Source organism: Actinacidiphila sp. bgisy167 (assembly GCF_057707665.1).
In genome coordinates, this window is the sequence record NZ_JBYIQP010000030.1 from 1 (window position 1) to 54,921 (window position 54,921).

51 protein-coding genes, 1 tRNA gene, 1 other RNA gene and 3 pseudogenes (1 of these 56 only partly in view) are annotated in these 54,921 nt (G+C 72.7%); 13 read left to right on the forward strand and 43 right to left on the reverse strand.

Annotated features, from left to right (window positions below; translation table 11 throughout):
- Nucleotides 1-6: 6 nt before the first annotated feature.
- Together rph and AC3ET4_RS14425 are read right to left on the reverse strand one after the other, a co-directional pair.
- Nucleotides 7-753 carry a ribonuclease PH gene (gene rph / locus AC3ET4_RS14420; RefSeq protein ID WP_431949148.1) on the reverse strand — a complete coding sequence of 249 codons (747 nt, stop codon included), beginning with the start codon at nt 751-753 and terminating at the stop codon, nt 7-9.
- Nucleotides 754-854: 101 nt separating this feature from the next.
- Nucleotides 855-1,091 (reverse strand): annotated as a pseudogene (locus AC3ET4_RS14425) (PTS sugar transporter subunit IIB); the annotation flags it as partial.
- Between the two features lie 133 nt (nt 1,092-1,224).
- Between AC3ET4_RS14425 and AC3ET4_RS14430 the strand changes: the two are divergent.
- Nucleotides 1,225-2,553, forward strand: a complete 1,329-nt coding sequence (locus AC3ET4_RS14430; protein WP_431949149.1) for a PTS transporter subunit EIIC — start codon at nt 1,225-1,227, stop codon at nt 2,551-2,553.
- A 120-nt stretch (nt 2,554-2,673) separates the two neighbouring features.
- Entirely contained in the window at nt 2,674-3,927 is a 1,254-nt protein-coding gene (locus AC3ET4_RS14435; protein WP_431949150.1) for a PTS transporter subunit EIIC, read from the forward strand.
- 79 nt (nt 3,928-4,006) lie between these two features.
- Here the strand turns inward: AC3ET4_RS14435 and AC3ET4_RS14440 are convergent, their stop codons facing one another.
- The 8 genes from AC3ET4_RS14440 to clpS all read right to left on the reverse strand — a co-directional run bounded on the left by AC3ET4_RS14440 (nt 4,007) and on the right by clpS (nt 9,996).
- Nucleotides 4,007-4,759: an MBL fold metallo-hydrolase gene (locus tag AC3ET4_RS14440; RefSeq protein WP_431949151.1), complete on the reverse strand. Its 753-nt coding sequence runs from the start codon at nt 4,757-4,759 to the stop codon at nt 4,007-4,009.
- Nucleotides 4,760-4,990: 231 nt separating this feature from the next.
- The gene (locus AC3ET4_RS14445; RefSeq protein ID WP_431949152.1) at nt 4,991-5,941 is read right to left on the reverse strand and encodes a PLP-dependent cysteine synthase family protein; all 951 of its coding nucleotides are present in this window, start codon (nt 5,939-5,941) and stop codon (nt 4,991-4,993) included.
- The gene (locus tag AC3ET4_RS14450) at nt 5,941-6,246 is read right to left on the reverse strand and encodes a MoaD/ThiS family protein (protein WP_431949153.1); all 306 of its coding nucleotides are present in this window, start codon (nt 6,244-6,246) and stop codon (nt 5,941-5,943) included. Before AC3ET4_RS14450 ends, AC3ET4_RS14445 begins: the two co-directional genes overlap by 1 nt.
- A gap of 62 nt (nt 6,247-6,308) precedes the next feature.
- Nucleotides 6,309-6,413 (reverse strand): putative leader peptide, encoded by a 105-nt coding sequence (locus AC3ET4_RS14455; protein WP_322975702.1) that lies wholly within the window; start codon nt 6,411-6,413, stop codon nt 6,309-6,311.
- Between the two features lie 66 nt (nt 6,414-6,479).
- Nucleotides 6,480-6,905: a M67 family metallopeptidase gene (locus tag AC3ET4_RS14460; protein ID WP_431949154.1), complete on the reverse strand. Its 426-nt coding sequence runs from the start codon at nt 6,903-6,905 to the stop codon at nt 6,480-6,482.
- Between the two features lie 85 nt (nt 6,906-6,990).
- On the reverse strand, nt 6,991-8,427 hold the full coding sequence (locus tag AC3ET4_RS14465; protein ID WP_431949155.1) for an amino acid permease: 1,437 nt from the start codon (nt 8,425-8,427) through the stop codon (nt 6,991-6,993).
- Between the two features lie 588 nt (nt 8,428-9,015).
- On the reverse strand, nt 9,016-9,579 hold the full coding sequence (locus AC3ET4_RS14470; RefSeq protein ID WP_431949156.1) for a DUF2017 domain-containing protein: 564 nt from the start codon (nt 9,577-9,579) through the stop codon (nt 9,016-9,018).
- Between the two features lie 105 nt (nt 9,580-9,684).
- A complete protein-coding gene (gene clpS / locus AC3ET4_RS14475; RefSeq protein WP_431949157.1) occupies nt 9,685-9,996 on the reverse strand; it encodes an ATP-dependent Clp protease adapter ClpS in 312 nt (103 codons plus the stop codon).
- Between the two features lie 81 nt (nt 9,997-10,077).
- Between clpS and AC3ET4_RS14480 the strand changes: the two genes are divergently transcribed.
- Nucleotides 10,078-11,412, forward strand: a complete 1,335-nt coding sequence (locus AC3ET4_RS14480; RefSeq protein WP_431949158.1) for a nicotinate phosphoribosyltransferase — start codon at nt 10,078-10,080, stop codon at nt 11,410-11,412.
- Nucleotides 11,413-11,495: 83 nt separating this feature from the next.
- Nucleotides 11,496-12,092 carry an isochorismatase family protein gene (locus AC3ET4_RS14485; protein WP_431949160.1) on the forward strand — a complete coding sequence of 199 codons (597 nt, stop codon included), beginning with the start codon at nt 11,496-11,498 and terminating at the stop codon, nt 12,090-12,092.
- A gap of 42 nt (nt 12,093-12,134) precedes the next feature.
- Here the strand turns inward: AC3ET4_RS14485 and AC3ET4_RS14490 are convergent, their stop codons facing one another.
- Nucleotides 12,135-12,452 (reverse strand): hypothetical protein, encoded by a 318-nt coding sequence (locus AC3ET4_RS14490; protein ID WP_431949162.1) that lies wholly within the window; start codon nt 12,450-12,452, stop codon nt 12,135-12,137.
- Between the two features lie 75 nt (nt 12,453-12,527).
- The gene (locus AC3ET4_RS14495) at nt 12,528-14,852 is read right to left on the reverse strand and encodes an immune inhibitor A domain-containing protein (protein WP_431949163.1); all 2,325 of its coding nucleotides are present in this window, start codon (nt 14,850-14,852) and stop codon (nt 12,528-12,530) included.
- 357 nt (nt 14,853-15,209) lie between these two features.
- Between AC3ET4_RS14495 and AC3ET4_RS14500 the strand changes: the two genes are divergently transcribed.
- Nucleotides 15,210-15,491: a hypothetical protein gene (locus AC3ET4_RS14500; protein ID WP_431949165.1), complete on the forward strand. Its 282-nt coding sequence runs from the start codon at nt 15,210-15,212 to the stop codon at nt 15,489-15,491.
- A 77-nt stretch (nt 15,492-15,568) separates the two neighbouring features.
- Here the strand turns inward: AC3ET4_RS14500 and AC3ET4_RS14505 are convergent, their stop codons facing one another.
- The 3 genes from AC3ET4_RS14505 to AC3ET4_RS14515 form a co-directional block, all read right to left on the reverse strand.
- Nucleotides 15,569-16,225: an RDD family protein gene (locus AC3ET4_RS14505; protein WP_431949167.1), complete on the reverse strand. Its 657-nt coding sequence runs from the start codon at nt 16,223-16,225 to the stop codon at nt 15,569-15,571.
- A gap of 80 nt (nt 16,226-16,305) precedes the next feature.
- Entirely contained in the window at nt 16,306-17,034 is a 729-nt protein-coding gene (locus AC3ET4_RS14510; protein ID WP_431949169.1) for an RDD family protein, read from the reverse strand.
- 56 nt (nt 17,035-17,090) lie between these two features.
- The gene (locus AC3ET4_RS14515; protein ID WP_431949171.1) at nt 17,091-18,308 is read right to left on the reverse strand and encodes an RDD family protein; all 1,218 of its coding nucleotides are present in this window, start codon (nt 18,306-18,308) and stop codon (nt 17,091-17,093) included.
- A 457-nt stretch (nt 18,309-18,765) separates the two neighbouring features.
- On the opposite strand from AC3ET4_RS14515, the gene AC3ET4_RS14520 reads away from it, so the two are divergent.
- Entirely contained in the window at nt 18,766-19,251 is a 486-nt protein-coding gene (locus AC3ET4_RS14520) for an SsgA family sporulation/cell division regulator (protein WP_431949173.1), read from the forward strand.
- Between the two features lie 112 nt (nt 19,252-19,363).
- Here AC3ET4_RS14520 and AC3ET4_RS14525 read toward each other — a convergent pair whose 3' ends face one another.
- Nucleotides 19,364-20,731: an FAD-binding oxidoreductase gene (locus tag AC3ET4_RS14525; RefSeq protein WP_431949175.1), complete on the reverse strand. Its 1,368-nt coding sequence runs from the start codon at nt 20,729-20,731 to the stop codon at nt 19,364-19,366.
- A 135-nt stretch (nt 20,732-20,866) separates the two neighbouring features.
- Here AC3ET4_RS14525 and AC3ET4_RS14530 point away from each other — a divergent pair, with 135 nt between their 5' ends.
- Nucleotides 20,867-21,298, forward strand: a complete 432-nt coding sequence (locus AC3ET4_RS14530) for a hypothetical protein (protein WP_431949177.1) — start codon at nt 20,867-20,869, stop codon at nt 21,296-21,298.
- Nucleotides 21,299-21,371: 73 nt separating this feature from the next.
- Here the strand turns inward: AC3ET4_RS14530 and hppD are convergent, their stop codons facing one another.
- Nucleotides 21,372-22,517 (reverse strand): 4-hydroxyphenylpyruvate dioxygenase, encoded by a 1,146-nt coding sequence (gene hppD / locus AC3ET4_RS14535; protein ID WP_431949179.1) that lies wholly within the window; start codon nt 22,515-22,517, stop codon nt 21,372-21,374.
- Between the two features lie 133 nt (nt 22,518-22,650).
- On the opposite strand from hppD, the gene AC3ET4_RS14540 reads away from it, so the two are divergent.
- A complete protein-coding gene (locus tag AC3ET4_RS14540) occupies nt 22,651-23,127 on the forward strand; it encodes an Lrp/AsnC family transcriptional regulator (protein ID WP_431949181.1) in 477 nt (158 codons plus the stop codon).
- Nucleotides 23,128-23,198: 71 nt separating this feature from the next.
- Nucleotides 23,199-23,393 (forward strand): annotated as a pseudogene (locus AC3ET4_RS14545) (glycine betaine ABC transporter substrate-binding protein); the annotation flags it as partial.
- Between the two features lie 22 nt (nt 23,394-23,415).
- Here the strand turns inward: AC3ET4_RS14545 and AC3ET4_RS14550 are convergent.
- The 6 genes from AC3ET4_RS14550 to AC3ET4_RS14575 all read right to left on the reverse strand — a co-directional run bounded on the left by AC3ET4_RS14550 (nt 23,416) and on the right by AC3ET4_RS14575 (nt 28,963).
- A complete protein-coding gene (locus AC3ET4_RS14550) occupies nt 23,416-24,204 on the reverse strand; it encodes a S16 family serine protease (RefSeq protein ID WP_431949183.1) in 789 nt (262 codons plus the stop codon).
- A 69-nt stretch (nt 24,205-24,273) separates the two neighbouring features.
- Entirely contained in the window at nt 24,274-24,939 is a 666-nt protein-coding gene (locus AC3ET4_RS14555) for an IclR family transcriptional regulator (RefSeq protein WP_431949185.1), read from the reverse strand.
- A 330-nt stretch (nt 24,940-25,269) separates the two neighbouring features.
- A complete protein-coding gene (locus AC3ET4_RS14560) occupies nt 25,270-27,078 on the reverse strand; it encodes a DEAD/DEAH box helicase (protein ID WP_431949186.1) in 1,809 nt (602 codons plus the stop codon).
- A 32-nt stretch (nt 27,079-27,110) separates the two neighbouring features.
- Entirely contained in the window at nt 27,111-27,272 is a 162-nt protein-coding gene (locus AC3ET4_RS14565) for a hypothetical protein (protein ID WP_431949188.1), read from the reverse strand.
- A 7-nt stretch (nt 27,273-27,279) separates the two neighbouring features.
- Complete coding sequence (locus tag AC3ET4_RS14570; RefSeq protein ID WP_431949190.1) at nt 27,280-27,480, reverse strand: hypothetical protein; 201 nt, start codon at nt 27,478-27,480, stop codon at nt 27,280-27,282.
- A 31-nt stretch (nt 27,481-27,511) separates the two neighbouring features.
- Nucleotides 27,512-28,963, reverse strand: a complete 1,452-nt coding sequence (locus AC3ET4_RS14575; protein ID WP_431949192.1) for an MFS transporter — start codon at nt 28,961-28,963, stop codon at nt 27,512-27,514.
- 58 nt (nt 28,964-29,021) lie between these two features.
- Between AC3ET4_RS14575 and AC3ET4_RS14580 the strand changes: the two genes are divergently transcribed.
- Both AC3ET4_RS14580 and AC3ET4_RS14585 read left to right on the forward strand, forming a co-directional pair.
- Nucleotides 29,022-29,891, forward strand: coding sequence for an alpha/beta fold hydrolase (locus AC3ET4_RS14580; protein ID WP_431949194.1), 870 nt, complete (start codon nt 29,022-29,024; stop codon nt 29,889-29,891).
- A 91-nt stretch (nt 29,892-29,982) separates the two neighbouring features.
- Nucleotides 29,983-30,054 (forward strand) — tRNA-Cys (locus AC3ET4_RS14585).
- Nucleotides 30,055-30,110: 56 nt separating this feature from the next.
- On the opposite strand, the gene AC3ET4_RS14590 is transcribed toward AC3ET4_RS14585, so the two are convergent.
- From AC3ET4_RS14590 to AC3ET4_RS14615, 6 genes are all read right to left on the reverse strand, one after another.
- Nucleotides 30,111-32,447 carry a xanthine dehydrogenase family protein molybdopterin-binding subunit gene (locus AC3ET4_RS14590; RefSeq protein ID WP_431949196.1) on the reverse strand — a complete coding sequence of 779 codons (2,337 nt, stop codon included), beginning with the start codon at nt 32,445-32,447 and terminating at the stop codon, nt 30,111-30,113.
- A 61-nt stretch (nt 32,448-32,508) separates the two neighbouring features.
- Nucleotides 32,509-34,017: a (2Fe-2S)-binding protein gene (locus tag AC3ET4_RS14595; RefSeq protein WP_431949198.1), complete on the reverse strand. Its 1,509-nt coding sequence runs from the start codon at nt 34,015-34,017 to the stop codon at nt 32,509-32,511.
- Complete coding sequence (locus tag AC3ET4_RS14600) at nt 34,014-34,922, reverse strand: FAD binding domain-containing protein (protein WP_431949200.1); 909 nt, start codon at nt 34,920-34,922, stop codon at nt 34,014-34,016. The genes AC3ET4_RS14595 and AC3ET4_RS14600 overlap by 4 nt, the downstream gene beginning before the upstream one ends.
- A 579-nt stretch (nt 34,923-35,501) precedes the next feature.
- Nucleotides 35,502-36,665: a hypothetical protein gene (locus AC3ET4_RS14605; RefSeq protein WP_431949202.1), complete on the reverse strand. Its 1,164-nt coding sequence runs from the start codon at nt 36,663-36,665 to the stop codon at nt 35,502-35,504.
- A gap of 67 nt (nt 36,666-36,732) precedes the next feature.
- The gene (locus AC3ET4_RS14610) at nt 36,733-37,014 is read right to left on the reverse strand and encodes a DUF3039 domain-containing protein (RefSeq protein ID WP_431949204.1); all 282 of its coding nucleotides are present in this window, start codon (nt 37,012-37,014) and stop codon (nt 36,733-36,735) included.
- A gap of 11 nt (nt 37,015-37,025) precedes the next feature.
- On the reverse strand, nt 37,026-37,604 hold the full coding sequence (locus AC3ET4_RS14615) for a YqgE/AlgH family protein (protein WP_319138080.1): 579 nt from the start codon (nt 37,602-37,604) through the stop codon (nt 37,026-37,028).
- Nucleotides 37,605-37,859: 255 nt separating this feature from the next.
- Between AC3ET4_RS14615 and murA the strand changes: the two genes are divergently transcribed.
- Nucleotides 37,860-39,194 (forward strand): UDP-N-acetylglucosamine 1-carboxyvinyltransferase, encoded by a 1,335-nt coding sequence (murA, locus tag AC3ET4_RS14620; protein ID WP_431949206.1) that lies wholly within the window; start codon nt 37,860-37,862, stop codon nt 39,192-39,194.
- A gap of 85 nt (nt 39,195-39,279) precedes the next feature.
- On the opposite strand, the gene AC3ET4_RS14625 is transcribed toward murA, so the two are convergent.
- The 10 genes and pseudogenes from AC3ET4_RS14625 to ftsE form a co-directional block, all read right to left on the reverse strand.
- On the reverse strand, nt 39,280-39,561 hold the full coding sequence (locus AC3ET4_RS14625) for an HU family DNA-binding protein (protein ID WP_319138084.1): 282 nt from the start codon (nt 39,559-39,561) through the stop codon (nt 39,280-39,282).
- A 197-nt stretch (nt 39,562-39,758) separates the two neighbouring features.
- Nucleotides 39,759-41,180 carry an NAD-dependent malic enzyme gene (locus AC3ET4_RS14630; protein ID WP_431949209.1) on the reverse strand — a complete coding sequence of 474 codons (1,422 nt, stop codon included), beginning with the start codon at nt 41,178-41,180 and terminating at the stop codon, nt 39,759-39,761.
- Between the two features lie 347 nt (nt 41,181-41,527).
- Nucleotides 41,528-43,801, reverse strand: a complete 2,274-nt coding sequence (locus tag AC3ET4_RS14635) for a HelD family protein (protein ID WP_431949211.1) — start codon at nt 43,799-43,801, stop codon at nt 41,528-41,530.
- A 204-nt stretch (nt 43,802-44,005) separates the two neighbouring features.
- Nucleotides 44,006-44,292 (reverse strand): annotated as a pseudogene (locus AC3ET4_RS14640) (winged helix-turn-helix domain-containing protein); the annotation flags it as partial.
- A 192-nt stretch (nt 44,293-44,484) separates the two neighbouring features.
- Nucleotides 44,485-44,658, reverse strand: a complete 174-nt coding sequence (locus AC3ET4_RS14645) for a hypothetical protein (RefSeq protein ID WP_431949213.1) — start codon at nt 44,656-44,658, stop codon at nt 44,485-44,487.
- A gap of 123 nt (nt 44,659-44,781) precedes the next feature.
- Nucleotides 44,782-45,169, reverse strand: a transfer-messenger RNA (tmRNA) gene (ssrA, locus tag AC3ET4_RS14650).
- Between the two features lie 118 nt (nt 45,170-45,287).
- Nucleotides 45,288-45,770: an SsrA-binding protein SmpB gene (gene smpB / locus AC3ET4_RS14655; RefSeq protein ID WP_431949215.1), complete on the reverse strand. Its 483-nt coding sequence runs from the start codon at nt 45,768-45,770 to the stop codon at nt 45,288-45,290.
- 54 nt (nt 45,771-45,824) lie between these two features.
- Nucleotides 45,825-46,988, reverse strand: a complete 1,164-nt coding sequence (locus tag AC3ET4_RS14660; protein ID WP_431949217.1) for a S41 family peptidase — start codon at nt 46,986-46,988, stop codon at nt 45,825-45,827.
- 81 nt (nt 46,989-47,069) lie between these two features.
- Complete coding sequence (gene ftsX / locus AC3ET4_RS14665) at nt 47,070-47,987, reverse strand: permease-like cell division protein FtsX (protein WP_431949219.1); 918 nt, start codon at nt 47,985-47,987, stop codon at nt 47,070-47,072.
- Between the two features lie 44 nt (nt 47,988-48,031).
- Nucleotides 48,032-48,721, reverse strand: coding sequence for a cell division ATP-binding protein FtsE (gene ftsE / locus AC3ET4_RS14670; protein ID WP_431949221.1), 690 nt, complete (start codon nt 48,719-48,721; stop codon nt 48,032-48,034).
- Between the two features lie 274 nt (nt 48,722-48,995).
- Here ftsE and AC3ET4_RS14675 point away from each other — a divergent pair, with 274 nt between their 5' ends.
- Entirely contained in the window at nt 48,996-49,187 is a 192-nt protein-coding gene (locus tag AC3ET4_RS14675; RefSeq protein WP_431949223.1) for a hypothetical protein, read from the forward strand.
- A 101-nt stretch (nt 49,188-49,288) separates the two neighbouring features.
- On the opposite strand, the gene AC3ET4_RS14680 is transcribed toward AC3ET4_RS14675, so the two are convergent.
- From AC3ET4_RS14680 to AC3ET4_RS14695, 4 genes are all read right to left on the reverse strand, one after another.
- A complete protein-coding gene (locus tag AC3ET4_RS14680) occupies nt 49,289-50,161 on the reverse strand; it encodes a hypothetical protein (protein WP_431949225.1) in 873 nt (290 codons plus the stop codon).
- Nucleotides 50,162-50,468: 307 nt separating this feature from the next.
- Nucleotides 50,469-51,587, reverse strand: coding sequence for a peptide chain release factor 2 (gene prfB, locus AC3ET4_RS14685; RefSeq protein ID WP_431949227.1), 1,119 nt, complete (start codon nt 51,585-51,587; stop codon nt 50,469-50,471).
- 84 nt (nt 51,588-51,671) lie between these two features.
- The gene (locus tag AC3ET4_RS14690; RefSeq protein WP_431949229.1) at nt 51,672-53,807 is read right to left on the reverse strand and encodes a protein kinase domain-containing protein; all 2,136 of its coding nucleotides are present in this window, start codon (nt 53,805-53,807) and stop codon (nt 51,672-51,674) included.
- 237 nt (nt 53,808-54,044) lie between these two features.
- Nucleotides 54,045-54,921: the final stretch of a serine/threonine-protein kinase gene (locus tag AC3ET4_RS14695; protein WP_431949231.1), read on the reverse strand. Its footprint extends 878 nt past the window's final position; only the last 877 of its 1,755 coding nucleotides appear in the window; its start codon lies off the right edge, out of view; its stop codon occupies nt 54,045-54,047.

A 54,921-nucleotide genomic window follows, 5' to 3' on the forward strand; every position in this document is an offset into this window, starting at 1 on the left:
TCTTTGTCAGTTCTTGGTGATCTGTTCGAGTTCAGCGAGGGCGGCCCGCTGGAGGGCGTCGAGCTCGGCGCAGCCGGCGACGGCGAGGTCGAGGAGGCTGTTGAGTTCCTTGCGGTCGAAGGGCTGGCCTTCGGCGGTGCCCTGGACTTCGACGAAGCGGCCGTCGCCGGTGCAGACGACGTTCATGTCGGTCTCGGCGCGGACGTCTTCCTCGTAGCAGAGGTCGAGCATGGGGACGCCGTCGATGATGCCGACGCTGACGGCTGCGACGGTGTCGCTGAGGGGCTGGGCCTTGGCGCGGACGAGTTTGCGGCCGTGCATCCAGGCGACGGCGTCGGCGAGGGCGACGTAGGCGCCGGTGATGGCCGCGGTGCGGGTGCCGCCGTCGGCCTGGAGGACGTCGCAGTCGAGGACGACGGTGTTCTCGCCGAGCGCCTTGTAGTCGATGACGGCGCGCAGGGAGCGGCCGATGAGGCGGGAGATCTCGTGCGTGCGGCCGCCGATCTTGCCGCGGACGGACTCGCGGTCGCCGCGGGTGTTGGTGGAGCGGGGCAGCATGGCGTACTCGGCGGTGACCCAGCCTTCGCCGCTGCCCTTGCGCCAGCGGGGGACGCCCTCGGTGACGGAGGCGGTGCAGAGGACCTTGGTGTCGCCGAAGGAGACCAGGACGGATCCTTCGGCGTGCTTGCTCCAGCCGCGCTGGATGGTGACGGGGCGGAGCTCTTCGGGGGTGCGGCCGTCGATACGAGACATGCCGTCGAGCCTAGTCGCAGCGCGGCGCGGGGCCCGTGCCGGTCCTGGAACGGGCCCCGTGCGGGTGAGGTCGGGGTGGTGGTCCGGCGGTCAGCGCCGGGTCACATCATGTCCTCGATGTCGGCGGCGATGGGGTCGGCGTCGGTGCCGATGACGACCTGGATGGCGGTGCCCATCTTGACGACGCCATGGGCTCCGGCGGCCTTGAGCGCGGCCTCGTCGACGAGCGAGGCGTCCTTGACCTCGGTGCGGAGACGGGTGATGCAGCCCTCGACCTCTTCGATGTTGTCGAGCCCGCCGAGCCCGGCGACGATCTTCTCTGCCTTGCTGGCCATCTGTACTCCTGGTTTGGTCGGCCGTTCGGTCCGATTTCACACGGTAATGCAGTGATGGAACGCCTTTGCGGGGATCCATGAGTGTCCCAGCCGCGCCGCAACTGGTCTACACCACACTACCGCCGGGAGGTGGCCCATGGGTTCGGACGCCTCCGCGGCCGCCCCGCGTCCGAGCCGGACGCGGGGCTCCGCGCTCTTCCAGGGACTGCAGAAGATGGGGCGCAGTCTGCAGCTGCCGATCGCGGTGCTGCCGGCGGCGGGCATCTTGAACCGGCTCGGCCAGGACGACGTCTTCGGCCCCGAGGGGCTGGGCTGGAACGCGGTGGCGAACGTCTTCGACGGCGCCGGCGGCGCGCTGCTGGACGGTTCGCTGGGGCTGCCGCTGCTGTTCGCGGTCGGCGTCGCCATCGGCATGGCGCGTAAGGCGGACGGCTCGACGGCGCTGGCGGCGGTGGCCGGCTACCTCGTCTACTACGGGGTGCTGCACCAGTTCCCGCAGGACTGCCCGAAGGGGACGGCCTTCCTGGCGACGAGCACCATCAGCGGGGCGTGCATCCCTCAGGGGACGCCCGCAGCCGCCATCCCGGCCGCGTACCAGAATCCGGGGGTGTTCGGCGGGATCGTCATCGGGCTGCTCACCGCGTTCTTCTGGCAGCGCTACCACCGCACGAAGCTGGTGGACTGGCTGGGCTTCTTCAACGGCCGCCGCCTGGTGCCGATCATCATGGCGTTCGTGGCGATCGCCTTCGCGGTGCTGTGCGTGTTCGTCTGGCCGCCGATCGGTGCGGGGCTCACCGCGTTCAGCCAGTGGCTCACGGACCTGGGCTCGTACGGGGCGGGGATCTTCGGTGTGGCGAACCGGGCGCTGCTGACGGTGGGGCTGCACCAGTTCCTCAATGTCTTCGTGTGGTTCCAGTTCGGCAGTTTCACCAAGCCGGACGGGACGGTGGTGCACGGGGACATCACCCGCTTCCTGCAGGGTGATCCGACGGCGGGGCAGTTCACCTCGGGGTTCTTCCCGATCATGATGTTCGCCCTCCCGGCCGCCGCGCTGGCGATCACGCACTGCGCCCGTCCGGCCCGCCGCAAGGAGGTGGGGGGCCTGATGCTGTCGGTGGCGCTGACCTCGTTCGTGACGGGCATCACGGAGCCGATCGAGTACTCGTTCCTCTTCGTGGCGCCGGCGCTGTACGCGATCCACACGGTGCTGACCGGGGTGTCCATGGCGGTGACGTGGGCCTTGGGCGTGCACGACGGTTTCGCGTTCTCGGCGGGGCTGATCGACTACGTCATCAACTGGAACCTGGCGACGAAGCCGTGGTTGATCGTCCCGATCGGGCTGGTTCTCGCGGCGGTGTACTACGCGGTCTTCCGCTTCGCGATCACCAGGTTCGACCTGGCGACTCCGGGGCGCGAACCGGAGGAGGTCGCGGAGGGGATGGAGCGGGACAACGTCAAGGCGTAGCAGGGGCGCCACGCTCTGGAGTGCGGTCTAGACCACACGCGAGGAGGCTTTCCCCGAACCTGCGGAGTACAGGTTAATACTGGTCTACACCACCAGGTGGTTCAGACCAGGAGGACCCCCATGACAACCGCCACCGCATCGGCGGCGCCCGCAGCGAAGAAGCGGGGCTCCGGCCTTTTCCAGGGCCTGCAGAAGGTCGGCCGCAGCCTGCAGCTGCCGATCGCCGTTCTGCCGGCGGCGGGACTCATGGTCCGTCTCGGCCAGGACGACGTCTTCGGCCCCAAGGGGCTGGGCTGGGACCACGTGGCTTCCGTCTTCGACAAGGCGGGTGGCGCGCTCACCGGCGCCCTGCCTCTGCTGTTCTGCGTCGGCGTCGCCATCGGCTTCGCCAAGAAGGCCGACGGCTCGACCGCCCTCGCGGCCGTCGTCGGCTTCCTCGTCTACAGCAAGGTGCTGGAGGCGTTCCCCGTCACGGAGGCCAAGGTCCAGGCCGGTGCGGACATCGCCGCGAAGTACAACGACCCCGGCGTCCTCGGCGGCATCATCATGGGTCTGCTCGCCGCCGTCCTGTGGCAGCGGTACCACCGCACCAAACTGGTCGATTGGCTCGGATTCTTCAACGGCCGCCGCCTGGTGCCGATCATCATGGCGTTCGTCGGCATCGTCGTAGGGGTCTTCTTCGGCCTGGTCTGGGAGCCCATCGGCAACGGCATCAGCCACTTCGGCGAGTGGATGACGAGTCTCGGGGCGGCCGGCGCCGGCCTGTTCGGGCTGGTCAACCGCGCGCTGATCCCGATCGGCATGCACCAGTTCGTCAACACGGTGGCCTGGTTCCAGCTGGGCGACTTCACCGACGCCGCCGGCAAGGTCGCGCACGGCGACTACGGCCGGTTCCTCGCGGGCGACCCCAGCGCAGGCATGTACATGTCCGGCTTCTTTCCGGTCATGATGTTCGCGCTCCCGGCGGCAGCCCTAGCGATCGCGCATTCCGCCCGCCCCGAGCGCCGCAAGGCCGTGCTGGGCATGATGACCTCGCTCGCGCTGACCTCGTTCGTCACGGGCGTCACCGAGCCGATCGAGTTCTCGTTCATGTTCGTCGCCCCGCTGCTGTACGTGGTGCACGCCGTCCTGACCGCCGTCTCCCTGGCCGTCACCTGGGCGCTGGGCGTGCACGCGGGCTTCAACTTCTCCGCCGGTCTGATCGACTACGCCCTCTACTGGAAGCTCGACACGAAACCCTGGCTGATCATCCCCATCGGCCTGGTGTTCGCGGTGATCTATTACGTGGTCTTCCGCTTCGCGATCACCAAGTTCAACCTCCCCACCCCAGGCCGCGAGCCGGAGGACGAGCTCGAGGACGCCGCCAAGGCGTAGCGCCCGGCACCGCTCAGGCCGAAGCCCCTGGAACCGCAGCTGCGGTTCCGGGGGCTTCGTGCCGTTCGGACAGGACCGGTCAGATCTCGTAGACCGCGCCGGCCTTCGCCACCTCGACGGGGCCGTCGTAGACCTCGCGGGCGTGCTCGAGGTTGATCTGCGGGTCGGTCCACGGCGGGATGTGGGTGAGCACCAAACGCCTGGCACCCGCGCGCTCGGCGTACTGGCCGGCCTGACGGCCGTTGAGGTGCAGGTCGGGGATGTCCTCCTTGCCGTGGGTGAAGGAGGACTCGCACAGGAACAGGTCGGTGCCCTCGGTGAGGGTGCGCAGCGCGTCGCACGGACCGGTATCACCCGAATAGGTGAGGGAGCGACCGGCGTGCTCGACACGGAAGCCGTACGCCTCGACGGGGTGGCTGACGACGTCGGCCGTGACGCTGAAGGGGCCGATGCGGAAGGTGCCGGGTTCGAGGGTGCGGAAGTCGAAGACCTCGCTCATGCACTTCTCGTCGGGCACGTCCCCGTACGCGCCGGCCAGCCGCCGCTCGGTGCCCGCCGGGCCGTAGACGGGGATGGCGTGGGCGGGGCCGCCCTCGTGGCGGTAGTAGCGCGCGACGAAGTACCCGCACATGTCGATGCAGTGGTCGGCGTGCAGATGGCTCAGGAGGATGGCGTCGAGGTCGTAGAGACCGCAGTGGCGCTGCAGCTCGCCGAGGGCGCCGTTGCCCATGTCGAGGAGCAGCCGGAAGCCGTCGGCCTCGATGAGGTAGCTCGAGCAGGCCGATTCCGCGGACGGGAACGAACCCGAGCAGCCGACGACGGTGAGCTTCATGTGCAGAAACCTCCGTGGATCGTTCCGGGGGTCTTGCGTTGGCGCGCCACGACGCCCCCCCGCTCCGCAGGGGGAGGGGGGAGGGGCGGGAGCGACCCGCCGTGTGTTCTTGAGCGTAAGGCGCACGGCGGGCGCGTGCTCCTTCGCGGAGCCCTGTTGTGGGCGGAATCACCAGTACGGCGCCCCCCGTCGCCGGGTGTCCGGCGGGCGGGGGCGCCGTGGGAGGGCGGCTCAGGCCCAGAGCTGGCCGTGCAGGGCTGCGACCGCTTCCTCGGTGGACGCGGCGGTGTAGATGCCGGTCGACAGGTACTTCCAGCCCCCGTCGGCGACGACGAACACGATGTCGGCGCGTTCTCCGGCGCGTTCGGCCTTGCGGGCCACGCCGAGGGCGGCGTGCAGGGCGGCTCCGGTGGAGACGCCGGCGAAGATGCCCTCCTGCTGGAGCAGTTCGCGGGTGCGGCGGACGGCGTCCTCGGAGCCGACGGAGAAGCGGGTGGTGAGGACGGACTCGTCGTACAGCTCGGGGATGAAGCCCTCGTCGAGGTTGCGCAGTCCGTAGACGAGGTCGTCGTAGCGGGGCTCGGCGGCGACGATCTGCACGCCGGGGACCTTTTCGCGCAGGTAGCGGCCGACGCCCATGAGGGTGCCGGTGGTGCCGAGACCGGCGACGAAGTGGGTGACGGAGGGGAGGTCGGCGAGGATCTCGGGACCGGTGCCTGAGTAGTGGGCGCCGGCGTTGTCGGGGTTGCCGTACTGGTAGAGCATCACCCAGTCGGGGTGCTGCTCCGCCAGTTCCTTGGCGACGCGGACGGCGGTGTTGGAGCCGCCGGCGGCCGGGGAGGGGATGATCTCGGCGCCCCACATCGTCAGCAGCTCGCGCCGTTCGGACGAGGTGTTCTCCGGCATGACGCAGACCATGCGGTAGCCCTTGAGCCGGGCGGCCATGGCGAGCGAGATGCCGGTGTTGCCGGAGGTGGGTTCGAGGATCGTGCAGCCGGGGGTGAGGCGTCCGGCGCGTTCGGCCTGCTCGATCATGTGCAGGGCCGGGCGGTCCTTGACGGAGCCGGTGGGGTTGCGGTCCTCCAGCTTGGCCCAGACGGAGACCTCGGCGGAGGGGAACAGGCGCGGCAGCCGTACCAGCGGGGTGTTGCCGACGGCTGCCAGCGGGCTGTCGTACCGCATCAGCGCGCGCCGCCGAGGTGGGCGCTCGGACCGCTGCCGCCGGCGACGGCGGGGAGGATCGTCACGCTGTCGCCGTCGGTGAGCTTGGTGGTGATGCCGTCAAGGAAGCGCACGTCCTCGTCGTTGAGGTAGACGTTCACGAAGCGCCGCAGCTCGCCGCCGTCGACGATGCGCTCGCGGATGCCGGCATGGCGGGTGTCGAGGTCGGCGAGGAGTTCGTCGAGGGTGCTGCCACTGCCTTCGACGGCCTTGGCGCCGCCGGTGTAGGTGCGGAGGATGGTCGGGATGCGGACCTCGATGGCCATGCGTCGGCTCCAAGGGTGCGTGAATACGGCGGGAAGGCGGGGGTGGCGCGCGGTGACGGCGCTCAGGCGCACGGACATGCCGCGCTGGCGAGGCGGCACAGGTCGACGTGCAGCCGCGCCACGAGCAGCGTGCCCGGCGCCTTGTCGCTCACGTCGAGGGAAACCATGGGGTCATCGTATCGATTCCCCCCGGGCCCGGGAGATGGGCGTCCCAGGATCCGGGACGCGCTGTCTCAGGCGTACGAGTCGACGACCTCGACGGGCTCTTCGGCGACATCGCCGTCCACGATGCGAAACGAGCGGAACTGGAAAGGGCCCGCGTCGTCGGTGTCGGCGGTGGAGACCAGCACGTAGTGGGCGCCGGGCTCGTTGGCGTAGGAGATGTCGGTGCGCGAGGGATAGGCCTCGGTGGCGGTGTGGGAGTGGTAGATGACCACCGGTTCCTCGTCGCGGTCGTCGAGTTCGCGGTAGAGCCCCAGCAGGTCGATGGAGTCGAACTCGTAGAAGGTGGGCGAGCGGGCCGCGTTGAGCATCGGGATGTGCCGCTCGGGCCGGTCGCTGCCGGCCGGGCCGGCGATCACGCCGCAGGCCTCGTCCGGGTGGTCGGCGCGCGCGTGGGCGACGAGTGCGTCGTACAGGGCGCGGGTGATGGTCAGCATGGTCGCCAGGATAGGTAAGGGGGTGGCCGTGCGGCACCCGCCCCCCGGAGGGGTCGGCTGCCGCGCCCTGCGGGGACCGGAGGGTTCACTCCTGGGCGAGGGCCGGTACCGGGTCGCCGGGGGTGCGCCGCTTGAGCAGGAGGTAGCCGGTGCCCAGCAGCGCCGACCAGACGGCCCAGACGTAGAGGCCGAGGCGGGTGTCCGGGTCGGTCGCCATCAGTCCGACGACGAAGAGCAGCGCGGCGATGGCGCACCAGTTGGTGACGGGGGCGCCGGGCATGCGGAAGTCGGAGGCGGGCAGCAGGCCGGCGCGGACTCTGGCGCGGTAGCGCAGGTGCGCGGCGAGGATCATGATCCAGGTCCACAGGCCGGCGCAGGTCGCGACGGAGGTGATGTAGACGAAGGCCTTGTCCGGGGAGACGACGTTGACGATCACGCCGATGCCCATGACGAGGGTCGACACGACGAGTGCGGGCAGCGGCAGCCGCCGTCCGCTGAGCTTCGCCACGGCCCGGGGCGCCTCGCCGTTGACGGCCAGGCCGCGCAGCATGCGGCCGGTGGAGTAGATGCCGGAGTTGCAGGACGACAGGGCGGCGGTGAGGACGACGAAGTTCATGATCCCGGCGGCGGCGGGGATGCCGACCCGGGCGAAGACCTGGACGAAGGGGCTGACGCCCGGGTCGTAGGTGGTCCAGGGGAAGACGGACAGCAGGACGACCAGCGTGCCGACATAGAAGACGCCGATGCGGACCGGGATGGTGTTGATCGCCTTGCGCAGGGTCGGCTTGGGGTCCTTGGCCTCGCCCGCGGTGGTGCCGACGAGTTCGACGCCGAGGTAGGCGAAGATCACGCCCTGCATGGCGAGCATGGCCTGCCAGGCGCCGTTGGGTGCGAAGCCGCCGTCGGCCCACAGGTGGGTGATGGAGGCGGTGTCGCCGGCGGCGGAGAAGCCGAAGGTCAGGACTCCGGCACCAATGACGATCATCGCGACGATCGCCGTGACCTTGATCGTCGAGAACCAGAACTCCAGCTCGCCGAAGATCCCGACCGAGACGAGGTTGGCGACGAACAGCGCCACGAGGGCGACCGCGGCGGTGGACCAGACCGGGACCGACGGCCACCAGAAGTTGATGTAGGCGCCCGCGACGGTGACCTCGGTCATGCAGACGGTGGCCCACAGGGCCCAGTACGACCAGCCCGTGGCGAAGCCGGCGAGGGGTCCGAAGAACTCGCGGGCGTGGTCGGCGAAACTGCCGGAGGAGGGGCGATGGGTGAGGAGTTCGCCGAGGGCCCGCATGATGAAGAAGATCACCAGGCCGGCGCCGGCGTAGCAGGCGATCAGGCTGGGCCCGATGGCGGCGATGCCCTTGCTGGACCCGTAGAAGAGGCCGGTGCCGATGGCGCCGCCGATCGCGATCATCTGCACCTGGCGGGCGCCGAGTCCGCGCCGGTAGCCCTCCTCCGGATCGGCTCCCGGGGCGCCGCCGCCGGATTCGTGCCGCTCGACCTGCGTCGAGGTCATGTCGCTGCGCCTTTCTCCCTGCCCGTCCGGCCGTGCGGGCCCGGGTCGGGTTCCGGTCCCCCCCGGGTGGTGCAGGTGCGCGCCGGGGCCGGCCGGGCGGGCGACCTGTCGCGACGGGGTGGCGTCGCGGCGGGTGGCCGAGCGTGTGGATCACGGGGGTGCGCGCCGGGCACGCAGCGCAAATGTGGCACACGGCACAGGGAGTTGCCGACCGAAGGTGCGCCGAATGGGGGTGCGGCCGGACTTCGCGGCCACCGGCCCCGGTGGCCCAGCCGACCCGGAGACGCGGCCGCCCCGGTGGCCCAGCCGACCTGGAGACGCGGCAGCCCCGGTGGCCCAGCCGACCCGGAGACGCGGCAGCCCCGGAGGTCCGGCCGACCCGGAGACGCGGCAGCCCCGGAGGCCCAGCCGACCCGGAGACGCGGCCGCCCCGGTGGCCCAGCCGACCCGGAGACGCGGCCGCCCCGGAGGCCCAGCCGACCCGGAGACGCGGCCGCCCCGGAGGCCCAGCCGACCCGGAGACGCGGCAGCCCCGGAGGCCCAGCCGACCTGCGGCACAGGCGCCCCTGGTCGAGGGGCGCCCCCGCGTCACGGCATGAGGGTCTCCACCAGGCTCTCCTGGAGCGCCCCGAGCCAGAGGTAGGCCATGACGAGCGGTTTGCGCGGGTCGGAGTCCGGCAGCCGGTACAGCTCGCTGTTCTCGTCGTCGCTGATCTCCAGCCGGGCGCCCATGGTCAGTCGCAGGTCGTTGAGGGCGCCGAGCCACTGGCGCGCCTGCCCGGCGTCGAGGGTCAGCACCGCTCCCCCGTCGCCGCCGGCGGTCAGCGCGTCGAGGCTGCGGACGACGGCGAGGGCGTCGTCGCGTTTGCGGGCGCGCAGGTCGTTCTCGGTGAAGCGGCGGAACTCCGAGGAGTCGGCCTCCTCCTCGTAGGCGTCCGGGAAGAGCCGGGCGAGCGCCGGGTCCTCGGGGGGCCGGGTGGGGCCCTCCGCGAAGAGCTCGGCCAGCGGGTCGGCGGGCTCGGCGGTGTCCGCGGCGCCGGGGCCGATCAGTTCCAGGAGCTGCACGGCCAGGCTGCGCAGGATGGAGATCTCGACCTCGTCGAGCGCGATGGCGGCGCCGCCTTCGGCAGCGGTCTGGAAGTAGCCGGGCATGTCGGTATCAGCCGTCCCTCAGGGGCTCGGTGGTCGTCTCGGTGGTCGTCCGGGTGTGTCGCGTCGGTGGTCCGGCGTCGCTGTCCCGCCTCGCGTCCCGCGGCCTCAGCGGTCCTGCGTGAGGGTGGCCCACAGCCCGTACCCGTGCATCGCCTGCACGTCGCGTTCCATCTCCTCGCGCGTGCCGCTGGACACCACGGCCCGGCCCTTGTGGTGCACGTCGAGCATGAGCTTGGTGGCCTTGTCCTTCGGGTAGCCGAAGTACGCCTGGAAGACGTAGGTCACGTAGCTCATCAGATTGACCGGGTCGTTGTGGACGACAGTCACCCAGGGAACGTCCGGGGACGGCACCTCGAAGGGGGCCTCGCTCGACTCGGTCCGCTCGATCTCTGCGGGGGCGACACTCACGTGACCCATGCTGTCACCAGACGGTGCCCGCAGGGAAACCGGCCCCCGGGAAATCGTCACTCTGACGAAATAGGGGTAGCATCCTCAGCCATGAGCACTGCAGACCTGGGGCTGCCTGTCATGGTCCCCTCCACCGCGCTGTTCACCGACCGGTACGAGCTGACCATGCTGCAGGCCGCGCTGCGCAGCGGCACCGCCCACCGGCGTTCGGTGTTCGAGGTGTTCACCCGCCGACTGCCCGAAGGGCGGCGCTACGGGGTGGTGTGCGGCACGGGCCGGGTACTGGACGCCGTGGAGAACTTCCGCTTCGACGGCGACATCCTGTCCTTCCTGGAACGGGAGCGGGTGGTGGACGGGCCCACCCTCGAGTGGCTGGCCGGGTACCGCTTCCGCGGCGACATCCACGGCTATCCCGAGGGCGAGGTGTACTTCCCCGGCTCACCGATCATGCGGATCGAGGGCACCTTCGCCGAGGCGGTGCTGCTGGAGACGGTGGTGCTGTCGATCCTCAACCACGACTCGGCGATCGCGGCCGCCGCCTCCCGGATGGCCGTGGCCGCCGCGGGCCGGCCGCTGATGGAGATGGGCGCACGCCGCACCCACGAACTGGCCGCGGTCGCGGCCTCCCGCGCGGCCTACGTCGGGGGCTTCGCCTCCTCCAGCAACCTGGCCGCCGGGTTCCGCTACGGCCTGCCGACCATCGGCACCAGCGCGCACGCCTTCACCCTGCTCCACGACGACGAGCGGGGCGCGTTCACCGCGCAGGTCGAGTCGCTCGGCCGCGGCACCACCTTGCTGGTCGACACCTTCGACGTGGCCACGGCCGTCCGGGCCGCCGTGGAGATCGCCGGCCCCGAACTCGGGGCCGTGCGCATCGATTCCGGGGACCTGCTGCTGCTCGCCCACCGGGTGCGGCAGCAATTGGACGATCTGGGGGCGCGCAAGACCCGCATCGTGGTGACCTCGGACCTGGACGAGTACGCCATCGCCTCGCTGGCCGCGGCGCCGGTCGACGCGTACGGGATCGGCACCTCCCTGGTGACCGGCAGCGGGCATCCGACCTGCTCGATGGTCTACAAGCTCGTCGCCCGCGCCGCCTCCGCCGACCCCGGCGCCCCCCTGGTGCCGGTCGCCAAGAAGTCGATGGGCGGCAAGACCAGCATCGGTGGGCGCAAGTGGGCGGCCCGGCGGGTGGACGCCGACGGCGTCGCCGAGGCCGAGGTGCTCGGCACCGGACCGGTACCCGGGCCGCTGGCGGACCGGCAGTTGCTGGTGCCGCTGGTGCTGGGCGGCGAGACCGTCGGCCGGGAGCCGCTGGACAGCGCCCGTGCCCGCCACATCGAGGCACGTGCCGCACTGCCGCTGTCGGCGACGCAGCTGTCGCGCGGCGAGCCGGTGCTGCCCACCGAGTACATCACCCACTGATCGCCGCAGGCGCCCTGCCGCGGCGGGGCGCCGCTCACTACAGTCGGTAAGGACGGGACGCCGACGAGAAAGGACCGGACGCCATGCACCGCGCACTGATCGTCGTGGACGTGCAGAACGACTTCTGCGAGGGCGGCAGCCTGCCCGTCGCCGGCGGCGCGGAGGTCGCCGCCGCCATCACCGACCTGGTCGGGGACGCCACCGCCGGCTACCGGCACGTGGTGGCCACCCGCGACCACCACGTCTCCCCGGGCGAGCACTTCTCCGATCACCCCGACTTCGTCCGCACCTGGCCGCACCACTGCGTCGCCGGCACCGAGGGCGCCGGCTTCCACCCGAACTTCGCGCCGGCGGTCGCCTCGGGCGCGGTGGAGGCGGTCTTCGACAAGGGCGCCTACGCGGGCGCCTACAGCGGTTTCGAGGGCGTCGACGAGAACGGCACCGGGCTGGCGCAGTGGCTGCGCCAGCGCGGGGTGTCCGAGGTCGACGTGGTCGGCATCGCCACCGACCACTGCGTGCGGGCGACCGCGCTGGACGCCGTGCGGGAGGGCTTCCGCACCCGGGTGCTGCTCGACCTGACGGCGGGCGTCATGCCGGAGACGACCGAGCGGGCGCTGGAGGAGCTGCGTACGGCCGGCGCCGAGCTGTCCGGCAAGCCGGTCGTCCGCGAACGGGCCTGACGGCCGCCCGAGGGGGGCGGACTTCCGCGGGCCGTATCCGGTTCAGCGGCGGACGGTCGGGCCGAGCAGTGCCGCGATGGACTGCCAGGGGGCGGCGGGCGCCGAGGGGATGCGGCGCCAGACGAGTCCCTCGGGGTGGTGGAGGACGGCGTTGATCTCGTCGGCCGTCGGGGGCTCCATGTTGCCGACGAGGCGGACGGCGCGAAAGCCGAGGTTGCGCAGGCGGGTCAGCGCGCGCTGCCGGTTGACCGCGACGACGAGCACCCTGATGTGCTCCTCCGCGGCTCCGCCGGGCGAGGGCAGCCGGAGGGCCACGACGACGTCGCCGCTGGGAAGCCTGGTGAACCCGCCGCTGGCCATAAGCACATGATCCGCAGATCGGCCCCCGTCCACCAGAGGGCGGGGGCCGATCAGGTCACTTCGCGCGGTGCGTGATCACTTCTTTCCGGAGGGGCCGACCTTGACGGTGACGGTGCTGCCGTCCTTGGCCTCGTGGAGGATCGTGATCCGGGTGTTGCTCGGGGTCGTATTCACGCTGCCCGTGGGGTTCTCCGCGGACCAGTAGGGGTTCCTGTCGTCGAAGACCGTGACTCCCGGCTGGCTCGCGACCTTGGTCGCGACGCCGTTCTTGTGCAGGGTCAGGGCGTCGGTGCGGGCCGCGGTGAAGGTGGCGTCGTAGGCCTGCACGCGGTTGCGCATGAGCGTGCCGTCGTTCCACTTCAGCGCCTTGGGGTGGGCGTCGATCGGCAGGATCCGGCCGGCACCCGGGTGGGCACTGACGTTGTTGTCCCGCATCGAGGTGTCCCACAGCCAGATCAGCAGGCCGTTCTGGTAGGCGTAGTGCTCGACCCAGTTCTCCTTGCTGGTGGCCCAGCCGAAGTTGTAGGGGCCGACCTTCAGGGTCTGGTCGTACGAGACGTACTGCCGGTTCTCCGCGATGTAGTACTGCGGGAACTCCTCGGAGTACGTGGCACCCTTGATCGTGAAGCCCTTGGCGGTCCACCCGTTGTCACCGGACTCCGCGCCGTCGCTGAAGACGGTCGCGCCGTCGGCGGTCAGGGTGATCGCGTCGGCGAGGAAGCCCTTCTGGGCCACGCCGCCGTCGGACTGGTAGCGGAAGCGGAGCTTGACCGACTGGCCGGCGTAGGCGTCCAGCGGGAACGCCATGTCCTGGTAGGAGGCCGCGGTGCCGGTCAGGGCGGGCTTGCCGCTGGCGTCGTGCGGGAGCGGGGCGCCGCCGATGGTGCCGTCGACGGCCGTCCAGGTGGCGCCGCCGTCGGTGGACACCTCGGTGTAGAGGTAGTCGTAGTCCGTCTCGATGTCGTACCAGCCCTTGAGGGACAGGCTCGCCGAGGTCTTGCCGGTGAGGTCGACATCGCGGGTGAGCGTGTTGCTCAGGTTGTCGCCGCTGCCGCTCCACCACTGCTTGGCGCCCTCGGCCGGGACGGCCAGTTCGCTCGTCACGCTCTTCGGCGGGAGCGCGACGATCAGGGCCTGCTTCCTGGCGGTGTTGTACTCGGCGACGCCCAGGGTGCTGAGGGAGGTCTTGCCTGCCGTGGCGAGGTCGTAGTTCAGCCAGCCCAGCTGCAGCTTGTCCCAGGCCGTCATGTCGCCGGGCCGGTCGCCGATGGCGTCCTTGCCGGTGCCGAGCCACGAACCGGACGACATCAGCGTCCAGAAGGCGGTGGAGTTCTCCGCCCTGTTGGTGGTGTCGTAGTGGTCCGGCAGACCGAGGTCGTGGCCGTACTCATGGGCGAAGACGCCGAGGCCGCCGTTCTCCGGCTGGACGGTGTAGTCGCCGACCCAGACGCCGGTGTCGCCGATCTGGGTGCCGCCGAGCAGGTTGCCCTGCGGGCCGGTCGAGCCCTGGTCGCTGCCGAACGCGTACCAGCGGTGGGCCCAGATCGCGTCCTCGCCCTGGGCGCCGCCGCCGGCGGACTCGTCCTCGCCGGCGTGCACGATCTGGAAGTGGTCGATGTAGCCGTCGGGCTCGTTGAAGTCGCCGTCGCCGTCGTAGTCGTAGCGGTCCCACTGGTCGTACTCGGCCAGCTTCGCCTTGATCTGGGCGGCGGTGTCACCGGCGGCCTTGCGCGCGTCGACCCACTTGTTCACCGCGTCCGCGACGAGGTACCAGGCGCAGTTGTCGCACTTGTTGCTGCCGTACCGGGCCTCGTTCCAGTCGACCTTGACCCAGTCGGCGACCTCGCCCGCGACCGAGTAGCGGCCGGAGGACTGCCTCTCGTAGTACGTGGCCACGGATTCATCACCCTTGGCCTTCGAGAAGTACAGGTCCTGGAAGTGCTGGCGGTTGTAGTCCGCCTGCCAGTCCGTGCTGTTGTCCGTGCTGCGGTCGGGCTCGGCTATCTCGTTGTGCACGGGACCGGGCGTTCCGCCGTACGCGGGGTCGGTCTTGGTCCCGAACTCGGCGAGGATCACGAAGATCTTGTCGGTCTTCTCGCGCGCGAGCTCGACGTACTTGTTCTTGCCGAGCTTCACGACGCCTGACGCGCCGCGGTCCTCGATCTTCGACTTGCCTGAGATGACCTGCTCGATCGCCTGCTGGCGCTGGGCGGACTGACGCTCGCTCAGCGGGCCCTTCAGATCGTGCTCGACGCGCTCCGCTCGCGCCGGGTCGTGCCGTACGACACGCCCGGTCTGCGGGTCGGCCTGGGCTGCCGCGACGGGGAAGGCTGTGGCGCCTATCGCGACGATCGCCACGGCCAGAGCGGCGGATCTGATGGTCCGTCGTTGGCTTATCACGATGTATGACCTCCCTGGGTGGGGGACATTGCATCGGAGTGGGGCCCAAAAAAACAGATCTTGACTTGTACATGACCGACGAGTACGGTGAGCGACCATTTGGTAGCACATAGCGGGCACATAGCGGACACCGCGGTCAGGACGCGCACGTTTCACCCCAACCCGCCATGGCCGATGGGAGGGTGATGCGACCGTGCGCCCCCCGTGCTCCACACCGTGGGTCAGGTCGCGCTTACCGGGTGTTCCGCGCGGGCATCTCGCAGCGTAGGGTCGATGGTCGGCGTGCCACTCCCGAACCGCCGTGAACCGGCCCTGGCCGAGGCTCCGCCACACACGACGCCTGAGGACGGATCAGCCATGCCGCGTCCCACCCCCGCTCAGCTGACGTACGGTTCGGCGACCGTGGTGCTCGCCACCCTCGCGATGCTGCTGCTCTCCGAGGCGAGATCGGGCGTGGCGGTGGTGGTCGTCGCCGCGGCGGGCCTGGCGCTCGGCGTCCTGGTCGCTGTGACGGCGGCGATCCCGCCCGCCGTGCGCCGCGCGAAGCGCGCGCGGCCCACCGAGCGGCACCCGGTCCCGCGGGCCCGCGTCCGGGGCACCACCGAAGGCCGCCTGGGCGGACACTCCTTGCGCCGCTGAGCACCGCCCCGCCTCCCCGCCGGACAACGACGGCCCCGGAGCGGACGCTCCGGGGCCGTCGTTGACGTCGGGGTCTGTCAGACCTTCACGACGACGGTCTTGGCCGCCTTGTCGTGCCAGCACTGACGGTACGGCTTGTCCCACAGGTGCCACAGGACGTTCAGCAGCGGCAGCAGAAAGCCCACGCAGGGGATCACGTTGCCGGCGACGCTGATACCGGCGTACGTACCGGCGCGGGCCCAGGCCGCGTTGCCCGGGACGCTGCCGTCGGCGAGCCGCGCCACGCGGATCTTCATGACCTTCTTGCCGATGGTCTGGCCGCTGGACTTCAGCATCAGCGCTTCGTACAGGAAGCTGGCGACACCGACGATGAGCGAGACCACGACCACCTTGCCGAGGTCGTCCGGGTCCGTGAAGGACGCGCCGAACGCCATGCTGAGGACGAAGGCGAGGACAAGGAAGATCGCCCCGTCGATGAGCCGGGCGACGAAGCGCTGGCCGCTTCCGGCCAGCGGGGGCATGCCCGCCAGGGCCGGGTCCGTCGGCATCTGGCCGTAGCCGGGCCCCTGCTGCGGATAGGCGTAAGGCGACTGTTGCTGCGGGAACGGCTGCTGGTCGTAAGGGTTCTGGCCCTGGGGGTACGGCTGCTGGCCGTACGGCTGCTCACCGTACGGGTTCTGGCCCCCCGAGCCGCCCTGCGGATAACCGTAGCCGGGCGGTTGATTCGAACTCATGGGACGAGTAAATCAGCCGGGCATGACGACGCATAGACGCCGGATGGTCACGGCCCTGCGACGATCACCCGAAGCCCGCCTCACCCCACGGAGACCACCACGGTTTGCCCCGCTTTGTCGTGCAGGCACTGGCGATACGGCTTGTCCCAGGTGCACCAGAGCACTTCGATGACCCAGAAGACCTCACCGCAGCACGGGACGATCGGCACCAGCGAGTAGACCGACTCCCGCTTCAGCGCCGCCGGGGCCGTCGGCTTGGCGCCGTCGGCGAGCATGCCGACGCGCACCCGCAACAGCTTCTTGCCGAGGCTCTGCCCGTACCGGGTGAGCATGAACACCTGGTAGGCCAGATAGACCACGGCGTAGATCACGCTCTGGGAGAACACCGCGCCGGTGGCGTTGTAGTCGTAGTTCCAGATCAGCCCGGTGAGGCCGTAGACGGGGATGCCGATGACGAGCGCGTCGACGATGCGTGCGGCCAGCCTGCGCCCCCGGTTCGCCAACGGGGGCATGCCCGCAAGGGGATCCGGCTCCCCCATGCCGTAGGAGCCGCTCGCGTACGGGTCGCCCCCACCGCCGTAGGCCGGCCGGTCGTAGGGCGAGCCGCCTGGTGCGGACGGGTACGGCGGCGGGTACGCCTGCCGCCCGGGCGGCGGCTGCTGCCCCGGGGGCTCCTGCCCGGGCTCCTGCCCGGGCGGCTGCTCACCGGGCAGGCCGCCGGGCGGTGACTGCCCGGCCGACGGCTGCGCGGGCCCGGACGGCTCCCGGGGCGGCTTGGCGTACGGGTCCTCGGGCTGGTCGGTGCTCATGTCCCGAGTGAAACCCGGACGATACGGCCGCGCCTCCGGCGGGGGCCGTTCGGGTGTCAGCGCTCGCGGGCCACGAAGGTGCGCGCCGCCTTGTCGTGCCAGCACTGCCGCCACGGCCGGTCGAACAGGCACCACGCCAGCCCCAGGAAGCCGACGACGAGCGCGTCCAGCACCGTACGGGTGAGCCACCGGCGCAGCGCCTGCCCGAAGCCCGGCTCGTACTGGCTCTCGATGTCCAGCACGCGCAGGCCGAGCAGCTTCTTGCCGAGGGTGCGGCCCCACTTTGCGGTGGGCAGCACCTCGTACAGCAGCCCGGTGACGAGCGCGACGGCGGCGACGATGCCCAGGTAGACGCCCGTCGTGCCGTCCACCAGCCAGACCGTCACCTCCTCGCCCGTCAGCCGGGCGGCGTCCACCTTGTCGCGCAGGTGCTCGTACGCCGCCGTCCCCAGCGGCATCGCGGCCGCCGCGACGACCGCGCCCACCACGACGGTGTCGATCAGCCGGGCCACCAGCCGCTTCCCGAGAGAGGCGGGGCGTGCCTGGTCCCGCGCGGAGGCGAACGGGTCGTCGGCGACCGGACGCCACGGTGCCGGGGTCGCGGACTCGCCGCCCTGCGAGGGGACCTGACGGGCCAGATCGTGCACCTGCTGCGCCCAGGGGACGGCCGCGGCCGGCTGCCGGGGCGCGGGGCTCTCGGCCGGCGCGGCAGCGGGGGCCTGGGGCGCGGGGGCCGGTGCCGCGGCGGCCCGGGGGGCGGGTGCGGGCGCGGCCGGTGCGGGAGCCGGGGCCGGTACGGGCGCGACGGCCTGTTCCGCACGTTCGGGGGCGCCCCACGACACACGGGGCGCGGGGTCCTGCCGGGCCAGGTCGGCGCCCCACGCCCGCTCCGGAGCGGCCTCCGCGAGGGGCTCCTGGGGCGCCGGCCGGGGCGGCAGTCCGGTGACGGTATCGGGTCCGCGTTCGGCCCGCGGCGCCCGCGGGTCCTCGTCCAGGAACATCGGCCCAGACTCCTCCAGCGCGGGGGTCCGCGGCGTCGCGACCGCCTGGGGGGTGTCCGGCACGGAGGGCGTGGGCGGCGGCGCGATGGCCGGTCCCGCCGCCGCCACGGCCGTGCCCGAGGGCGGCGCGAGGTCCTCGCCCGGCTGCGGCGCGGGGCGGCTCGTGCCGGGCACCCACGAGGACCCGTTCCAGTACCGGATGTAGCCCGGGATGGACGGGTCCGGGTAGTACCCGGGTCCGGGCATACTCCCGCCGCTGCTACCGGAGGTCATCCGTGACAACTCCCCTCACGACCGACACGCTCGACCAGCCCGCCGTCCCCCGGCGTGCAAGGAGGACACTAACGAAGAACGCGGCGGGCGGACGAAAGAAACGATCCACGGGCGATGATCGGCATTCCGGGGCAAATCCCGGCGGCCGAACCGATACGCTTCCGAACTGACGCCGCCTCGGACGGACGGGGGCACGCGCGCCGCGGAGTCGTGCGCGCGGCGGGGGCGGAAACGGGATCACCGTCGACAACCGGGCGCACCCCGTGCGGAGCGGACGCCGGCATTCCGTGTGTACCGCATGCATCTCGCGTGTGCCAGGCATTCGGGAAAAGTCCTTCCGATCGCCGGAACCCGCGTCATGGTGAGGGCCGTATGCGCTCTCTCCCGGTGCGGGCCCCGCGCGGCATCCGCCGCGCAGCGCCGCCAGGGGCCTTCGCGCCGAGGAAAGGACGACGAGATGCACACTGTGGTCGAACGCGAACTGGAGATGCACCTGGTGCTGTCGCCCGAGCGGAGCATCCCCGTACCGGCCATGCTGGCCTACCGGGCCGAGGATCCCTTCGCCGTGCACATCGCCTTCCACCTCGGCTCGGGCTCCCCGGTCAACTGGACTTTCGCCCGGGAGCTGCTGGTCGAGGGGGTGTTCCGGCCGAGCGGACACGGCGACGTGCGGATCTGGCCGACCAAGACGGACGGGCGCAGCGTGATCTGCATGGCCCTCAGCTCGCCGGACGGCACCGCGCTGCTGGAGGCGCCCTCGCACCCGGTGGCGGCGTGGCTGGAGCGCACGCTGCGGGCGGTGCCGCCGGGGACGGAGCTGGACCACCTGTCCATGGACGAGCGGCTGGACGAGCTGCTCGCCCCGGCCGCCGGCGAGGGCGGTCTCGACGAGCGCCGCCCGCGCGACCCGCGGCACGGCTCCGACGGACCGCCGGACGCCTGAGCGGCCGGACGCGCGTACACCCGCCCGAACCGCCGGACGCCCGACCGCCGGACGCCCGGGGCGAGGCCCGCGGGGCCCGGCGGCGGCCGCAGCGGCGGGCTCGGCGGCGGGCTCAGAACACCTTGCCCGGGTTGAGGATGCCGAGCGGGTCGAAGACGGCCTTGATGCCGCGCTGCATCTCCAGCCCCACCGGGCCGAGTTCGCGCGCCAGCCACTCGCGTTTGAGGACCCCGACGCCGTGCTCCCCGGTGATCGTGCCGCCGAGCTCCAGGCCGAGGGCCATGATCTCGTCGAAGGACTCGCGGGCCCGGCCGGACTCCTCCGGATCGGCGGCGTCGAAGCAGACCACGGGGTGGGTGTTGCCGTCCCCGGCGTGCGCGCACACCCCGATCGTCAGGTCGTGCTTGCGGGCGATCGCCGCGACCCCGTCCAGCATCGCGGCGAGCCTGCCGCGCGGCACGCACACGTCGTCGATCATCGTGGCCGTGGAGACCCGCTCCAGCGCGGGCAGCGCCAACCGCCGCGCCTGCAGCAGCATCTCGGACTCCGCCGCGTCCTCGGCGGGCACCACCTGCGTCGCCCCGGCGGCCGTGCACAACGCTCCCACCGCGGCCAGGTCGGCGGCGGGGTCGGGGGTGTCGAAGGCGGCGAGCAGCAGCGCCTCGGTGGACTCGGGCAGGCCCATGTTCGTCATCGTGTTGACGGCGCGCACGGTCGTGCCGTCCATCAGCTCCAGCAACGAGGGCACGTGCCCGCCGGCCATGATGTCGCAGACGGCCGCGCAGGCCTCCTCCGCCGAGGGGAACTCGGCCACCAGGGCCAGCTGGGCGGGCGGCGCGGGCTTGAGCGCCAGCACGGCCCGCACCACGATGCCGAGGCTGCCCTCGGAGCCGACGAACAGCCGGGTCAGGTCGTATCCGGCGACGCCCTTGGCGGTGCGCCGGCCGGTGCGCAGCAGCCGCCCGTCGGCCAGGACGACTTCCAGGCCGAGCACGTACTCGGCGGTGACCCCGTACTTGACACAGCACAGGCCTCCGGAGCCGGTGCCGATGTTGCCGCCGATGGTGCACTGCTCCCAACTGGAGGGGTCCGGTGGGTAGTACAGGCCCCGCTCGGCGACGGCGCGGGACAGGGCGGCGTTGACGACGCCCGGCTCGACGACCGCGACGCGGTCGACGGGGTCGATCTCCAGGACGCGGTCCATCCTGGTCAGGGAGAGCACGATGCAGCCGTCGGTGGCGTTGGCGGCGCCCGACAGGCCGGTACGGGCTCCTTGCGGCACGACGGGCACCCGCAGGGCCGTGGCGGTCCGCATGACGTGCTGGACCTGCTCCACGGTGCGCGGCAGAACGACCACCGCGGGCGCCCCTGAGGGGCAGAAGCTCGCCATGTCGTTCGCGTAGGAGGCGGTGACGTCGGGATCGACGAGGATGGCCTCGTCGGGGAGCCCGGCGCGCAGCCGGTCGATGAGATCGCCCATGCGTCCAGCTTCGCACCGCGCCGCCGCCCGGGGAAGATCGCGTCACGGGGCGGATCGGTTCCGGGGCGCGTTGCGGGTGTGCGTGAGTATCCGTACGGATGGTGGCCCGGGCACCACCCGGCGAGGATGACCGACGTGACGGAGACGACGGACAGGACGGGCACGACGGGCGCGACGGGCACGACGGGCGCGACGGGTGCCCGGGACGCGGAGCAGGTGCGGCGGCACGGGCGCAGGATCGTGGTGCGCTGCGTGTGGGCGGTCGTGCTGCTCGCCCCGCCGGTGGTGCTGTGGGTCATGGGCGCGGTGGACGCGGCGCGGCACGCGAGCCCCACGGACTGGGCCGGCAACCACCGCACCAAGGTGGCCCTGGAGAACGCGGCCGTGCTCATCGGGGGTCTGCCCGCGGCGGGTACGGTGGCCGGCGCGCTCGCCGGGGCGCTGCGGCGGCCGCCGCGCACGGGGCTGTGGGCGGCGACGGGGGCGGTGCTGGGGGCGCTGGCGTTGTGGGCGTTCGGCGCGTACGCGCTCGTGATGGCCTTCCGCCACTTCAGGCTCGTCTTCTGACGGCGGCCGGTGCCGGTCCACGCCCCTCCCCCGTGGGGGCACGGACCGGCGCCGGAGTCCGCCGTGTCGGCGATCAGAGGTTGCCGCGGCGCTCCTGCTCGCGCTCGATCGCCTCGAAGAGCGCCTTGAAGTTGCCCTTGCCGAAGCCCATCGAACCGTGCCGCTCGATCATTTCGAAGAAGACGGTCGGGCGATCCTGGACAGGCTTGGTGAAGATCTGCAGCAGGTAGCCGTCTTCGTCCCGGTCTGCCAGGATCTTCAGCTCGCGCAGGGTGTCGATCGGGACGCGGGTGTCGCCCACCCACTCGCCGAGGGTGTCGTAGTAGGAGTCCGGGGTGTCGAGGAACTCGACGCCGGCGGCGCGCATCGCGCGGACCGAGGCGACGATGTCGTTGGTGGCGAGGGCGATGTGCTGGACGCCCGGGCCGCCGTAGAACTCGAGGTACTCGTCGATCTGCGACTTCTTCTTGGCGATCGCGGGCTCGTTGATGGGGAACTTGACCTTCAGCGTGCCGTCCGCGACGACCTTGGACATCAGGGCCGAGTACTCGGTGGCGATGTCGTCACCGACGAACTCCTTCATGTTGGTGAAGCCCATGACGCGGTTGTAGAAGGTCACCCAGTCGTTCATCCTGCCGAGTTCGACGTTGCCGACGCAGTGGTCGATCGCCTGGAAGAACCGCTTGGCCGGGGGCTCCACGATCGGCTCGGCGGCGACGTAGCCGGGCAGGTACGGGCCCTTGTAGGCGCCGCGCTCGACCAGGGTGTGGCGGGTCTCGCCGTAGGTGGCGATGGCGGCCACGACGACGGTGCCGAACTCGTCGGAGACCTCGTGCGGCTCCTCCAGGCCGGTGGCGCCGTGCGCGAGGGCATAGTCGTAGGCGGCGCGGACGTCCGGCACCTCCAGGGCCAGGTCCACCACGCCGTCGCCGTGGGCGGCGACGTGCTCCGCCAGGAAGCGGCCGTGGTCGGTGGTGGCCTTGATGACCGAGGTGAACACGAAGCGGGCGCTCCCGGACTCCAGGACGTAGGAGGCGGTCTCGCGGCTGCCGTTCTCCGGTCCGGAGTAGGCCACGCGCTTCATGCCGAACGCGGTCGAGTAGTAGTGGGCGGCCTGCTTGGCGTTGCCCACGGCGAAGACGACAGCGTCCATCCCCTTGACCGGGAACGGGTCAGCGTCGCCGGGGGTGGGGGCCGTGTGATCCAGGGTCTCAGTCATGGCAGCAGCCTCGCCTGACACTTCAAGGTGCGCAATACTTGTCAGAACCATTGGGCAATCTGTACAGCGGTACAGCAGATGCAGTTGGCATTCTGTGCACAGTGACCACCGTCACGGGAGGGCAGGGGGCGCCATGGGGATCGACCGGCTGGACGGTCGGCTGATCAAGCTGCTCGCCGAGGAACCCCGGATCGGCGTGCTGGAGGCGTCGCGCCGCCTGGGAGTGGCGCGCGGGACGGTGCAGGCACGACTTGACCGGCTTCAGGCCAACGGGGTGATCCGCGACTTCGGGCCGCAGGTGGACCCGGCCGCGCTGGGTTATCCGGTGACGGCCTTCGCGACGCTGGAGATCAAGCAGGGACAGGGCCCGGACGTGCGGGCGCACCTGGCAGGCGTGCCGGAGGTGCTGGAGCTGCACACCACGACCGGGCAGGGGGACATGCTGTGCCGGCTGGTGGCCCGCTCGAACGCCGACCTCCAACGTGTGATCGACCGGGTTGTGGGCTTTGATGGCATCGTGCGGGCCTCCACGGCGATCGTCATGGAGAATCCGGTCCCGTTGCGGATCATCCCGCTGGTCGAGCAGGCGGCGCAGGACGCGGACGCGTAGCCGGCACGGAGACGAGGGACGGCGGGGGTGATTCCGGGTGAGCTTCTGGGAGTACCTCGCCGTCCGGCACGGACGCCGCCCCCGTCGTCAACGGCAGGACCCTCGACCGCTGGCCGGCCATCCGCGGCCTGCTCGACCCGCTGTCGGCGAAGCTCACCAACGCCGTCGGCCGTGAGCTCAACGCGAAGGTCGACGTGGAGGGCGAGGACCCGCACGAGGTGGCCAAGGCCTGGCTGGTGAAGGAGGGCTTCATCACGGCGGGCTGAGCGGCGCACCGGTGGGCGGGCCTCAGCAGCTGGGGACCTTGCCTCCGGTGTCGAGGGCTTCCAGGGCGTCGACCGCGCCGTCGAGGGTGGTGACGGGCACCAGCCGCAGTCCCTTGGGGAGTTCGGACTTGGCGTCGGCGCACTCGGCCTTCGGGACGAGGAAGACGGTCGCGCCGTCGCGCCGCGCGGCCTGCTCCTTGAGCGGGACACCGCCGACCGGCCCGACCTTGCCGTCGGCGGTGATCGTCCCCGTGCCGGCGATCCTGCGGCCGCCGGTGAGGTCGCCGCCGCGGCCGTTGCCCTCGATCTTGTCGATGATGCCCAGGCTGAACATCAGGCCCGCGCTGGGCCCGCCGACGTCCGCGAGGTGGAGGGTGACGTCGACCTCCGAGGGGGACAGCCGCAGCTGCCGCAGGGCCGCGGCGGTCGCGTCCTGCTGGGACTCCGTCATCTCCGCCCGGTTGTGGCGCTCGATCTCCTTGACCGTGCCGCCGGTCGGGTACACCGCGTCGCGCGGCATCACGGCCTGGTCGGTGGCGAACCAGGCCGTGAGGACGTCATCGAAGCGGACGACCGCGTCCGGGTTGGTCGCCGCGATGGTCGTCATCCGCAACTGCCCCGAGGTCTCGCGGGTCTCGGTGCCGGTGATCGTGATCACCGGCTTGCCCTGGTCGTCGCCGAGCACGTCGGCCGTGAGCCCCGGCATGACGATCGAGATCGGCAGCGGCGCGAACAGGGCCACCGCCAGCAGCACGGCCACGAGCGCGGCGCAGAGGGCGAGGATCCGGTTCCGGGCGGAGACGAAAGGCATGAGGTGAATGTAGTTCACGGCGGCGGCCGGCGTGCCGGAGCCCGGTGCGCCCCACCCCCGCGCGAACCCTCACCGCAGGGCGTCGGCGACCTCCACCGCCGCCTCGACGACCCGCGGGCCCACCCGTTCGGGTACCGCGTCGGACAGCATCACCACACCGACGCTGCCCTCCACGCCCGGCACCCCCACCAGCGGGGCCGCGGCGCCGCTCGCGCCGGCCTCCAGCTCGCCGTGGGTGAGGACGTAGCCGGGGCCCTCGCAGCAGCGCGGATCGGGCTCGAAGGGCTGCAGGCTGCGCCCGGCCAGGATCGCCCGGCCCGCGGCGCCGCGCTCCAGGGAGTGCCGGAAGCCGGTGCGGTAGGCGACGTGGTAGTCGGTCCAGCTCGGCTCGACGACCGCCACGGCCAGCGCCTCGCTGCCGTCGACGAGGGTGAGGTGGGCGGTGGCCCCGATGTCCTCGGCGAGGGAGCGCAGGGCGGGCAGCGCGGCCTCGCGCAGCAGCGGGTGCACCTGGTGTGCCAGCCGCAGCACACCGAGCCCGACGCGGGCGCGCCCGCCGAGGTCGCGGCGGACCAGGGAGTGCAGTTCCAGGGTGGCGAGGAGGCGGTAGACCACCGTGCGGTTGACGCCCAGCTTCATCGCCAGTTCCGTGACGGTCAGCCCGTGGTCGGTGTCGGCCAGCAGCTTCAGGACCCGCAGGCCCCGATCAAGTGTCTGAGAGGTCTCCGCGGTCACGACGCCCCCTTAATCGTGTGAGTGGCGGCTCATCTCGCACGGCGGGAGCACTGGCGGTCCCGCGGCAGAGCGCGGAGTGGCCACCGGCCTGGCGGTACCGGCTGGCGCCCCGAGGCTCCACTGCCACGGCGCGTTGCGTGACCGGAACGCTAGCGAGCGGGTACCGCTGAGCGGAAGACTTCGTCCACAATCCGGTCACGCGAGCCGGTCGGTTGGAGCCGCCACCGCAAATCCTCCGCCGAACCTCCCCAACGGCCGCAGGATCCGCGGCATCGCTGACGATACGTCAGAATCAGGGAGGCGCACCGCGCCTGAGCCCACGACCGCCGCTCAGCGCATCCGGGTCGCCCATTCCCGGACCTTCTTGATGCGCTCGTGGAGCTGCCCCGCCGTCGCCTCCGCGCTCGGCGGACCGCCGCACACCCGGCGCAGCTCGTTGTGGATGACGCCGTGCGGCTTGCCGCTCTGGTGGTTGTACGCCGCGACCAGCGTGTTCAGCTGCTTGCGCAGCTCCAGCAGCTCCTTGTGCGTGACGATCGGCCGCCGCTCGGCGGGGAGTTCCAGCAGGTCCGCCTCGCTGTCCGGCTTCTTCCGGCTGTGCGCGATCTGCCGGGCCTGCCGCTTCTGCAACAGCAACTGCACCTGGTCCGGCTCGAGAAGACCCGGAATGCCCAGATAGTCCTGCTCCTCCTCGCTGCCCGGGTGGGCCTGCATGCCGAACTCGGCGCCGTCATAGAGCACCCGGTCGAAGACGGCGTCGGACTCGAGCGCCTCGAAGGGCAGCATGTCCTGCTCGCCGGTGTCCTCGTCCTGCTGCTTCTCGGCCTCCGCCAGCTCCTTCTCGGACTCCGCGTACGGGTCCTCCTCGCCCTCCTTCCTGGGCTTGTCGAGGGCGTGGTCGCGCTCGACCTCCATCTCGTTCGCGAAGCCCAGCAGCATGGGGATGGTGGGCAGGAAGACCGAGGCCGTCTCGCCGCGCCGGCGGGACCGTACGAAACGGCCCACCGCCTGCGCGAAGAACAGCGGCGTGGAGATGGTCGTCGCATAGACCCCGACGGCCAGCCGCGGGACGTCCACGCCCTCCGACACCATGCGGACCGCGACCATCCACCGGTCGTCGCTCGCGCTGAACTCCTCGATCCGGGAGGACGCTCCCGCGTCGTCGGAGAGCACCAGCGTCGCCTTGTGCCCGGTGATCTCCCGGATGAGCTTGGCGTACGCGCGGGCGGAGTCCTGATCGGTGGCGATCACCAGCGCACCGGCGTCCGGGATGGACTTGCGGACCTCCGTCAGCCGCTGGTCCGCGGCGCGCAGCACGTTCGGGATCCACTCGCCGGTCGGCGCCAGCGCGGTCCGCCACGCCTGGCTGATCGCGTCCTTGGTCATGGGTTCGCCGAGCCGTGCGGAGAGCTCGTCGCCGGCCTTCGTACGCCAGCGCATGGTGCCGCTGTAGGAGAGGAAGATCACAGGCCGCACGACACCGTCGGCGAGCGCGTTGCCGTAACCGTAGGTGTAGTCGGCCGACGAGCGGCGGATGCCGTCGTTGCCCTCCTCGTACGTCACGAACGGGATCGGGTTGGTGTCCGACCGGAAGGGCGTCCCGGTCAGCGCCAGCCGTCTGGTCGCCGGCTCGAAGGCCTCCAGGCACGCCTCGCCCCAGGACCGGCTGTCGCCCGCGTGGTGGATCTCGTCCAGGATCACCAGCGTCTTGCGCTGCTCGCAGCGGTTGCGGTGCAGCATCGGGCGCACGCCGACGCCCGCGTAGGTCACCGCGACCCCGTGGTACTCCTTGCCGAGCGGCCCCGCGCTGTACTCCGGGTCCAGCCTGATGCCTATCCGGGCCGCGGCCTCCGCCCACTGCTTCTTCAGGTGCTCGGTGGGGGCGACGACGGTGATCTGCTGCACGAGGTGGTTGTGCAGCAGATACGAGGCGAGGGTGAGCGCGAAGGTCGTCTTGCCGGCGCCGGGGGTCGCGACGGCCAGGAAGTCACGTGGCTGCGTCGCGATGTACCGGTCCAGGGCACCCTGCTGCCAGGCGCGCAGCTTGCCGGCCGTGCCCCAGGGGGCGCGGCCGGGGAAGGCGGGCGACAGGTGGTGCGAGTGCGAGTTGCTGGCGCTGTGCGGGGCGGTGGTAGTCACGGTCTCCGGTGACGGGTCGGGTACGACAACCGTCACAGCCTACTGGCGCTCGGCCCGGGGTCGTGCAAGCGGACGGCGTGGCTGGCGGCGGCGGTCTTGCTGGGGCTCAGCCCGGGCTCGCGCAGCGCGGGCGGCTCCCCGCCGCAGGCCAGGCGGGCGAGGTCCGTGACCTCGGCGAGGGTGAGGTGGCGCATGGTCACCTCACTCCCCCAGCCTGCGCAGCAGGTCCGCGTGGGCGGAGGCGTACGCCTCCCCTGCGGCGCGGACACGCACGGCCTCGGCGGCCTGGTACGCCCGTACCGCCGCGCGCACGAACTCCGCGACCGGCACGCCGTGCGCGTCGGCGAGGTCGCTCAGGGACTCCCACTCGGCGTCGGTGAATACGACGGTCAGCTCTTTCACACCGGGACGGTAACCTCCCCGCGCTCCCGCCTCACCCCGTTTTCAGGCGCAGCCGCGCCGCCACGCCGACGCCCGCGAGGGCGAGGAAGGCCAGGGGCAGGAGGACGGCCGTGAAGGCGCCCGCCGCCCCGCCGAGGGCGGCGAAGACGGTGCCCGCGGCGGCGACGAGGACGACGCTGGCCAGGGCGTCGGAGACCTGGAGGGCGGCGGAGTTGGCGCCGGCCTCGGAGGGTGGCGAGAGCTTGAAGAGGATGACGCTCAGGGAGGAGATGACCAGGCCCGCGCCGATGCCCCCCACGGCCCACGCCGCGGCCGCGGTCCAGGCGGGGGCGGCGTCCAGCAGCGTCAGGGCGGCGCCGGCGATCGCGGCGGCCATGAGGAACATGCCGAGGACGACGAGGCGTTCGCGGTGCGGCTCCAGGCGCGGGCGGCCCTGGAGCCAGGAGCCGATGCCCCAGGTGACCCCGCCGCCGGCCAGGGAGAGCCCGGCGAGGGTCGGCGACATGTGCCGCTGTGTGACGAGCATCACCGGGACGAAGCTCTCGGCGCCGAGGAACGTGCCGGAAGCCACCCCGCGCAGCAGCACCACGGCCGGCAGTCCGCGAGCCGCGCGGAAGGTGCCCCGGGGCAGCAGTCGCAGCGCGGCCGGGACGACGAGCACGGCACCCGCCAGGGCGAAGACCAGCGACAGCGGCCGCAGGTCCTGCCCGGCGTACTGCAGCAGCCCGGCGCCGGCGGAGACGGCGAACGCCAGGCACAGCCGGCGGCGGTCCAGAGCCTTGCGGTCGTCCGGGGGCCGCCGCAGGGAGGTGCGGCGCAGCGCGGGCAGGCCCATCAGCAGCGGGAGCACGACGAGTACGGGGATGGCCAGGAAGACCCAGCGCCAGCCGAACTGCTCGGTGACCGTGCCGGCCACGAGCGGCCCGACGATGGAGGGCAGCACCCAGGACGCGGCGAAGGCGGCCATCACCGCGGGCCGCAGGCGTTCGGGGTAGGCGAGGCCGACGATGACGTACAGGGCGACGATGACGAGCCCGCCGCCGATGCCCTGCACGGCGCGGCCCAGTACGAACGGCCACATGGACTGGGCGGTGCCGGACACGGCCAGCCCGACGGCGAAGGCGCCGATGCCGGCGACGAGCGGCGCGAGCGGGCCGGTGCGGTCGCACCACTGGCCGCTGACGACCATCGCGAAGAGGGAGGTGGTGAAGTAACCGGAGAAGGCGAAGGCGTACAGCGGCAGCCCGTCCAGCTCGCGCGCGGCCACGGGCATGGCGGTGCCGACGGCCGTGGCCTCGAAGGCGATGAGCAGGACGACGGAGACCATCGCGAGGGTCAGCGCGCGGTAGCGGCCGCCCAGCACGGTGTCGGTGCCGGCGTCCGGAGCGGCGAAGGGCATGCCTGCGGGGCCGGATACCGGCTCGGTCTCTGCGGTGGTCACCACGACAGGGTAAGGGGTCAAACAGCCCTGCACCCCTGGCATCCCGATCGGTCCCCGGACGGCGGCGCGAGAAGCGGCGCGGGCGGGGAAGGCGTAGGCCATGCCGCACTACACGACGTACGACGGAACCGAGCTCGCCTACGCGGACACCGGCGAGGGGCCCGTCCTGCTCGCCCTCGCCGGCGGCCCGGGACGGGACGCGGCCTACCTGGGCGGCCTGGGCGGGCTGGACGGGGGCCGGCGGCTGGTGGTCCCGGACAGCCGGGGCACCGGAGGCAGCCCGCCGGCCGGCGATCCGCTCGCCTACTCCTTCCCGCGACTCGCCCAGGACGTCGAGGCGCTGCGCGGGCACCTGGGTCTGGAGCGTTTCGCCCTGCTCGCGCACGACGCCGCCGCGGCGACCGCGCAGGCGTACGCCGCCGCCTACCCGGAGCGGCTGACGCACCTGGTGCTGGTCGCCCCGGGCTCCCGGCTGCAGGGCGAGCTGCCCGACGACGCCCGGGAGATCTTCGAGAGCCGCGTCGGCGAACCCTGGTGGCCGGAGGCGGTCGCCGCCCTCGCCGAACTGGAGAGCGCCGACGACCTCGACCGGGTCCGCGCGCTGCTGCTGCGGATCGCGCCGATGGCGTACGGGCACTGGGGCGAGCGCCAGCGCGCCCACGCCGCCGCCGAGGGCGGCCAGTTGCACCCGGTGCCCCGGGCCGGCTTCTGGCAGGGCGTGGACGAACCGGGCCGGCGCGCCGTGCTGGCCCGTCTGCGCGAGGTGACCTGCCCGGTCCTGGTCCTGACCGGCGACCGCGACGCCGTCACCGGCATGCGCGCGGGCGAGGCCGTCGCGGCCTGCTTCCCGCACGCCCGGCTTCGCCCGCTGCACGCCGTCGGGCACTTCCCGTGGGTGGACGAACCCGAGCTGTTCCGCTCGGTGGTGGAGGAGTTCCTGTCGGGCGCGGCTGTCCCCGGCGGTTCATGAACGGGGTGGGGCAGTCCTGTTGCGGGCCGCCCGGAAGCGTTGACCCCCTCCCGGGGGCCGCGCCTGTGGTCGATGCACGTCGACGACGCACGGCCGTGTGCCCGAGTGCTTCAGGGGCTCGACTGCACATCGAGTGACGTGGGTTCGATTCCCGCCACGGCCTCCGCGCGAAGGGCCCGGTCCGCACGGACCGGGCCCCTCGGGGTGTCTGGCGGTGGGTCAGCCCTGCGGGCGGACCACCGCGTGCTGGGGGCGGATGGGGAGGCGGCTGACCGGGCGGCCGGTGGCCGCGCGGACGGCGGAGGCGACGGCGGCCGGGGAGACGACGACGGGGACCGCGCTGGCGGCCTTGGCGCCGAAGGGGGCGAGCACGTCGCGTTCCTCCACGAGCCGGACGACCCGGATCGCGGGCGCGTCGAGCGCGGTGGGCAGCGTATACCCGGTGAGGTTGGGCCGCTTGATGACGCCGCGCGGCGCGCGGAGGTCCTCCATGAGTGCCATGCCGACGCCCTGGGTGACCCCGGCCTCGATGCGGGCCCGCAGCTGGGCCGGGTTGAGGACCCGGCCGACGTCCTGGGCGACGGCCATCTCGACGACCCGGACCGCGCCGAGTTCGATGTCGACGTCGACCACGGCGCGCACGGCGCAGAAGGCGAGGCCCACGAAAGCGTCGCCCTGGCCGGTGTCGTCGAGCCTCTCGGTGGGGTGCGGACGGCACTGCGCGGTGGCCCACAGCTCCTTGCCGGCAAGCTCCTCCTCGACGGTGGTGGAGAGCACACCGTCGTACGAGGTGATCTTGCCGTCGGCGATGGAGAGCAGCTCCGGCGACATGCCGAACTTCCCGGCCAGCGGCTGCAGCAGCTGGGTGCGCACCATCTTGGCGGCGCGTTCGACGGCGCCGCCGGAAACCCATGTGTGGCGGCCGCGGGCGGCGGCGCCGGCAGGCGGCTGGTCGGTGTCGGAGGGCAGCACGCGGACGTCCTCGACGCCGAGGACCTCCTGCACGATCTGCCGGGCCAGGGTCGCGAAGCCCTGACCGGTGTCGACGGCGGCGCAGATGACGGTGGCGGCGCCGTCGTGGACGCGCACGGTGGCGGTGGAGACCTCGTCGGTGCCCTCGGCCCCGAGCATGTGGACCATGCCCAGCGCGTAGCCCACGCCGCGGCGCACCGCGCCCGGCTCCCCCGCGCCCTCCAGGCCGCCGGGGAGCAGCCACTCGGACTCGTCGTCGTCGACGGGCAGCGGGGGGAGGTCGGCGTCGCGCACGGCCTTGAGGAGCTCGCCGACGGGCGCCGGGCAGGTGACCGTCTGGCCGGTGGGCAGCAGATCGCCGGTGGCCATGACGTTGCGCATGCGGATCTCCGCCGGGTCCAGGCCGAGCCTGGCGGCGAGCTTGTCCATCTGCCCCTCGTAGGCCGCGCAGACCTGCATCGCGCCCTCGCCCCGGACGTGCCCGGCGGGCGGGTTGTTGGTGCGCACCGCCCAGCCCTCGACGAAGACGTGCGGGACGACGTAGGGGCCGGCTGCGAAGGCCACGGCCGCGGCGAGCGCGTCGGCGGAGGTGTCGGCGTACGCGCCCGCGTCCAGCAGCACCTGGGCCTCGACCTTGACCAGCCGGCCCTCGGCGTCCGCGTGATGGCGGTAGCGCAGCAGGGTCGGGTGGCGGTGGCTGTGGCTGAGGAAGGACTCCTCGCGGGTGGCGACGAACTTCACCGGGCAGCCCGTCTTCAGCGCGAGCAGCCCGAGCGGGATCTGCACCCCGGAGTCCTCGCGGTCGCCCATCGCGCCGGGCACTCCGGTGACGACGACCTTGACCCGGTCCGGCTCCAGCCCGAAGCAGGCGGCGGCCAGGTCGCGGTCGCTGTGCGGGTCGGTGGAGGCGACGTACAACTCCACGCCGCCGTCGGGGCGGGGCACGGCGAGGCCGGCCTCGGCGCCGACCGGCGCCGGGTCCTGGCGGCCCACCCGGTACAGGCCCTCGACGATGACCTCGCCGACCACGTCCGGGTCGCCGAACTGCAGCGGGATGTGGCGGATGAGGTTGCCGTCGGGGTGCAGCGGGGGCGCCGCGAACGCCCGCTCCGGGTCGATGACCGGCTCCAGGACCTCGTACTCGACGTGGATGGCGGCCGCGGCGAGCCGGGCGGTGTCGGGGTGGTCGGCGGCCACGGCGGCGATGGCCTCGCCGTGGTGCCGGACGGTGTCCTTGGCGAAGACGGGCCGGTCGGCGACGCGGCGTCCGTGCGTGGCGTCGCCCGGGACGTCCTCGTGGGTCACCACTGCCCGCACGCCGGGCAGGGCGGCGGCCTCCGTGGTGTCGACGGACAGGATGCGGGCGTGCGGGTGCGGGGAGCGGAGCACGGCCGCCCACAGCAGGCCCTCGGCCCACAGGTCGGCGGCGTACGGGTAGGTGCCCTGGGCCTTGGCCAGACTGTCGGTGGCCGGCAGGGAGGCGCCGATGCCGTGCGGCGCGGACTGCTGCGCGGCGGCGTCGGCCGCCGCCGTCGCTGGGGTGCCCACGGCCGGGGTGGCCGTCGCGGCGTCGGGGCCCGTCATCGCGCGTACCTTTCACTGCCGCGAGCAGGGAGGTGGTGCCGGGTCAGGTGGTTCGGGGTGTTCACGCCGGGCCTCCGGAGGAGGGACGCGGGTGCGGGACGCGGACGCTGTCGGCCGGGTCGGCGGCGGGGTCGTCCGCGGCGGTCTCCTCGCGCTCGGCCACGACCCGCCGCACGGCCTCCAGGACGCCCTGGTAGCCGGAGCAGCGGCAGAGGTTGCCGCTGATGGCCTGCCGGGTCTCCAGCTCGGTCGGGTGGTGGTTGCCCTCGAGCAGGTCGTGCACGGTCATCGCCATGCCGGGGATGCAGAAGCCGCACTGCACGGCCCCGCACTCGGCGAGCGCGCGCTGCACGTCCGAGGGGCCGCCGTCGGCCGACAGCCCCTCGACGGTGCGGATGTCGCTACCGGCGGCGGTCGCCGCCGGCACCAGGCAGGAGGCGACGAGACGGCCGTCGACCTTGACAGAGCACGCGCCGCACTCGCCCTGCTCGCAGCCGTCCTTGGCGCCGGCGAGGCCGAGGCGCTCGCGCAGCACGTAGAGCAGGGACTCGCCGAGCCACGCGTCGGTGACGGGCCGGTCGGTGCCGTTGACGCTCAGGACGTAGGAGTCCACCGGGTGCTCGCTGTGCGCGTCCGGGCCGAGCTCCGCACCGGGTTCCCCGGCCGTCTCCTCCGGTGCCGCTTCCTCCGCGACCTGCGGCTGCGGCGCGGCGAGGTCAGCGGCGGGGCCCGCGGCGTAGTCCGCGGCTTGCGCGGCGTCCACAACCGGGTCCGGCAGCGGGTCCTGCTGCGGGTCCTGGCCGGATGGTGCCGCGGCGGACTCCGCGACGGGCTCCTGCGGGTGTGCGGGGCCCTCGCCGGCGGCCGGCTCGGTCCAGGGCTCCGAGGCGTCGCCGAGCGCCATGGAGTCGGGGGCGGCCGCGGGTTCGGGGGCGGCCACCGGTTCGGGGGCGGCCGCGGGTTCGGGGGCGGCCGCGGGTTCGGCGGCGGCCGCGGGCGCGAAGTGGTGCTCGCCGGCCTCCTCGGCGACGCCGTCCGGGGTCTGCGGCAGCGTCCACCGGCCAGTGGCGTCCGCGGGCAGCGACCAGCCGCCGTCGGCGGGCCCCGCGTGCGGCATCGGCGGCGCCTGCGGGGCGGCGGGGGCCGTCCAGGGCTGCGCCGGCCCGGGGCCGCCGGGAGCGGGCGCGAAGGCGCCCATCGCGTACTCGCCGGAATCGTCGGCGGCGGCGTCCTCGCGTACGACGGGGATCGCCCACGTGGTGGCCGCGTCCTCGCCGGCGGCCGGAACGGCGGGCTCGGCGTGGGCACCCCCCGTCGGCACCCCTGGCGGTGCGGGGGCATAGCCGTGGCCGGGGGCGGCGAGCGGGTCGGCGCCCGGCTCGGGCATCGACAACTGCGCCGCGAAGGAGACGTGCATGGTCTGGTCGGGGTCGTAATCGCCGTAGGGCGAGGGCTCCCACACCCCGTGCCCCGGGGTGAATCCTCCACCGTGCTGCTGGTGGGACCCCTCCTGCGGCTGGTCGGTCATGCGCCCGTCCGGTGTCCTGTCGTCGTACACGTCGTCACTCATGCCAGTGCCCTCCCCAGCGCCCGGCGGGCCAGTGCGGCCACCGTACGCCGCAGCTGGACGGCCGCCGGGGGCAGTTCCGAGGCGGCGGCCGGAGGTCCCCCCACGCCGTCCGCGGCCGGCAGCGGGTCGGGGATGCAGGCGGCGGCGACGTACTCGCCGAAGGCCGTGAGGGCCTCCGGCGCCAGCGTGCGCTCGCCGTCCCAGTCGATCAGCCCGGCGACCCAGCGTTCGGCCTCGAGCGGCCGCAGCGGCACCGGTGCGACGGCTCCCACCGCGCAGCGTACGCCGCGGCGGGCGGGATCCAGGACGACGGCGACGGAGGCGATCGCGCGGCCGGGTCCGGTGCGGCCGGTGGCCTTGAGGAAGGTCTGCGGCGCGTGCAGCAGCGGGATCCGGACGTACGCCAGGATCTCGCCCGGCCGCAGCGGGTCCATGCCGGTGAGCAGGTGGCTGACCGGCAGTTCGCGGTTGCCGTCCGGTCCGGCGACCAGGACGGACGCCTCCAGGGCGGCCAGCACGGGCAGCGAGTCGCCGGTGGGGGCGGCGGTGGCGATGTTGCCGCCGAGGGTGCCCGCGTTGCGGATCTGCGGGGGCCCGGCGGCTCGCGCGGCGGCGGCCAGGGCGGGGATGAGCGCGGCGAAGTCCGGGCGGCCCAGACGGGCGTGGGTGAGGCCGGCGCCGAGCAGGGCCGCGCCGTCGGCGTACTGCCAGCCGCGGATCTCGCTGATCCGCCCGAGACCGACCAGCCCCGCGGGACGCAGCAGCCCGGCGTTGACGGCCGCCATGAGGTCGGTGCCTCCGGCGACGGGCACGGCGGTGGGCGAGGCGGCCAAGGCCGCCACGGCCTCGTCGAGCGAGGTCGGCAACGCCACATTGCGCGCTGCCTGCCGTGCGTACGTGCTCACGCAGCTGCCCCTTCCCCGGCTGTCCGCGGTGCGGTAGCCGTACGGTACGTGCTGACAGCCCGGACGTGGCAACTCTGGCACATCTTCCGGGGCGATCAACGCGAGGGTCGCAAAGGGAGACCCGGCTTCCGGATGGGACCTCGTCCGGTTCGCGGCTTTCTCCAGGTTGCGATGGAAATGGACTCCTTTACACGTCTTGCCGGATTGGCCACACCACCCTGCCATCTCCCGCGGCGACCGGCCCGCGCTTGCCGCCGGGCTCACACGATCGGGGGCGGCCCCTCGATCGGGCGTCCGAGGCCGCCCGGACACCGCCGCGAGGGCGGGGCGGACGCCCCTGTGGCCCGCGCCTGCCTCCCGGTGCGTCACATCGCCGTCGAAGGCGGCCATGCGGGCGGCGGCGCCCCGTGACCGCGGGCCACGGGGGCGCGTGCGGCAACCCCTTGACGAGCCGTCACCTCTGTCTCCGACGCGGCGCGTCGCCCGTAGGGCCAGGTGGCGGATGACGTCGTCCCGGCATGGAGTGACGTGCCGCGGCGGGAGGACCGGCACCGGCTTCCGGCCGGGCGCGAAGATCCCTCAGCCGGCCGCGCGGCGGGCCCGGTGCAGTGCGAGACCGGGGATCAGCATGCCGGCGACGCACCACAGGATGTGGGCCGCGGCCACGGCGGCCCACACCGCCCTGGACGTCGTCTGCGCCGCGGAGAGGACCGCGACAGTGCCGACGAGGGCCGCGACAACGGTCAGTTGGAGGACGGCGTGCCGGCTGGGCGCGGCGTCGCGCCGCAGGAAGGTGTCTCCGTACCACCAGCGCACCGCACGGGCGGCGGCGCACAGCACCAGGGCGGCGCCCGCGGCGGCGCACAGGACGGCCGGAAGCGGCCAGGGCCTGCCGTCGGCGGCGGCGGCCGCCGCCAGGCCGGTGGTGACGACCGGCAGCATGGCCGGCCAGGCCGCCGTGGTCAGGGCCACGGCCCGGGCGCGGGCCGGGTCCCCGTCCAACTCGGCGCGGGTGACCGCGCGTACGCTCTGCAGCCGCTCCCGGCCGGTGCTGCCGGAGCGGCGGGCCTGCAGCAGCCACAGCCAGCCGGCCAGCGCCACGAGGGCGGCCGTCCCGCCGGCCAGCACCAGGGGGTCGGCGAACAGCACCAGCGCGACCGCCGGAAGCACGGGCAGGATCCGCAGCCACCTGCGCCGCGCCGCCACGTCGGCGGCCGGGGCGCCGAGTCGCAGGGCCCGGGCGGCGACGGTGCGGCGCTCGGCGCGGTCGGCCGGACGCAGCGAGAGGTCCAGGGCCCGGGCGAGGGCGACGTGCGCCTCGGCCTCGCGGGGGGCGATCAGCACCGCACGGCGGGCGGCGGCGACCGCCTCGGGGCGGCGGGAGAGCGTCCGGCAGGAGTCGGCGATCAGCACCTGGGCGCGCCACTCCCGGGGGTCGTCGGCGGCCACCCGCAGGCCGAGTCCGAGGGCGGCGTGCGCGTCGCCCAGCATCAGCAGGACGAGCCCGGCCAGCAGCGGCGGGTCGGGGTCGCCGGCCTCCGCGTACGCCAGCGCCCAGTCGACGGCCTCCCGGGCGCGGTCGGCGCGCCGCTCGTAGGCGAAGACCCGGGCGCGTACGAGGTGGCCGAAGCTGCCGTTGCGGGCGACGAAGGCGTCGTCGACGAGCGAGTGCGCCACCTGGAAGCGCCCCCGCTCGCAGAGCCCGAAGACCCGCTCCGCCGTGACGGCGTCGTCCTGCGCCATGTCCCCCCGAACACGCGCGGTACGGCCGCCGCACCGCGGCCGTACCCGCCGGGTGTGCCGACGGCCTCTACTTGCCGCCCTTGTCCTTGTCCCCGCCGCCGCTGGGCATGGATTCGAAGATCTCCTTGCACATCGGGCACACCGGGTACTTCTTGGGGTCGCGGCCGGGCACCCACACCTTGCCGCACAGCGCGACCACCGGCGATCCGGAGAGCGCGCTCTCCATGATCTTGTCCTTCTGTACATAGTGCGCGAAGCGCTCGTGGTCGCCATCGCCTTGCGACACCTGCGGGGTCGGCTCGACGAGGGTGCCGGTGCCCGCCCCGCGCTCGGGCTCGAGAGTGCTCATGGGACGCAAGCCTAGTTCAGAGACGGATCGTCCGGATACGTCGCGACCATCGCGAGTTCGCTGCGCTGCCTGCGCAGTACGGAGCGCCACAGCTGTTCGGGGTCCGGCGAGAAGACGTCCCCCGGTTCGGACTCCACGACGTACCAGGCGCCCTCGACGAGCTCGTCCTCCAGTTGGCCGGGCCCCCATCCGGCGTAGCCGGCGAAGATGCGCAGGGAGCCCAGCTCGGCCGCCAGGAGCTCCGGCGGCGCCTCGAGGTCCACCAGGCCGATCGCGCCGTACACCCGCCGCCAGCCGAGCGGCTCCGCGTCCTCGCCGCCCCGCGGCTCCCCGGGCACCACGGCCAGGCCCAGCGCGGAGTCCAGCGAGACGGGCCCGCCCTGGAAGACGACCTGCGGCGCGCCGGCCAGGCCGGCCCAGGACTCCAGTACGTCGCCGACCCCGACCGGCGTGGGCCGGTTGAGCACGACGCCGAGCGAGCCTTCCTCGTCGTGGTCGAGCAGCAGCACCACGGCCCGGTCGAAGTTCGGGTCCGCGAGCGCGGGCGTGGCGACGAGCAGTCTTCCGGTGAGCGATGACACTTCGGTCATGGGCAACATAATCCCGCATTCCGCCGTCGCACGGGGTGCGGGCGGCCTCCTTCCCCGCGAACCGCGCGGAAAGGCGCCCCGCGGGCCGCGGACACCCTCCGGAACAGGGCGGACGCGGAGGGTGCTGTAGCGAAGCCATTACACGAGTGGGACGTCTCGGCCCTCTTCCGCGTGCCGGAAGGCCGTTTACCATTTCACCTTGGTGCCTGCGGGGACCGAGCTTCCTTTCCGCCCGTCTCCTGGAACGCGAGAGCAATGGCCGGCCTTAACGACGTACTGCTTGTCCACGGTGGCACTCCCCTCGAGGGGGAGATCCACGTCCGCGGGGCGAAGAACCTCGTGCCGAAGGCGATGGTGGCGGCCCTGCTGGGCAGCGAGCCCAGCCGGCTGCGCAATGTGCCCGACATCCGCGACGTGCGCGTGGTGCGGGGCCTGCTGCAGCTGCACGGGGTGACGGTGCAGGCCGGCGACGAGCCCGGGGAACTGGTGCTCGACCCGTCCAAGGTGGAGAGCGCGAACGTCGCCGACATCGACGCGCACGCGGGCTCCTCCCGCATCCCGATCCTGTTCTGCGGCCCGCTGCTGCACCGCCTCGGCCACGCCTTCATCCCGGGCCTGGGCGGCTGCGACATCGGCGGCCGGCCGATCGACTTCCACTTCGACGTGCTGCGCAAGTTCGGCGCCGTGATCGAGAAGCGTCCCGAGGGCCAGTACCTGGAGGCCCCGCAGCGGCTGCGCGGCTGCAAGATCGAACTGCCGTACCCGTCGGTCGGCGCGACCGAGCAGGTGCTGCTGACGGCGGTGCTGGCCGAGGGCGTCACCGAGCTCAGCAACGCCGCGATCGAGCCGGAGATCGAGGATCTGATCTGCGTCCTGCAGAAGATGGGCGCCATCATCACGATGGGCACCAACCGCACCATCCACATCACCGGCGTGGACAAGCTCGGCGGCTACAACCACCGCGCGCTCCCGGACCGCCTGGAGGCCGCCTCCTGGGCCTGCGCCGCCCTGGCCACCGAGGGCAACATCTACGTCCGCGGCGCCAGCCAGCGCGAGATGATGACCTTCCTCAACGTCTTCCGCAAGGTCGGCGGCGCGTTCGAGGTCGACGACGACGGCATCCGCTTCTGGCACCCCGGCGGCCCGCTGAACGCCATCGCCCTGGAGACCGACGTGCACCCCGGCTTCCAGACCGACTGGCAGCAGCCCCTGGTCGTGGCTCTCACGCAGGCCTCGGGCCTGTCCATCGTCCACGAGACGGTCTACGAGTCCCGGCTGGGCTTCACCTCGGCCCTCAACCAGATGGGCGCCCACATCCAGCTCTACCGCGAGTGCCTGGGCGGCACCCCCTGCCGCTTCGGCCGGCGCAACTTCCTGCACTCCGCCGTCGTCAGCGGCCCCACCAAGCTGCAGGGCGCGGACCTGGTCATCCCCGACCTGCGCGGCGGCTTCTCGTACCTGATCGCGGCCCTGGCCGCGCAGGGCACCTCACGGGTGCACGGCATCGACCTGATCAACCGCGGCTACGAGAACTTCATGGAGAAGCTCGAGAAGCTCGGCGCCAAGGTCGAGCTGCCCGACACGGACTGACCCGGCCGCACCGCCGCCGGACACAGGAAAGGGCGGCCTCCCCGCGGGGGAGGCCGCCCTTTCTCATGTCGCGGTAGTCGCGGAATTACTTGCCCTTGGCGGCTTCCTTGAGCTTCGAGCCCGCGGAGACCTTCACGCTGTAGCCGGCCGGGATCTGGATCGGGTCACCGGTCTGCGGGTTGCGCGCGGTGCGCGCGGCGCGGTGGGTGCGCTCGAAGGTGAGGAAGCCGGGGATGGTGACCTTCTCGTCGCCCTTGGCGACGATCTCGCCGACAACCTCGGCGAACGCGGCCAGAACGGCGTCGGCGTCCTTGCGGGTCACCTCGGCGCGCTCGGACAGCGCGGCCACCAGCTCACTGCGGTTCATCTAAGTACTCCTTGCATGGAAACCCCCAACGTCGACCGTCGGGGAAGACGCATATGAAGACGCTCGTCGCGCTTCTGCGGTGCGGCCCTCACCGCCCAGGTACGCATCCTGCCCCTATTTCTGGGGGAAACGCCAATCCGGCACCCGGGAGAGTCACACAAAAAGCGGGTCGTGTACGGCCCGATGACGCTCTGTCGTCATGGAGCCGCGACGAGGCCCTGAGGCTTGGCCGCCTCGCGGACGGCGCCGGCGACGGCGCCCGCGACCTTGTCGTTGAAAACGCTCGGGATGATGTAGTTCGGGTTGAGCTCGTCCTCGGTGACGACGTCCGCGAGGGCGGCCGCCGCGGCGAGCATCATGTCAGTGTCGACCGTGCGGCTCTGGGCGTCCAGGAGGCCGCGGAAGACGCCGGGGAAGACCAGCACGTTGTTGATCTGGTTGGGGAAGTCGCTGCGGCCCGTGGCGACCACCGCGGCGGTCTCCCGGGCGATCGCGGGGTCGACCTCGGGGTCCGGGTTGGCCAGGGCGAAGACGATGGCGCCGTCGGCCATGGCGGCGACGTCCTCGCCCTCCAGGACATCGGGGGCGGAGACGCCGATGAAGACGTCAGCTCCGCGCACCGCCTCCCGCAGGGTCCCGGTGATGTCCTCCGGGTTGGTGTTGTCGGCGATCCAGCGCAGCACCGACCCGGAGCCGGCCTCGACCACGTCCTCCCGGCCGCTGTGCACGACGCCGTGGATGTCGGCGACGACGGCGTGCTTGACGCCCGCCGCGAGCAGCAGCTTGAGGATGGCCGTGCCGGCGGCGCCCGCGCCCGACATGACGACCCTCACGTCGCCGATCTGCTTGCCGACCACGCGCAGCGCGTTGGTCAGCGCCGCGAGCACCACGATGGCGGTGCCGTGCTGGTCGTCGTGGAAGACGGGGATGTCGAGGGCCTCACGCAGCCGGGCCTCGATCTCGAAGCAGCGGGGCGCCGAGATGTCCTCCAGGTTGATGCCCGCGAAGCCGGGGGCGATCGCCTTGACGATCTCCACGATCGCGTCGGTGTCCTGGGTGTCCAGGCAGATCGGCCAGGCGTCGATGCCCGCGAAGCGCTTGAAGAGCGCCGCCTTGCCCTCCATGACCGGCAGCGCGGCCTTCGGCCCGATGTTGCCGAGGCCCAGCACGGCCGATCCGTCGGTGACCACCGCGACGCTGTTGCGCTTGATGGTCAGCCGGCGGGCGTCCTCGGGGTTCTTGGCGATCGCCATGCAGACCCGGGCCACGCCGGGGGTGTAGACCATGGACAGGTCGTCACGGTTGCGGATGGGGTGCTTCGACGCCATCTCGATCTTGCCGCCGAGGTGCATCAGGAACGTGCGGTCGGACACCTTGCCGATCGCGACGCCCTCGATCTGCGCGAGCTTCGCGACGATCTCGTCCGCGTGCGCGGTCGAGGTGGCCGCGATGGTCACGTCGATGCGCAGCTTCTCGTGGCCTGAAGCGGTCACGTCCAGGCCGTGGACCGCGCCACCGGAGGCCTCCACGGCCGTGGTGAGCTGGCTGACCGCGGATCCGCTCGCGGGCACCTCCAGCCGCACCGTGATTGAGTACGAGACGCTTGGCGCCGTTGCCATGGCCGCTGTTCCTCCGCTGTCGCTGCTTGATGCGCCCTCGATGCTCCCACCTACCGATGGGTACGCGTAAACCCGGGGGCCCACGCACGACTCTCGAGCGGCTCGGGGGGTCAACGGAAGCTTGCGTGCTTAATGTTCCCGGGGCGGCCACCGGAACGGCGCACGAACGGAATGACAATCACGGATCGTTTGTTAGCCTGGGTGAGGCACCGGCTCGATCCAAGCCCCCGGGCCCAACCATAGGCGCTTCGAGCGCCCACTTGCCGCGAGGCGAGCATGGCGGGTCGGTGTCACATGCGTCCGGCGGGGCGCCCCTTTCCGAGGGGCGCCCCGCCGTCGTCATGGCGTCAGTCCCGCAGCAGGTCGGGGACTCCGGCGTCGTCCGGCAGGTCGCGCTCCCCGGAGAGCACCGTCAGCCGCTGGGTGGCCCGGGTCAGCGCCACGTACAGCACCCGCAGTCCCGCCGGGGACTCGTCCGCGATCTCCGCGGGCGAGACGACGAGCGTGGCGTCGTACTCCAGGCCCTTGGCCTCCAGGCTGCCCAGCGCCACGACGCGCTCGCCCAGCCCCGCCAGCCAGCCCCGGGCCTCCTCACGGCGGCCCATGGCCACGACCACACCCACCGTGCCCTCGACCTCGCGCAGCAGCCGCTCCGCCTCCGCGCGCACCGCCTCGCCGGGACTGCGGCCCTCGGCCACCACGAACCGGGGCACCAGCCCCGTGGAGCGCACCGCGCGCGGCGCCTCGCTGCCCGGCATGGCGAGCGCCAGCACCTTCGCCGCCAGATCCGCGATCTCGGCCGGGTTGCGGTAGTTGACGGTGAGCGTGAAACGGCGGCGCGGACGCGTGCCCAGCGCCTCGTCGCGGGCCAGCGCCGCCTCGTCGGGGTCGGTCCACGAACTCTGCGCGGGGTCGCCGACCACCGTCCAGGTCGCGGCACGGCCGCGGCGGCCCACCATGCGCCACTGCATCGGGGTGAGGTCCTGCGCCTCGTCGACGATCACGTGCGCGTACTCGGTGCGCTCCGCGTCGAGCCGGTCCTGCCGGCTGCGCCGCCCGCCCGCCATCCGGTCGGCGTAGGTGGTGACCTCCTCCAGGCCGGTCAGCTGATCCAGCGGGTCCGCCTCGCGGGCGCGCACCTTGGGCGGCGGGCCCAGCAGCGCCTCCAGCTCGTCGAGCATCGCCACGTCGTGCACGGACAGCGCCCCGTTGCCCGCGGCGTCCAGCCGGCGCAGCGAGCGCGCCACACGGCGCACCTCGGGCGGCGTCAGGACCCGCCGCGACCAGCGCCCCAGCCGCTTCTCGTCGGAGAGCGCCGCCAGCACCCCGCGCGGGGTCAGCACCGGCCACCACGCGGCCAGGAAGTCCGTGAACTCCTGCTCGGTGGAGACGTCCTCGTCGAAGCCCTGCCGCTCCTCGGCGGCCAACTCCGGATCGTCGAAGCGGCGCCCGGTCTTGCGCCACAGCGCGTCGAGCAGCAGACGGCGGGCCCGGGGCCGCAGCAGGTTCACCGGAGTCGTGCCGCCCAGCACGGCGTGCCGGATGCCCGACAGCTCCTCGGCGTCCAGCTCCAGCCGCCGGCCGAACGCCACGACCCGCAGCCGGTCCGGGCACCGCCCCGACGCTCCCCCGCACTCCAGCACCCCGCGGGCGGCCTTGCGCAGCACCTTCAGCATCCGCAGCGAGCCCTTGATCCGGGCAACCGCCGGATCGTCGTACGTGGTGGCCTCGGCGCCGTCCACGAGCGATCCCACGGCACGGATCGCGACCTGGCCCTCCTCGCCCAGCGAGGGCAGCACGCCCTCGGTGTACGCCACCAGCAGCGGCGTCGGGGAGACGACCAGGATGCCGCCCGCGTACCGGCGCCGGTCCTGGTACAGCAGGTACGCCGCCCGGTGCAGGGCCACGGCGGTCTTGCCCGTGCCGGGACCGCCCGTGACCTCGGTGACCGACGCCGCGGGGGCCCGGATCACCACGTCCTGCTCGGCCTGGATGCTGGAGACGATGTCCCGCATCGTGTGGCTGCGCGCCTGGCCCAGCGCGGCCATCAGCGCGCCGTCCCCGACCACCGGCAGACCCGTCGTCAGCTCGGGCCGCAGCAGGTCGTCCTCGACGCCCAGCACCTTGCGCCCCTTGGAGCGGATGACGCGCCGCCGCACGACGCGGCCGGGCGCGACGGGGGTCGCCCGGTAGAAGGGCGCCGCCGCGGGGGCCCGCCAGTCGATCACCAGCGGCGCGTAGTCCGCGTCCAGCACGCCGAGCCGGCCGATGTGCAGGGTCTCGGCGACGTCCGCCGTGCCGTCGGGCCGGATCGCGTCTTCGGCGGGCTCCACGGAGGTGTAGGCCCCGTCCGGGCCCTTCTTTCCGTCCTTGCCCTGGAGCAGGTCGATCCGGCCGAAGAGGAAGTCCTCGAACTCCGCGTTCAGCCGGTTCAGGTGCAGCCCCGCTCGGAACACCTGGGCGTCGCGCTCGGCGAGCGCACCCGGCGTGCCGACCTGGCCTCGCTTGACGGCGTCGTCCACGAGGAACTCCGCCTCGTGGATCTTCTCCTCGAGCCGGTCGTACACCCGGTCCAGATGCGTCTGCTCGACCGCGATCTCCGTGTCCCGGACCGCTGCCACGCAGGACCCCCTTCTTGTGCTTCCGTACGTCACGCGCCGTGCGCGCCGCCCCGGCGAGCGGGGCAGCCTGACACCGTACGCCAACCAGGCGTTTCGCGCCCACTCGGCGCGTGCCCCCGGGACGGTCCGGGTCCCGGCTGCACGCCGGGACCGCGGGCCGGCCGAACGACCGCGGGACCGCACCCGAACATCACCCCGGCGTCCGTACTTCCCGTCCGCGGCCGGATCGAGCGCCAGGCGGTAACCACGCTTGACCACCGTCTGGACGAGCGCCGGCGCCCCAACGCCGCCCGCAACCGCGCCGTCGCCGTCTCGACGGCGTGCTCGTCCCGCCCCGCACCCGTCAGCACCCGGAGCAGGTCGGCCCGGGAGACGACCCAGCCGGGGCGCCGGGCGAGCGCGCGGAGCAGGGCCATCCCGGACGGCGGGACGGCGCGCCGCTCGCCGTCGACGAGGGCCGCGTGGCCGCGGATCTCCAGGCGCTTCCCCGCGGCCGCCGGTCTCCCAGAACTCCTCGTCCTCCGGATCCCAGCGCTCGATCAAGCGGCCGCCCCTGCGAGCGGCGGTGCTCGGGGCAGTTATGACGCCTCCTGGCCCTGATGGCTCGTCGGGTGATGCACACGACAGCAGGAACGGCGCGTTTCCGCCCGATGGCCCGAGGTGACCGCCACGCAACCTTGCGCTCACCCGGAGCGCTGGCTCCTTGGGAGCGCCTCGGGCGCCATGACGCGGGCGTCGGCCTCGGGCAGCCAGGCGCCGTCCGGCGGGGTGAGCCGGCCGTCCTCGTCGGCGAGGCGCCGCGCGGCCACGAGCAGGGCGTCCAGTCCGAGGTGGCGCAGTACGCGGCACCACACCATCGAGACCGGCTGTCTCCCTGCGGCGCGGAGCCCGGCGCCGGGTCTGACGTCCCCGGCCGGAAAAGCCGGAAGGCGATGTCCGCCCCGCGCGGTGCGCGGGGCGGACATCGCCTTCCGGCGGGTCAGTGGAGATGGCGGGAATCGAACCCGCGTCCTGTGGTGCGGAATCAGGGCTTCTCCGAGCGCAGTCCGCTGTGCTTTTCTCGGCCCCGGCAGTCACGCGGACAAGCCGCCGACGGGCCCAGCCACTGTGTGGTTTCCCACCGGGCCCCGTGGCCGGGCCCAGTGGTTGAGTTCCCTAGCTGATGCCAGGATCCGGGTCGGGAACAGTCCCGGGCTGACACTCCGCGGAGTCTTCGCTTAGCTACTGATTAGGCAGCGAGGGCGAAGGCGGAGGAATCGCTCTTATTGTTGGCGATTATTTTTTTCGGCATATGGTTTACGAGATCATTGCCGCTTCCTCGGCTCGCTTCCCCTGCTTCGACATCCCCAGTCGAAACCGATCATCCCCATGTTGATTTTTCAAGCTGCTCGCCGGGCGGTGACCGTCCGGCGGTGCTGACGCCATCGTACGTGACCGACGCGCACGGTGGCCAGTGCATTCCGGTGCGTGCGGCGCGCGCCCGCGCTCACTGCCCGCGCTGGCGGCGGCGCGCCGCCGAGACGGCCCGGTCGGCCTCGCGGCGGTCCTGCTTCTCGCGCAGGGTCTGCCGCTTGTCGTACTCCTTCTTGCCCCGGGCCAGCGCGATCTCGACCTTCGCCCGGCCGTCCTTGAAGTACAGGGCGAGCGGCACGATCGTGTGACCGGTCTCCTGGGACTTCTGGAAGAGCTTCTCGATCTCCGCTCGGTGCAGCAGCAGCTTGCGCTTGCGCCGGGCCGAGTGGTTCGTCCATGTCCCCTGGGTGTACTCGGGGATGTGCACGTTGTGCAGCCACGCCTCGCCCCCGTCGAGCTGGCCGAAGCCGTCGACCAGGGAGGCGCGTCCCTGGCGCAGCGACTTCACCTCGGTGCCGGTGAGCACCAGACCCGCCTCGTAGGTGTCGAGGATGTGGTAGTCGTGCCGCGCCTTCTTGTTCTGCGCGATCAGCTTGCGACCCGTTTCCTTTGCCATAGCGCGGCCATTCTCGCACCTCGGCGGGTCCGGGGGTACCGGTTTGCGTGCCGGTCAGCGGGTCGGCGCGCCCAGGCCGTCCAGCACCTCGAGCGCCTGGGACTCGGCGTCCGCGCCGCCGGTGACCGCCAGGTCGGGCTCGATCCCCCGCCCGTCCACCCGCCGCCCCGCGGGCAGCCGGTAGTGACCGACGGTCAGCTCGGCGACCGAGCCGTCCGAGAGGCGACTGGGCATCTGCACCGAGCCCTTGCCGAAGGTGCGCGAGCCCACGACGACGGCGCGCCCGCGGTCCTGGAGGGCTCCGGCGAGCAGTTCGGCCGCGCTCATCGTGCCGCCGTCGACCAGGACGACGAGCGGGGTGCCGGTGTCGCCGGCGTCGTCGGCGTAGAGCGCCTGCTGTCTGCCGTGGACGTCGTAGGTGGCGACCAGGCCGCCGTCCAGGAGCGCCGAGGCCACGCCGACGGCCTCGGTGACCAGGCCGCCGGAGTTGCCGCGCAGGTCCAGGAGTATGCCCCCGTGTCCCGGTCGGCCGGCCAGGGCCCGGCGGACCTGCTCGGCGACGCCCTTGGTGAAGGCGTCCACCGTCACGACGGTGGCGCCGCCCGCGAGGTGCCGGACCCGTACGGACTCCGTCGGCAGCAGGGCCCGCCGCGGGGAGGCCTCCCAGGAGCGCGCGCCGCGCCGCAGGCCGAGCGAGACGGGGGTGCCGGCCGCCCCGCGACCGCGCAGCCTGGCGACCACCTCGGTGACGGGAATCCCGGTGACCGCGACGCCGTCGATGCTCGTCAGCCGGTCCGCGGCGTGCACGCCGGCCCGGGCGGCGGGACTGCCGGACTGGACGCGGTCGATCCTGATGCGGCCGTCCTCGGTGCGCCGCACCCACAGGCCGACCCCCACGTACCGGCCGTCGAGGGACTGCTCGAAGCCCTCGTACTCCTGCGCCGTGTAGAAGGAGGACCAGCGGTCGCCGCTCCGGCTGACCAGGGCCTCGGCGGCCTGCGGGCCGACCTTGCCCGCCGCGATCGCCGCCGCGATCTCGTCGGTGTCGGCGACCGTGCCGGCCGGGATGCGGGAGTGCGGCGGCGTCCGCCGCTCCCCGACGAGGTGCCCGAAGGAGCCCGCCGCGGCGCCGGCCGCCAGGACCGCCCCGAAGACCAGCGTCAGCGTCGCGGCGTGGCGCAGCCGGCGTGGTCTCCCGGGCGGACAGTGGCTCAGCACGTCGGGCAGTCTAGGCGAGAAGCGCGCACGGCACGGGAAGCCGGCCGCGCGGCGCTTCCGGCGCGGACCACGCCGTGCGGATCAGACCTTGAGGTACTTGCGCAGCGCGATCAGGGCCGCCAGGGCGGGCATCAGCACGCCCACCACCAGCACCAGCGGCAGCACCTGGACCACCTCGCCCCAGCCGAGGAAGTTGATCAGCGGCACCTTGGCCTGCAGCTCCAGGCCGTGGTCGATCAGGAAGTAGCGGCCCACCAGGAGCATCAGACAGGCAAGACCGCCGCCGACCAGGCCGGCGAACGCGGCCTCCATGATGAACGGCATCTGGATGTAGAAGCTGGACGCGCCGACCAGCCGCATGATCCCGGTCTCACGGCGGCGGCTGAAGGCCGACACGCGCACCGTGTTGACGATCAGCATCATCGCCACCGTGAGCATGAACCCCAGCACGACCACCGCGGCCAGTGTCATGCCGTTGAGCAGTCCGAAGAGGTTGTTCAGCAGGGCCTTCTGGTCCTGCACCTCCTGGACGCCGGGACGGCCCTCGAAGGCGCTCGCGACCACCTCGAACTTGGTCGGGTCCTTGAGCTTGACCCGGAACGACTCCTGCATCTGGTCCGGAGTGACCGTGTCGGCCAGCGGCGAGTCGGGGAACTGCTCCTGGTAGTGCTTGTAGGCGTCCTCCGCGCTCTCGTGGAAGTACTTGTCCACCAGCGGCAGCGCCTTGAGCTGCTTCTCGATGTCCTGCTTCTGCTCCTCGGTGACGGCACCCTTGGAGCACTGGGGTCGGGTCTTGGCGTCGTTCTTGTTGCAGAGGTAGATCGACACCTGGACCTTGTCGTACCAGTAGCCCTTCATCGAGTCGACCTGCTCGCGGGCGAGCCACGAGCCGCCGGCGAGCGCGAGCGAGAGGGCCACGGAGACGATGACCGCGAAGGTCATGGTGAGGTTGCGCCGGAGGCCGACGCCGATCTCCGAGAGCACGAACTGGGCGCGCATGTTGTCCTTTCAGAAGGCCGCGGTGTGCAGGGCGGGGCCCCGGCTCAGTGCTGGTAGCCGTAGACGCCGCGGGACTGGTCGCGGACCAGTCGCCCCTTCTCGAGCTCGATGACGCGCTTGCGCATCTGGTCGACGATGTTCTGGTCGTGGGTGGCCATCACCACGGTGGTGCCTGTCCGGTTGATGCGGTCCAGCAGCCGCATGATGCCCACGGAGGTCTGCGGGTCGAGGTTTCCCGTGGGCTCGTCCGCGATCAGCAGCATCGGGCGGTTGACGAACGCCCGGGCGATCGCCACGCGCTGCTGCTCACCACCGGACAGCTCGCCCGGCATGCGGTCCTCCTTGCCGCCGAGGCCGACGAGGTCCAGCACCTCGGGGACCGTCTTGCGGATGGTGCCGCGCGGCTTGCCGATCACCTCGAGGGCGAACGCCACGTTCTCCGCGACCGTCTTGTTGGGCAGCAGGCGGAAGTCCTGGAAGACCGTGCCCAGTTGGCGGCGCATGTGCGGCACCTTCCAGTTGGACAGCCGCGCGAGGTCCTTGCCGAGCACGTGCACCACGCCGGTGTCGGTCCGCTCCTCGCGCAGGATCAGCCGCAGGAAGGTCGACTTCCCGGAGCCGGAGGAGCCCACCAGGAAGACGAACTCGCCCTTCTCGATTTCCAGCGAAACGTCCCGAAGTGCAGGACGGTTCTGCCTGGGGTAGGTCTTGGAGACGTTGTCGAATCGGATCACGGTCGCACTCCGGATACAGGGGATCGGAGGCGACCTTACGCGAACGGCCGCGGCCCGCGCAGTCCACGGTCCGTGATGACGGGTTTATCCACCGACCACCAGGGGACAAAGCCGGCATTGGCCACATACGTCACTCTTCGCAGCCGCCGTCCGCGCGGAACGCGCCGAGCGTCGCGGAAGCTGGCACAGTGGGTCGGGGGGCTCGGGAACGTACCATCCCTGTCGCGCGTTGTTCATGTGCGGCCATCCAGGCCGCCTGGGAGGAGGCGACCGCATGACAGTCGACCGACTGGTGTGCGCCAACTGCGCCGGCCCCGTCAGCGAGGGCCGCTGTGCGGTCTGCCGCGCCCATCGCGCCCGCATCCAGCAGGAGAACCCCTTCGCGGCGATCTCCCCGGCGGCGCTGATCGCCCTGCTGGTGGGGCTGCTCGCGGTGGCGTGGGTGGTGCACGAGGCCACGGTGTAGCGCTGCGCACACACACGACAAGCACAGGGGCCCCGCGCCGCTCAGGCGCTGACGGCCCCTGCGGCGTTCCCGGCGGCCCAGGACGCGCACAGGGGCGTGCGTCAGACGGCGGCGTTGCGGTGGCCGCCGACCAGGCGCGGCATCAGGCGGAAGCCGAAACCGCCCGCGATCATCGTGGCGGCGCCGACCAGCAGGAACAGGCTGTCGCCGGCACCGGTCTCAGCCAGCTCTTCCGTGGTGTCACCCTGGGTGACGACCTCGGTGGTGCCGAGGTTGTCGGTGTTGGTGTTGTCGGCGCAGGTCACGCTGTCGCCGTCGAGGGTGCAGGTGGTGCCGTCGCCGTCCGAGCCGCCGGTGCCGGAACCGCCGGTCCCGGAACCGCCGGTTCCGGAACCGCCGGCGCCGTTCCCGGTGCCGGCGTTGCCGTTGCCCGCATTGCCGTTGCCCGCATTGCCGTTGCCCGGATCGCCGTTGCCGTTGCCCGGATCGCCGTTGCCGTTGCCGTTGCCCGGGTCGGTGGGCCCACCGGTCGAGTCACCCGGGTCCGGGTCACCGGTCGGGTCGCCCGTCGTCGGGTCACCGGTCGGGTCGCCCGTCGTCGGGTCACCGGTCGGGTCACCGGTCGTCGGGTCACCGGTCGGGTCGCCCGTCGTCGGGTCACCGGTCGGGTCACCGGTCGTCGGGTCACCGGTCGGGTCACCGGTCGTCGGGTCACCGGTCGGGTCACCGGTCGTCGGGTCACCGGTCGGGTCACCGGTCGTCGGGTCACCGGTCGGGTCGCCCGTAACGCCGGTGGTGGGGTCGTCGTCACCGTCCAAAGAGGCGGAGACGCCGACTTCGGTACCGGCCGCGTTCAGACCGATGTCCAGGCCGACGGCCTGCGCGGCACCGGCGGCCGTCAACGACCCGCCGGCCGCGATCACCGCGGCAGCGGCTATGCGGGCCATCCGCAGCCGCGTGTTCTTCTTGCTCATCTGGCAACTACCCCCAGTAGCTTCTCGTCAGTGGAGCAGCGTCACAGGGGGAGCGTCCTGCGGGGCGGTGCACTGCAAGGCCGGGGCTGAGACCACCGGCCGCGCTCGCCCCCGTTCGCTCGCGCCCCAGTCATACGCATGCCGCGGATCACGATTCCCAGATTTCACAGCGCCGTCAAGGGCCTTCCAAGCGCAATGCCGGAATTGGCGGCCTATGCCACCCACTTGCTTACGGGGCTGTGACCCAAGAAGCACAACTGCCGCCCATCGGACGGCAGTTGTGAAGACCTCGCGAAAGGACGACGCGTCAGGCGCGCACGTCCTGCTCCTGCTGCTTGCGCCAGCGGATTCCCGCCTCGAGGAAGCCGTCGATGTCGCCGTCGAGGACGCCCTGCGGGTTGCCGACCTCGTAGTCCGTCCGCAGGTCCTTGACCATCTGGTACGGGTGCAGCACATACGAACGCATCTGGTTGCCCCAGGAGTTGCCGCCGTCGCCCTTGAGGGCGTCCATCTTGGCCTGCTCCTCCTGGCGGCGCCGCTCCAGCAGCTTGGCCTGCAGGACGTTCATCGCGCTGGCCTTGTTCTGGATCTGGGAGCGCTCGTTCTGGCAGGAGACCACGATGCCGGTCGGGATGTGGGTGATCCGGACCGCCGAGTCGGTGGTGTTGACGCCCTGGCCGCCGGGCCCGGAGGCGCGGTAGACGTCGATCCGCAGCTCGGTCTCGTCGATCTCGACGTGGTCGCTCTGCTCGACGACCGGCAGCACCTCGACGCCCGCGAAGGAGGTCTGGCGCCGGCCCTGGTTGTCGAACGGCGAGATGCGCACCAGCCGGTGCGTGCCCTGCTCGACCGAGAGGGTGCCGTAGGCGTAGGGCGCCTTGACCACGAAGGTCGTGGACTTGATGCCGGCCTCTTCCGCGTACGAGGTCTCGTAGACCTCCGTCGGGTAGCCGTGCCGCTCGGACCACCGCAGGTACATGCGCTGCAACTGCTCGGCGAAGTCGGCGGCGTCGACGCCGCCCGCCTCGGCGCGGATGTTGACCAGCGCCTCACGGGCGTCGTACTCACCCGACAGAAGGGTGCGGACCTCCATCTCGTCCAGCGCCTTGCGCACCGACTCCAACTCGGCCTCGGCCTCGGCGCGGGTGTCCGCGTCGTCCTCGGCCTCGGCGAGTTCGAAGAGCACCGCCAGGTCGTCGATGCGCCCGCGCAGCGCCTCGGTCTTGCGGACCTCGGCCTGCAGGTGCGACAGCTTGCTGGTGATCTTCTGTGCCGCCTCGGGGTCGTCCCACAGCGACGGCGCCGCCGCCTGCTCCTCGAGCACGGCGATGTCTGCCCTCAGCTTGTCGAGGTCCAGAACGGCCTCGATCGAGGCCATGGTCGACGAGAGGGACTTGAGCTCTTCGGATACATCCAGGACTGCCACGCCCCCAGCGTACCGGCACGCCGCGCGTTGCCGCTCCGGTGCGCCGGGACGGGTCGGCCGCCGGCCGGGAAACCCCGTTACCGCTCAGGCCGGGAGGGGGGCCGAGGCATGGGCGAGCGTGCCGTCGGGGCGCCGGAGGTAGAGGGTCAGGGTGTCGTCCGCGGTGGCCAGGCCGGGGTGGGAGGAGGTGCCGGCGGAGAGCGGCACCGGGGTCCACGCGCCGCCGTCGAGGACCGCGGCGACCAGGGCGCCGTCGGCGGCGGGGGCGAGGACGAAGAGCCGGCCGTCGGACACGGCGGGTTCGGGACGGCCCGTTGCGTCGAGGCCGGTGACGATCTCGGAGGGGCGCCAGGCGCCGTTGACGTACGACAGGCGCAGCACCGCGCCGTCGGCCTTGCGGACGGCGAAGGCGTCGAGCGTGCCGGGCGCGGCCGACACCAGGCCGGGGGCGGCGGTGATCCGGCCCGCGGTGGGGACCAGTGCCCAGGCGTTCCAGCGGCCGTCGGTCCAGGAGGAGGTGACGAGGTCCCCGCCGGAGCAGCCGACCAGGTCGATGCGGCCGGGCGCGGAGGACGCGGCGGCGGGGGTGGTGGTGAACCGGGCGGGCTGGTCGACCTGGTACCAGTCGCCCCACGCTCCGCCGCTCAGGGTGCGGCGGTAGACCCTGTGGTCGGTGCCGAGCGCGAAGACGTCCAGCTGTCCGGCTCGCGACGAGACGACCGAGGGGTCGTCGGCGACGCTTATACCGGTGAGCCGGTGCCAGGCGCCGGCGGCCAGATACCAGATGTTCTTGTCGCTGCCCCGGGTGAAGACATACGTGGTCCCGGACACGGCGATCGCGCGAGGGCCTCCGACCGGGTGGACGTCGCGGTCAGGGAGGCGGGGCAGCGCCGTGTAGCCGGACCAGCGCAGCGCGGCCTCCTCGGTGGTCGCCGCCGGGGTGTCGACCGCGCCCTGCGGGGAGGCGGCGGCGCCGGTGGGGGCGGTCGGGGTGGTCGAGGCCTCGCTGGTCGGCTTGTCCTCGCGGCTGGTGGAACCGGCGTCGTCGTCGGAACCGGAGGCCGCGATCGCCCAGCCGCCGAGACCGACGACCAGCGCGGCGGCCGCCGCGGCGCCGATCTTGACACGGCGGCGCTGGAGGGCGTCGGGGACGGCCCGGTGGCGGGCCCGCTGGCCGGGCACCGGGGCGGGCCGGGCGCCGGCCAGTTCCTCCGCGGTGGGCAGCTTGATGCTGGTGTGCGTGTCGCGCGTCGAGTCGGGTGCGGAGCCGCGGACCAGGGGGACGGCGCCGCGCGGCCGGGTGGCCGGCGCGTCGTAGGGCTCGGCGGGGGAGCCGGGGTCGTACGCCTCCTCGCCCTGGTGGTCCCCGGGCGCGTCCACCTCCAGCGGGGGCAGTCCCGCGAGGGACGGGAGCAGCTCGCGCAACCGGGCGCCGACCTCGGCCGCCCTCAGCCGGGAGGCGGGGGCCTTGGCGAGGCACTGGGAGAGCAGCCGCCACAGCTCGTCCGGCAGGTCCGGCAGCGGCGCGACCGACTCGGTGACGTGCCGGCGCAGGACCGCGCCCGGGTGGCCGCCGCCGAACGGGGTGAAGCCGGCGAGCAGTTCGTACAGGACGGTGGCGAGGGCGTAGATGTCGACCGAGGCCCGCGGCGGCAGGCCCTCGATGATCTCCGGGGCCAGGTAGTCGGGGGTGCCGATGATGCGGGTGGCGCGGGTCCGGCGCGGGGAGTCGACCAGCCGCGCGATGCCGAAGTCGGTGAGCAGCGCCGGGGGCGCCCCGCCCGGTCCGGGCGGGGCGGCGCTGTCCAGCAGCACGTTCTCGGGTTTGACGTCGCGGTGGACGACGCCCGCGGCGTGCGCCGCGGCCAGGCCGTCCGCGACGTCCGCGGTGATGGAGACGGCTGCCGCGGGGGTGAGCCGGCGTTCGCGCTCCAGCCGGGAGCGCAGGTCCGTGCCGCGGACCAGGTCCATGACGAGCGCGAGGTCGCTGCCGTCGACCACCAGGTCGCGGATGCCGACGATGTGCGGGTGGTGGAGCGCCAGCAGGGCCGTGCGCTCCTGGACGAAGCGGCCGACGAGGTCCTGGTCGGAGGCGAGGTCCTCGCGCAGCAGCTTGATGGCGACCGGGCCCTCGGGGCCCTCGCCCAGCCACACCGTGCCCGCGGAACCCCGCCCCAGCACCTGGTGCGCGGTGTACCGGCTGCCGATCTTCCGTCCCAAGGCTGCTCCGACTCCTCCGAGGTGCCGTCGTGTTGGCGACAAAGCTACGCGGATGCGAGCCGGTTGGGGGAGCCTGGCAGGGGTGAGTGCGGCTTCTCCGGGAGAAATCACCCTCCAGAAGTCGACAAATCACCACCCCGGCCTCAGTGGAAGGTGACGGTGGGCCGGCCGCCGGAGGCGCACCCGCCGCACGGCACCGGGCGGTGCCCGGCGCCGTGCGCGCGTCGTGCGGGGGTCCTACGGGGTGCCGCCGGAAGTCCCGGAGCCGCCCGAGGAGCCACCGAGGTCCGAGACCCACTTCCAGAAGCCCTCGACACCGTCGCTGGCGGTGCGCCACAGGCTCCTGCCCTCGCCGATCCACTCCTGGACGGGGGTGAGGTACCAGACGAGCAGGATGATCACGATCAGCACGATGATCATCGTGAAGCAGCCCTTGAGGCACCCCAGGCCCGGGATCTTCATGGGGTTGGCGCTGCGCTGCCGAGGCTCGCGGTACGCGGCGGGCTCGGGCGCCGGCGGGCGCTGGGGCTCGTAGCGCTGGTGCTGCGGCTGCTGGTGGCGCGGCGCGTACTGCTGGGGCTGCGGCGGCTGCTGCCGGGGCTGCGGCTGCGGCTGGTACCGCTGGGGGTGCGGCTGCGGGGCCTGGGCGGGCTGCCGGTACGGAGGCTGCGGCTGCGGCTGCGGCTGCGGCTGGTGCGCCTGCGGCGGCTGCTGGGCGGCCGCCCGGCGGGGTCTGCGACGCAGCGGGTCCTGCTCCGGGTCCAGGTACTGGATCTCGGTCTGCTCGGCGCGTGCCCGGGCGCGGCTGAGCTGCGACTCCCACGGGTGCGGCCCCTGCGGGGCGTCCGGGCCGGAGCCCTGCGGCCCGTCCGGCACCGGCGGCATCACACGGGTGCCGTCGCCGGACCCGGCCGACGCCGAGCCGCCCGGGATCACCCGCGTCGCGTCCGCCGCGCCGGCGGCAGAGGCGGGCAGCACACTGGTCGCGGCATTGGGGTCGTACGCGTCGTACCCGCCGGCGGGCGGGCGGTTCGGCAGCACCTGGGTGCGGTCGGCGGCGCCCGGCGGCACGAGCGGCGTGTCCGGGACGGTCGCGGGGGCCGGGTCCGGCGCG

What these genes read in the sequence shown, in the direction of transcription:
- rph (WP_431949148.1), bottom strand. Translation starts at nt 753, where the DNA reads ATGTCTCGTATCGACGGCCGCACCCCCGAAGAGCTCCGCCCCGTCACC.
- AC3ET4_RS14430 (WP_431949149.1), top strand. Translation starts at nt 1,225, where the DNA reads ATGGGTTCGGACGCCTCCGCGGCCGCCCCGCGTCCGAGCCGGACGCGG.
- AC3ET4_RS14435 (WP_431949150.1), top strand. Translation starts at nt 2,674, where the DNA reads ATGACAACCGCCACCGCATCGGCGGCGCCCGCAGCGAAGAAGCGGGGC.
- AC3ET4_RS14440 (WP_431949151.1), bottom strand. Translation starts at nt 4,759, where the DNA reads ATGAAGCTCACCGTCGTCGGCTGCTCGGGTTCGTTCCCGTCCGCGGAA.
- AC3ET4_RS14445 (WP_431949152.1), bottom strand. Translation starts at nt 5,941, where the DNA reads ATGCGGTACGACAGCCCGCTGGCAGCCGTCGGCAACACCCCGCTGGTA.
- AC3ET4_RS14450 (WP_431949153.1), bottom strand. Translation starts at nt 6,246, where the DNA reads ATGGCCATCGAGGTCCGCATCCCGACCATCCTCCGCACCTACACCGGC.
- AC3ET4_RS14455 (WP_322975702.1), bottom strand. Translation starts at nt 6,413, where the DNA reads ATGGTTTCCCTCGACGTGAGCGACAAGGCGCCGGGCACGCTGCTCGTG.
- AC3ET4_RS14460 (WP_431949154.1), bottom strand. Translation starts at nt 6,905, where the DNA reads ATGCTGACCATCACCCGCGCCCTGTACGACGCACTCGTCGCCCACGCG.
- AC3ET4_RS14465 (WP_431949155.1), bottom strand. Translation starts at nt 8,427, where the DNA reads ATGACCTCGACGCAGGTCGAGCGGCACGAATCCGGCGGCGGCGCCCCG.
- AC3ET4_RS14470 (WP_431949156.1), bottom strand. Translation starts at nt 9,579, where the DNA reads ATGCCCGGCTACTTCCAGACCGCTGCCGAAGGCGGCGCCGCCATCGCG.
- clpS (WP_431949157.1), bottom strand. Translation starts at nt 9,996, where the DNA reads ATGGGTCACGTGAGTGTCGCCCCCGCAGAGATCGAGCGGACCGAGTCG.
- AC3ET4_RS14480 (WP_431949158.1), top strand. Translation starts at nt 10,078, where the DNA reads ATGAGCACTGCAGACCTGGGGCTGCCTGTCATGGTCCCCTCCACCGCG.
- AC3ET4_RS14485 (WP_431949160.1), top strand. Translation starts at nt 11,496, where the DNA reads ATGCACCGCGCACTGATCGTCGTGGACGTGCAGAACGACTTCTGCGAG.
- AC3ET4_RS14490 (WP_431949162.1), bottom strand. Translation starts at nt 12,452, where the DNA reads ATGGCCAGCGGCGGGTTCACCAGGCTTCCCAGCGGCGACGTCGTCGTG.
- AC3ET4_RS14500 (WP_431949165.1), top strand. Translation starts at nt 15,210, where the DNA reads ATGCCGCGTCCCACCCCCGCTCAGCTGACGTACGGTTCGGCGACCGTG.
- AC3ET4_RS14505 (WP_431949167.1), bottom strand. Translation starts at nt 16,225, where the DNA reads ATGAGTTCGAATCAACCGCCCGGCTACGGTTATCCGCAGGGCGGCTCG.
- AC3ET4_RS14510 (WP_431949169.1), bottom strand. Translation starts at nt 17,034, where the DNA reads ATGAGCACCGACCAGCCCGAGGACCCGTACGCCAAGCCGCCCCGGGAG.
- AC3ET4_RS14515 (WP_431949171.1), bottom strand. Translation starts at nt 18,308, where the DNA reads ATGACCTCCGGTAGCAGCGGCGGGAGTATGCCCGGACCCGGGTACTAC.
- AC3ET4_RS14520 (WP_431949173.1), top strand. Translation starts at nt 18,766, where the DNA reads ATGCACACTGTGGTCGAACGCGAACTGGAGATGCACCTGGTGCTGTCG.
- AC3ET4_RS14525 (WP_431949175.1), bottom strand. Translation starts at nt 20,731, where the DNA reads ATGGGCGATCTCATCGACCGGCTGCGCGCCGGGCTCCCCGACGAGGCC.
- hppD (WP_431949179.1), bottom strand. Translation starts at nt 22,517, where the DNA reads ATGACTGAGACCCTGGATCACACGGCCCCCACCCCCGGCGACGCTGAC.
- AC3ET4_RS14540 (WP_431949181.1), top strand. Translation starts at nt 22,651, where the DNA reads ATGGGGATCGACCGGCTGGACGGTCGGCTGATCAAGCTGCTCGCCGAG.
- AC3ET4_RS14550 (WP_431949183.1), bottom strand. Translation starts at nt 24,204, where the DNA reads ATGCCTTTCGTCTCCGCCCGGAACCGGATCCTCGCCCTCTGCGCCGCG.
- AC3ET4_RS14565 (WP_431949188.1), bottom strand. Translation starts at nt 27,272, where the DNA reads ATGCGCCACCTCACCCTCGCCGAGGTCACGGACCTCGCCCGCCTGGCC.
- AC3ET4_RS14575 (WP_431949192.1), bottom strand. Translation starts at nt 28,963, where the DNA reads ATGCCAGGGGTGCAGGGCTGTTTGACCCCTTACCCTGTCGTGGTGACC.
- AC3ET4_RS14580 (WP_431949194.1), top strand. Translation starts at nt 29,022, where the DNA reads ATGCCGCACTACACGACGTACGACGGAACCGAGCTCGCCTACGCGGAC.
- AC3ET4_RS14590 (WP_431949196.1), bottom strand. Translation starts at nt 32,447, where the DNA reads ATGACGGGCCCCGACGCCGCGACGGCCACCCCGGCCGTGGGCACCCCA.
- AC3ET4_RS14595 (WP_431949198.1), bottom strand. Translation starts at nt 34,017, where the DNA reads ATGAGTGACGACGTGTACGACGACAGGACACCGGACGGGCGCATGACC.
- AC3ET4_RS14605 (WP_431949202.1), bottom strand. Translation starts at nt 36,665, where the DNA reads ATGGCGCAGGACGACGCCGTCACGGCGGAGCGGGTCTTCGGGCTCTGC.
- AC3ET4_RS14610 (WP_431949204.1), bottom strand. Translation starts at nt 37,014, where the DNA reads ATGAGCACTCTCGAGCCCGAGCGCGGGGCGGGCACCGGCACCCTCGTC.
- AC3ET4_RS14615 (WP_319138080.1), bottom strand. Translation starts at nt 37,604, where the DNA reads ATGACCGAAGTGTCATCGCTCACCGGAAGACTGCTCGTCGCCACGCCC.
- murA (WP_431949206.1), top strand. Translation starts at nt 37,860, where the DNA reads ATGGCCGGCCTTAACGACGTACTGCTTGTCCACGGTGGCACTCCCCTC.
- AC3ET4_RS14625 (WP_319138084.1), bottom strand. Translation starts at nt 39,561, where the DNA reads ATGAACCGCAGTGAGCTGGTGGCCGCGCTGTCCGAGCGCGCCGAGGTG.
- AC3ET4_RS14630 (WP_431949209.1), bottom strand. Translation starts at nt 41,180, where the DNA reads ATGGCAACGGCGCCAAGCGTCTCGTACTCAATCACGGTGCGGCTGGAG.
- AC3ET4_RS14645 (WP_431949213.1), bottom strand. Translation starts at nt 44,658, where the DNA reads ATGGTGTGGTGCCGCGTACTGCGCCACCTCGGACTGGACGCCCTGCTC.
- smpB (WP_431949215.1), bottom strand. Translation starts at nt 45,770, where the DNA reads ATGGCAAAGGAAACGGGTCGCAAGCTGATCGCGCAGAACAAGAAGGCG.
- ftsX (WP_431949219.1), bottom strand. Translation starts at nt 47,987, where the DNA reads ATGCGCGCCCAGTTCGTGCTCTCGGAGATCGGCGTCGGCCTCCGGCGC.
- AC3ET4_RS14675 (WP_431949223.1), top strand. Translation starts at nt 48,996, where the DNA reads ATGACAGTCGACCGACTGGTGTGCGCCAACTGCGCCGGCCCCGTCAGC.
- AC3ET4_RS14680 (WP_431949225.1), bottom strand. Translation starts at nt 50,161, where the DNA reads ATGAGCAAGAAGAACACGCGGCTGCGGATGGCCCGCATAGCCGCTGCC.